The organism is Mesorhizobium sp. M0615, from assembly GCF_040320805.1.
Classification (GTDB): Bacteria; Pseudomonadota; Alphaproteobacteria; order Rhizobiales; family Rhizobiaceae; genus Mesorhizobium.
Genome location: NZ_JAMYQI010000010.1, coordinates 1 through 57,671, shown reverse-complemented (window position 1 = coordinate 57,671; position 57,671 = coordinate 1). Strand labels below are relative to the sequence as shown.

Genomic DNA, 57,671 nt, shown 5'->3' with positions numbered 1-57,671 from the left:
CTGGTTGCGTGGCGCGTAGCCGGGGACGATGCGGCTGATCAGGGTCGCGGCGTCGATATTTTCCTGCGCGGCTTCCTCGACCTGTTCCTGTTCCACGACCTGGACAGACTGAGCGACGCTGGAAATCGACCTTTCATTGCGGCCGGTGACCAGTATCTGATCGAGCACGGTGGCTCCCTGCTGGTCCGTCGGAGCGGCTTCCTGGGCAAATGCCGCGCCTGCCATAATCGACGAACCCAAAGCCGATGACCAAAGAAGCGTACTGAAAAATCTGCGCATGCTGTCCCCATCCATGCCCTGGTCCCCAGCGCCAGAGCGGAAAGGCCCAGTTATAATTCATGATAAAACGAGTCAACATTATTTTGTGGCTTTTCAAATCAGGATTAGTCAGCGAACGGATGGGAGCCGGGTACATGAACGGCGCGCATTTTAGCCGGCACTAAGATGCTGAGTTTTCTTGACAAACGGCTTACGGGCGGCCGGCGGCGGCGTCAGCCTTTGTGCTTACAAGAAGCTCTGCGGATCGATGTCGACCTGCACGCGGACCGAGCCGCGCTGCTTCGGCCCTTCGGCCAGCATGGTGCGGATGAAGCCTTGGATGTCGGCGCGCTTTTCACCCTGGATCAGCAAACGGAAACGATGGCGCCCACCGAGCAGCGACAGCGGCGCCTCGGCCGGACCGAGCACGAACAGGTCGCTGGCCTGGGGTGCTGCACGGCGCAGGCCTCGCGCGTGGCCTTCGGCCTCGGCCCGCGTCACCGCACTGACGATGACGCCGGCAAGCCTGCCGAAGGGCGGCAGGGCTGCCCGTTCGCGCTCAGTGATCTCGCGTTCGTAAAAGGCCTCGGCATCGCCCGAGACGATCGCCCGCATCACCGGATGGTCCGGCTGGAAAGTCTGCAGCAGGCCGAGGCTCTTCTTGCCGGTGCGGCCGGCGCGTCCAGTCACCTGGCTGAGCAATTGGAAGGTGCGCTCAGCGGCGCGCGGATCGCCATTGGCGAGGCCGAGATCGGCATCGACGACGCCGACCAGCGTCATGTTGGGAAAGTTATGGCCCTTGGCGACCAGCTGCGTGCCGATGACGATGTCGACCTCGCCATTGGCGATGGCCTCGAGCTCCAGCCGCAGCCGGCGCACCCCGCCCATCAAATCGGATGACAGGACGATCGTGCGCGCGTCGGGGAAATGCGCCACGACTTCTTCAGCTATCCGCTCGACGCCAGGCCCGCAGGCGACCAGATGGTCGAGCGTGCCGCATTCCGGACAAGCCTCCGGCCGCTTCTCATTGTGCCCGCAATGATGGCAGACGAGTTGGCCGCGAAAGCGGTGCTCGACCAGCCAGGCCGAACAAACCGGGCAGCCGAAGCGGTGGCCGCAGACACGGCACAGCGTCAGCGGCGCGTAGCCGCGCCGGTTGAGGAACAGCAGCGACTGTTCCTTCTTCTCCAGCGTACGCTGCATCTCACCGATCAGCAGCGGCGACAGAAACCCCCCGCGCGCCGGCGGCGCGCGGCGCATGTCGATCGATTTGAGATGCGGAAGCGCCGCCTCCGCGAAGCGGGCAGAGAGAACCGCTCTATCGTATTTACCTTGGCTCGCATTGACCCGGCTTTCGACCGACGGCGTCGCCGACGCCAGCACCACCGGGAAGCCGCTGATATGGCCGCGCACCACCGCCATGTCGCGGGCATTGTAGAAGACACGGTCCTCCTGCTTGTAGGCGGGGTCGTGTTCCTCGTCGACGACGATCAGCCCGAGCTCGCGGAACGGCAGGAACAGCGCCGAGCGTGCGCCGGCGACGACGCGCACGCCGCCTTCCGCCACCTGTCGCCAGACCTTTTCGCGCATTCGGGGCGGCAGGTCGGAATGCCATTCCGCCGGCTTGGCGCCGAAGCGCTGCTGAAAGCGTTCGAGGAAGGCATGCGTCAGCGCGATCTCCGGCAAAAGGATCAACACCTGCTTGCCCCGGTCGAGGGCTGCCGCCACCGCCTCGAAATAAACTTCCGTCTTGCCCGAGCCGGTGACGCCGTCGAGCAGCGTGACGTTGAAAGCAGCGGCCGCGACATTGGCGCGCAGCATGGCGGCCGCGTCTGCCTGGTCCGGCATCAGCTCCGGCATGGCGTAGGAGGGATCGGGCGCGGCGACCACCGGTCGAGGCGGGATCATCACCGTCTCGAACACGCCTTGCGCCTTGAGCCCCTCGACCACCGTCGACGACACGCCCGCCGCGTGCGCCAGGCCGGATCGCGTCCAGGCAAGCCCCCCTTCCGCCGTCTCCAGCACGCGCGTCCTGGCATCCGTCATCCGGTTGGGCATGACGAGGGTCCGCTGCAGGCCCTCGATCCATGGTTCGGGATCGAACGCCTCCGGCGCGCGCAACAGCATGCGCGCCACCATGCCGGGCGGCGACAGCGTGTACTGCGCCAGCCAGTCGACAAAGCGGCGCATGCCGCGGTCGATCGGCGGGCAGTCGAAGACCTGTTCGATCGGGCGCAGCTTTTTGGCGTCGATATTCTCGACCGCACCATCCCAGACGATGCCGGCAACCTGGCGCGGACCGAGCGGCACGCGCACGATCGAGCCCGGCACCACGCGCACGCCGGCAGGCACAGCGTAGGTGTAGGGCCGTTCGGCCGGCATCGGCACCAGCACCGGCGCGGCTGCGACAAAGGGCGAATCTTCGATCATCGGGCGTGACCTTGCCCCGACTTTGGTCTAGATCAAAGGGCAACCCCGAATGTGCATGGCATGCACATGGAAATCTTTCAGGAGACCCCCATGAAATTTTTTGTCGACACCGCTGACATCAAGGACATCAAGGAACTGAACGACCTGGGGCTGCTCGACGGCGTGACCACCAATCCCTCGCTGATCCTGAAATCCGGCGGTAAGATCGCCGAGGTCACCAAGCAGATCTGCGACATCGTCAGGGGCCCGGTTTCGGCCGAGGTCGTTGCGATCGAATACAAGGACATGATGGCCGAGGCCAACATCCTGGCCAAGATCGCCGACAATGTCTGCATCAAGGTGCCGCTGACGCTCGACGGCCTGCGCGCCTGCAAGACGATCCGCACCGAGATGAACCGCATGGTCAATGTAACGCTGTGCTTCTCGGCCAACCAGGCGCTGCTGGCGGCCAAGGCCGGCGCCTCGTTCATCTCGCCCTTCGTCGGCCGCGTCGACGATACCGGCGCGGACGGCATGGAACTGATCCAGGAGATCCGGCAGATCTACGACAATTACGATTTCGACACCGAGATCCTCGTCGCTTCGGTTCGCACCGTGAACCACGTCAAGCAGGCAGCCCTGATCGGCGCCGATGTCGTTACCGCGCCGGCCGCGACGCTGAAGGCGCTGGTCAAGCACCCGTTGACCGACAAGGGCCTGGATCAGTTCGCTGCCGACTGGGCCAAGACCGGCCAGAAGATCGGCTGAGATCGGGCTCGATACAAAAAGGCCGGGAAACCGGCCTTTTTATTGCGGACTGCTAAAGTCGAGTTGGCAAGGCTAGGAAACGCTCAGGCCTTCTTGCCGTGCCTGACCAAGTCCTGGGCGACCGACAGGCTCACCATTTCAGCCAGTTCGCGTGCGGCGCGGTTCTCGGCGTCGAGCTGCGCCCGGTAGGAGGCGAACTCCTGCGTCGGCTTGTCGAAGGATGATGGGATCGACCGCTTGCCGGTGGCGATCACCACGCCGGTCCTGGCATCGGTCAGCACATAGTTTGCGGTCAGCGTCACCGTGCCTGCCGTCGGCTCGTCTTCGTCGGTCTGAATCTGCACCACCGCGGCCGATTCGACCAGTTCGGTGACACCGAGATCGAGCATGTAGACCGGTGCCGTCGTCTCGCCGGCACCCTGGCCGAAGGCGAAGATCAGATTGTTGCGGACCTGCTGGGCATAGCGGGTCTTGACCGGCTTGACCGCGATCGAGGCGAGCTCCGCCGACGCGCTGACAGTCGAGCCTGCCGTCAGCGGCGCGCTCGAATAGAGCGGCCTGACTGTGCAGGCCGAAACCAGCGTCATCGAGGCCACCAGCCCGCAGAGCGCGGTGCGGCGCAGCACATGCGTCGTCTTTCCGAAGTCAAGCCCCGTCTTTTTGAAATCAGGCAACGACATTGACGATCCTCTGCGGCACGATGATCACCTTGCGGGGCGCCTTACCTTCCAGCGCTTTCTGCACGAAGTCGAGAGCCAGAACCGCTTTTTCGACCGCACCTTGGTCCGCGTCGCGGGCAATTGTCAAATCGCCGCGCTTCTTGCCGTTGACCTGAACCGGGAGCACGATCTCGTTGTCGACCACCAGTGCCGGATCGTAGACCGGCCAAGGCCGTTCGGCGACCAGATCGGTGCCGCCGAGCGTGTGCCAGCACTCTTCGGCCAGATGCGGCATGACCGGCGCGACCACATGCACAAGGATCTCCACCGCCTCGCGGCAGGCGCCTTTCAGCGCCGCGTCGGCCTTGCCCTCGGCGACGTCGTTGAGCGGCGCGGTCAAGGCATTGGCCAGTTCGTAGATGCGGGCGATGGCCCGGTTGAAGCCGAGCTTCTCGATATCCTCGCCGATAGCCTTCAGGATCTTGTGCGCGGCCTTGGAAACGGCCCCCGCCTCGCCCTCCGGCGCCGCCTGCGGCTTGGCGCCGTCAAGCGTCTCGGCGGCAATGGACACCAGGCGCCAGACACGCTGGATGAAGCGATGTGCGCCGGCGGCGCCATCGTCCGTCCATTCGACGTCGCGCTCGGGCGGCGAATCCGACAGCATGAACCAGCGTGCGGTGTCGGCGCCGTAGCCGTCGGTGATGTCTTCCGGGCTTACCGTATTCTTCTTCGACTTCGACATCTTTTCGAGTGAGCCGATCGCCGCCTCTTCGCCGGTGGCGATCTCGATGGCGCGGCGCTTGCCGCCGACATCCTCGATCCTGACCTCAGCCGGCGACAGCCAGCGGCCATTGTTCGACGCACCGCCGACGCGGTAGGTCTCATGCACCACCATGCCTTGCGTGAACAGGCCCTTGAATGGCTCGGCCAGGTCGAGATGCCCGGTCGCGCGCATGGCGCGGGTGAAGAAGCGCGAATAGAGCAGATGGAGGATCGCGTGCTCGATGCCGCCAATATACTGGTCGACGGCCAGCCAGTCATCGGCAGCCTTGGGCTCCGTCGGCTCATTGGCCCAGGGCGCGGTGAAGCGCGCGAAATACCAGGACGAATCGACGAACGTGTCCATCGTGTCGGTCTCGCGGCGCGCATCCTTGCCGCATTTCGGGCACTTCACATGCCGCCAGGTCGGGTGACGGTCGAGCGGATTGCCGGGACGGTCGAACTCGATGTCGTCGGGCAGCTTGACCGGCAGATCGGCCTTCGGCACCGGCACGACGCCGCAATCCTCGCAATGGATCATCGGGATCGGGCAGCCCCAGTAGCGCTGACGCGAAATGCCCCAGTCGCGCAAGCGGAAGTTCACCTTGCGCTCCGCCATTGGCCGCCCGCCTATGGTCTTCTGCTCCAGGAGCTTTGCCACCTCGTCGAACGCCTGCTCCGGCTTCATGCCGTCGAGAAAGCGCGAATTGATCATCACGCCGTCATCGACATAGGCCTCTTCCGTGACCTGGAAGGTCTTGGCGTCGGCATCTTCCGGCATCACCACCGCGATCACCGGCAGGCCGTATCTGTTGGCGAAGTCGAGGTCGCGCTGGTCGCCCGACGGACAGCCGAATATGGCGCCGGTGCCGTATTCCATCAAAACGAAATTCGCAACGTAGACCGGCAGGGTCCACGAGTCGTCGAACGGATGCACGACGCGGATGCCGGTGTCGAAACCTTTCTTCTCGGCCGTCTCCAGTGCGGCCACCGACGTGCCCATATGCCTGATTTCGTCGATGAACTTGGCCAGATCGAGATTGGTCTCGGCGGCCTTCCTGGCCAGCGGATGGTCGGCGGCAACCGCCATGAACGACGCGCCGAAAATGGTGTCGGGCCTGGTCGTGTAGACCTCCAGTTCCTTCGCATCGCCAACCGGAGCGGCCAGCGGCCAGCGGATCAGCAGCCCTTCCGAGCGGCCGATCCAGTTCTGCTGCATCAGCTTGACCTTTTCCGGCCACTCGCCGAGACCATTCAGCGAGTCCAGCAGGTCCTGCGCGTAGTCGGTGATCTTGAAGAACCACTGCGTCAGCTCGCGCTGTTCGACCAGCGCGCCCGAGCGCCAGCCACGGCCGTCGATGACCTGCTCGTTGGCGAGCACCGTCATGTCCTCCGGGTCCCAGTTGACCTTGGAGGATTTGCGCGTCACCAGCCCCTTTTCGACGAAGTCGAGGAACAGCATCTGCTGGCGGTGGTAATAGTCGACGTCGCAGGTGGCGAACTCACGCGCCCAGTCCAGCGACAGGCCCATCATCTTGAGCTGCTCGCGCATGGCGGCGATGTTGGCGTAGGTCCATTCCTTGGGATGGACCTTGTTCTGCATCGCCGCGTTTTCGGCCGGCATGCCGAAAGCGTCCCAGCCCATCGGGTGCAGCACGTTGAAGCCCTTGGCCCGCTTGTAGCGCGCCACCACATCGCCCATCGTGTAGTTGCGGGTGTGGCCGATATGGATCTTCCCCGAGGGATAGGGGAACATCTCCAGCACGTAGTATTTCGGCTTTGGATCGTTGTTATGCGCTTCGAACAGCTTCTTTTCGGCCCAGGCCTTCTGCCATTTGGGCTCTGACGCGCGCGGATTGTATCGTTCGGTTGCCATCGGATGATTTTCACTTAAAAGCAGGCGCAGACCGCCGGACAAGGCCCGGTGGCCAAGGTAAATGTCGTCGCGGTGTTCACCATGGATTGCCGGACCCGTCAACTGCGGCGAGCCGGCCAAGACGATTAAAGACAGGCAGGATATGGACATGGCCAGCGCCGTTGAACAGTTTTTCGCCGTCAAGACGAGGATCGCTGCCGCCGAGCGCGAGGCCGGCCGCGACGCCGGTTCGGTGACGCTGGTTGCGGTGTCGAAGACTTTTGAGGCCGACGTCATCCGCCCGGTCATCGAGGCTGGCCAGCGCGTCTTCGGCGAAAACCGCGTGCAGGAAGCGCAAGGCAAATGGCCGGCCTTGAAAGCGGAATTCCCTAATATCGAACTGCATCTGATCGGCCCGCTGCAGTCGAACAAGGCGAGGGAAGCCGTCGCTCTCGCCGACGTCATCGAGACCGTCGACCGCGAAAAGATCGCCGCCGAACTCGCCAAGGAAATCGTGCGCCAGGGCCGCACGCCGAAACTCTACGTCCAGGTCAATACCGGCTCGGAGCCGCAAAAGGCCGGCATCGAGCCGCGCGACGCCGTCGCCTTCGTCGCCCGCTGCCGCGATGTCCATGGCCTCGCCATCGAAGGCCTGATGTGCATCCCGCCGGCCGACGAAAACCCCGGCCCGCATTTCGCCTTGCTGGAAAAGCTCGGCAAAGAGGCCGGGGTCGCAAAACTATCGATGGGCATGTCCGGCGACTTCGAGACCGCCATAGCCTTCGGCGCCACCAGCGTCCGCGTCGGCTCGGCGATTTTTGGGAGCCGGTAGCCTTCGGCTTCGTGAGACACCTGTCGTTCCCCTATTATTCGAGCTAATGTTTCGAGCACATCCGGCGAGTTAGCGAGGACTATTCTTCTTCGACTGGCATCTCAGGGACGCGAGAAACAATCTTTCGAAGCTTGTACGACAGGCGCACAAAGAAGGGGCGCAAACCATCACCTTGCGCGGAAAGCCGGCTGGCGTCGTATTGTCTCCTGATGACTATGACCAACTGATCGGCGCAGCCTTGGCTTGCCGAATATCTTCTCTCCGGTCCCGCGTGGGACGACGATTTCGACGAGGAGGTCAACCGCCGCTCAAAGACGATGATCCGACCCGTGGAATTCTGATAGAGTTTTCGGCATGAAGATCATCTCGCGACGGTTGACGGGCTCTATGGGCCAACTGCGTTAGGTCCATTGTGCCACCACTGGAAACGAAACGCACCGTTCCTATTTGCATGGCGTCATCACACATCTGCTGGAGCCGCCACCATGCGCTACAATCAACTTGGAAATACGGGGATGTTCGTCTCGGAACTCTGCCTCGGCACCATGACCTTCGGCGCCGCGGGCGAGAATGCCCAATGGGGCCTGATTGCCAGCCTCGACCAGAAGGGCGTCAACGACATCGTTGCCCGTTCCATCGCCGCCGGCGTTAATTTCTTCGACACGGCCGACGTCTATTCATTCGGCCAGTCCGAACGCCTGCTTGGCCAGTCGCTCAAGGATCTTGGCGTCAAGCGCTCGGACGTCGTCATTGCGACCAAGGTGCATGGCGCCATGGGCCAGGGCCCGAACGAGCGCGGCTCTTCGCGCGGCCACATCATGGATTCGGTCGAGGGCAGCCTGGAGCGGCTGCAGCTCGACCATATCGATCTCTACCAGCTGCACGGCACCGACACGGTGACCCCCATCGACGAGACGCTGCGGGCGCTCGACGATCTCGTTGCCAGCGGTAAGGTCCGCTATGTCGGCGTCTCCAACTGGGCGGCTTGGCGCATCTCTAAGGCCCTCGGCATAGCCGAGCGCAAGGGGTTTTCCCGCTTTGAGACCATCCAGTCCTATTACTCGATCGCCGGCCGCGACCTCGAGCGCGAGATCGTGCCGCTGATCAACGAGGAAAAGCTCGGCCTGATGGTCTGGTCGCCAATGGCCGGCGGCCTGCTGTCGGGCAAATACGGCCCCGGCGCGCCCGGCAATGGCGAAGGCCGCCGCGCCGCCTTCAACTTCCCGCCGGTCGATGAGGACCGCGCCTGGGCGGCTGTCGCCGTGATGCGCGACATCGCCCAGAAGCACGGCGTCAGCGTCGCCACGGTGGCGCTCGGCTATGTCCTGGCCAAACCTTTCGTCATGAGCGTCATCATCGGCGCCAGCCGCATGGAGCAGCTCGAGCAGAACCTAGCCGCGGCCGAGGTGAAGCTCGACGCCGACGATCTCGCCAAACTTGATGAGGTCAGCGCGCTGCCGGCCGAATATCCCGGCTGGATGCTGGAGCGCCAGGCCGCCGGTCGCCGCCCGGCGCCGTTCACGCCGAAGAAGTAGTCGCCGCCGGTTGGATGCTGGGGAGCCAAAGGGCTCCCCAAAATCGTTCAGGCTCTGTTTTTGTTGAGCATGATCTTTTCCGAAAACCGGATTCCCCCTTTCGGGATCATGCTCCCATCCGAACGCTCTCGACCAGAAAGTCGAGAAAGGCCCGCACCCGTGCCGGCAGATGCCGGCCCTGGCCGACATAGACGGCGTGGGTAGGCTCCTCGTCGCCCGGATTGAAATCCTCCAGCAGCGCCGTCAGCCGCCCCGCCGCGATGTCATCGGCCACATGCCAGTGTGCCAGCCGGGCGATGCCGGCGCCGCCGACCGCCATCAACCGCATCGACTCGCCATCGCCGACCAGCGTGTTTCCCACGATGGGAACCGTGATGGCATTGTCAGCTGCGTCGACAAACTGCCAGCCATCGACATGCCGGACAAAGCCGAAAGCCATGCGATTGTGCCGGCTGAGATCGGCTGGAATCAGCGGTGTGCCATGTGTCTTGAGATAGGACGGTGCGGCAACGACCGTCATCCGGGTTTGCCCGAGCTTGCGCGCCACCAGCCGCGATTCGCCGAGCGGCCCGGCGCGGATGGCGACGTCGGCACGCTCAGCCATCAAATCGATGACGCTGTCGGTCAGCACCAGATCGACCGAAATCTCGGGATAGCGTTCGAGGAAATCAGGCAGCAGCGGGATCAGCCGATGCACCCCGAAGGGCACATAGGAGTTGACGCGCAGCCGTCCGCGCGGCGCGGCACCCACGGCCGCCTCGCGCTCGGCCGCCGCCATATCGGCCAAGATGCGCACCCCGCTGTCATAGAACGCCGTCCCTTCCGGCGTCAGCTGCAGCTTGCGCGTCGAGCGGGTGACCAGCCGCGCGCCGAGCCTTGCCTCCAGTCGCGCGATCAGCTTGCTCACCGCCGACGGTGTCATACGCAGCGAACGAGCCGCAGCCGAGAAGCTGCTCGCCTCGACGACGCGGACGAACACTTCGATCTCGCCGGAACGGTTGATGTCGGGTCTGGCCATCTGTGAATCTATTTCACAGGAAATATGCCCAAGGCAAGTCTGGTTCACAAGGCATGGCAACACGATCTCTGCGGTCGGGGCGCGGGTCTGGACAGCGCGCTCATTCGAGTTCGAACTGGAAACCGCCATGCCTCTTGCTCTCTACGCCCTCGCTGCCGGCGCCTTCGGCATCGGCGTCACCGAATTCGTCATCATGGGGCTGCTGATCGATGTCAGCAAAGATCTCGGAGTCTCGATCTCGGCCGCCGGCCAGTTGATTTCGGGCTACGCGTTGGGCGTCGTCATCGGCGCGCCGCTTTTGACCATCGCCACCGGCAACTGGCCCCGCAAGACCGTCCTTCTGGCCCTTATGGCGATCTTCACGCTCGGCAACCTCGCCTGTGCGATCGCCCCCGACTACTGGACGCTGATGGGCGCCCGCATCATCACCGCCTTTGCCCATGGCACTTTCTTTGGCGTCGGCTCGGTGGTCGCCACCGGCCTGGTCGCGCCCAACAAGAAAGCCTCGGCGATCGCGCTGATGTTCACCGGACTGACTATCGCCAACATCCTCGGCGTGCCCTTCGGCACCTGGCTAGGCCAGGCCTTCGGCTGGCGCGCCACCTTCTGGGCGGTAACCCTGGTCGGCTTGGCAGCCTTTGCCGTCATCCTGCTTCTGGTGCCGCGCAGCAAGGAAGCGCCCGAGAAGACCAATCTGCGCGCCGACCTCGCCGTGCTGCGCCGCACGCCGGTGCTGCTCGGCCTCGCCACCACCGTGCTCGGCTATGCCGGCGTCTTCGCCGTCTTCACCTACATCGCCCCGCTGCTCACCGAGATCAGCGGCTTCAGGGAGGCCGCGGTGTCGCCGATCCTGCTCGTCTTCGGCGGCGGTCTTATCGCCGGCAATCTGCTTGGCGGCAAGGTCGCCGACCGCTGGTTGGTGCCGGCGGTGCTCGGCAGCCTCATGGTGCTGGCGTTGGTGCTGGCCACAATGACCTTCGCCGTCCACAGCCAAATCCTGGCCGTCATCTATGTCGGCCTGCTTGGTGCCGCCGCCTTCGCCACCGTGGCGCCGCTGCAGATGTGGGTGCTGGAAAAGGCGCAAGGCGCGGGCCAGAGCCTCGCCTCGTCCTTCAACATCGCCGCCTTCAACCTCGGCAATGCCGCCGGCGCTTGGCTTGGCGGCGCGGTGATTGCCCATGGCCTCGGCCTCGGCTCACTAACCTGGATCGCCGCTTTGCTGCCGGTCGCGGCTCTTGGCGTCGCTGCCCTGGCGCTGCGCCTCGATCGCGCCCCCACAATCGGGGCGCCGGTCTGCGCCCCGTCATGAGCATCACGCGCAAATCCTTCTTCGACATCATCAAGGAGCATAAAATGGATTATCGACGTCTCGGCGCATCGGGCCTGAAAGTGCCCGCACTGTCTTTCGGCGCCGGCACTTTCGGCGGCTCCGGGCCGCTGTTCGGGGCGTGGGGCAACAACGACGCCAAGGAAGCGCGGCGGCTCATCGACATCTGCCTCGAGGCCGGCGTCAATCTGTTCGACACCGCCGATGTCTATTCAAACGGCGCCTCCGAGGAAGTGCTTGGCGAAGCCATCAAAGGCCGCCGCGACGCGGTGCTGATCTCGACCAAGACCTCGCTGCCGATGGGGGACGGCCGGGCCGATTACGGCTCGTCGCGCTCGCGGCTGATCAAGGCCGTGGACGCGTCCCTGAAGCGCATGGGCACCGATTACATCGACCTGTTGCAGCTGCACGCCTTCGATGCCGGCACGCCGATCGAGGAGGTGTTGTCGACGCTGGACGACCTCGTGCGCGCCGGCAAGCTGCGCTATGTCGGCGTCTCCAACTTCTCCGGCTGGCAGGTGATGAAATCGCTGGCCGAGGCCGACAAGCATGGCTACCCGCGCTATGCCGCACACCAGGTCTACTATTCGCTGGTCGGCCGCGACTATGAATGGGAGCTGATGCCGCTCGGTATCGACCAGGGCATCGGCGCGCTGGTGTGGAGCCCGCTCGGCTGGGGCCGCCTGACCGGCAAGATCCGCCGCGGCCAGCCCCTGCCGGAAAAGAGCCGGCTGCACGACACCGCCGATTTCGGCCCGCCGGTCGCGGACGAACATCTCTACCGGGTCATGGATGCGCTTGATGCGATGGCTGAAGAGACCGGCAAGACCGTGCCGCAGATCGCCATCAACTGGCTGTTGCGGCGCCCGACCGTGTCCTCGGTCATCATCGGCGCCCGCAACGAGGAACAGCTGCGCCAGAACCTCGGCGCCGTCGGCTGGGCGTTGACGCCGGAGCAGGTCAAAAAGCTCGACAAGGCAAGCGAAGTGACCGCGCCCTACCCGTACTTCCCCTATCACCGCCAGGAAGGTTTCGCCCGGCTGAACCCGCCTGCGGTGTGATCGCCGACGTTGAAGCTGCCAATCTCCCCCCTCGCGGGGGAGATCAGCTATACTGCCGCTCAGTGCAGCACGAACTCCCCATCCACCTTCCGCCATTCGTTCGGCGCGATCAGCTTCTGGTGCGTGTAGCTGATCGAATGCAGCGGCCCGTCGAGCCTGGCCTTCCAAAACTCGATGAACTTGATCAGCACCGGAAACTTCGGCGCCAGATCGTAATCCTGCCAGATGAAGCTCTGCAGCAGATGCGGGTGGTCGGGAAAATGGTATAGAATCTTGGCCGTGGTCAGGCCATACCCCTTGAGCATCAGGTCCATTTCGGAATGATCGCGCATGACAGCCCCTTGGCCTAGTTGATTCTCCATTCCTCCCAACACCGAATTGTGCGCGCCGTTCCTTAACTGTCTATGATTTTCCTGATCCCAGTCGGGTTTTATGCACGAAAACATGCAGTTAGCAGCGACCGCTGCCGAGTGCTGATACAACCGAGACGGGAGCTGCGGCATCCCGCCACGCGAATCCAACGTCTAATGTTGCCGTCAGCGCGGAACTGTTAATAATGCCGCCGAATTCGCGGCTGCGTCGCCGTGATCCTGGCTGTGGTCAAGCCGGCGGGGTGGTTTGGGAGGAAAGTGAAGACATGTCCGAGGTGAAGATCCACCGCGTCCAGCCGGCGTGGAAGAAGAATGCGCTGATCGACAATGACACCTACCTCAAATGGTATGCTGACAGCGTGAAGAATCCGGACAAGTTCTGGGGCAAGCACGGCAAGCGCATCGACTGGTTCAAGCCGTTCAGCAAGGTCAAGAACACCTCCTTCGAGGGCAAGGTCTCGATCAAATGGTTCGAGGACGGCGAAACCAACGTCTCCTACAACTGCATCGACCGCCATTTGAAGAAGCGCGGCAACCAGACAGCCATCATCTGGGAAGGCGACAATCCCTACGACGACAAGAAGATCACCTATAACGAGCTCTACGAGCATGTCTGCCGGCTCGCCAATGTGATGAAGAAGCACGGCGTCAGGAAGGGCGACCGCGTCACCATCTACATGCCGATGATCCCGGAAGCCGCCTACGCGATGCTGGCTTGCACCCGCATCGGCGCCATTCACTCGATCGTCTTCGGCGGCTTTTCACCGGACGCCTTGGCCGGCCGCATCGATGACTGCAAGTCGACCTTCGTCATCACGGCCGACGAGGGCTTGCGCGGCGGCAAGCCGATCCCGCTGAAGGAAAACACCGACAGAGCGATCGAAATCGCCGCCAAGGCCGGCACCAAGGTCGAAAAAGTGGTCGTCGTTCGCCGCACCGGCGGCAAGACCGGCTGGGTCCAGGGACGCGACATCTGGTACCATGACGAGATCGCCACGGTGAAAGGCGACTGCAAGCCGGAGAAGATGAAGGCCGAGGATCCGCTGTTCATCCTCTATACCTCAGGCTCGACCGGCAAGCCGAAGGGCGTGCTGCACACCACCGCCGGCTATCTCGTCTATGTCTCGATGACCCACCAATATGTCTTCGACTACCATGATGGTGATATCTACTGGTGCACCGCCGATGTCGGTTGGGTCACCGGCCACAGCTATATCGTCTATGGCCCGCTCGCCAACGGCGCCACCACGCTGATGTTCGAGGGCGTGCCTAACTACCCCTCGCAGTCGCGCTTCTGGGAAGTCATCGACAAGCACAAGGTCAACATCTTCTACACTGCGCCGACGGCACTGCGCGCGCTGATGGGCGCCGGCGACGAACCGGTGAAGAAGACCTCGCGCAAGTCGCTGCGCGTGCTGGGCTCGGTCGGCGAACCGATCAATCCGGAAGCATGGGAGTGGTATTTCAACGTCGTCGGCAACGGCAAGGTGCCGATCGTCGACACCTGGTGGCAGACCGAGACCGGCGGCATCCTGATCACGCCGCTGCCCGGCGCCACCGACCTCAAGGCCGGTTCGGCGACGCGGCCCTTCTTCGGCATCAAACCGCAACTGGTCGACGGCGAAGGCAAGGTGCTGGAAGGGGCGGCCGACGGCAATCTCTGCATCGCCGATTCCTGGCCCGGCCAGATGCGCACGGTCTATGGCGATCACGACCGCTTCGTGCAGACCTATTTCTCCACCTACAAGGGCAAATACTTCACCGGAGACGGCTGTCGCCGCGACGCCGACGGCTATTACTGGATCACCGGCCGCGTCGACGACGTCATCAACGTTTCCGGCCACCGCATGGGAACGGCCGAGGTCGAATCGGCGCTCGTCAGCCACGAGAAAGTGTCGGAAGCAGCTGTCGTCGGCTATCCCCACGACATCAAGGGCCAGGGCATCTACAGCTACGTTACCTTGATGAAAGGCGTGGAGCCGAGCGAGGAACTGCGCAAGGAGCTCGTGGCCCATGTCCGCAAGGAGATCGGCGCCATCGCCTCGCCCGACAAGCTGCAGTTCGCGCCCGGACTGCCGAAAACCCGCTCCGGCAAGATCATGCGCCGTATCCTGCGCAAGATCGCCGAGGACGATTTTTCCGCGCTCGGCGATACCTCGACACTGGCCGATCCGGCCGTGGTCGATGATCTGATCGCCAACCGCCAGAACAAGAAGGGCTGAGGGGATTTGATTGCTGCACTGGGCGCAGTCACGGAGCTCTGGCGTTACCCTGCAAGTTCGCTTGCCGGCGAACGCCAGGACGCCATTTCGGTCGGCCTTGAAACCATCGACGGCGACCGGCTGTTCGGCCTTGTCGATGTCTCGGACAATGAGATCGCGCGGCCCGACCGCGACGCCAAGTGGCACAAGGTGCCGCGCATCCGCACCCGGCTGAGCAAGGACCGCAAGCTGGAGATCGCCGTTCCCGACGGCGACTGGCTGGTAGCGCCGGGCGCTGAATGCGACAGCGCCGTCTCGACCTATCTCGGCTTCGCCGCCTCGATCCGGCCGTTCAGCCAGGACAACGCTCCCGGCTACACCGGCCCGCTGACCGCGGCGCGCTACCGCAAAGCGCCGATCCATCTCTTGACCACCGCATCGCTGGCCCGGCTCAAGGCGCTGCACCCCGAAGGCATTCCCGATCCGCGCCGCTTCCGCCCCAACATCGTTATCGACATGGCGGCGGTCGAAAGCTCGTTTCCCGAGACCGAATGGATTGGCCGCAAGCTTGCCATCGGCGACCTGCTGGTGACCGTCTCGGAGCCGTGCCGCCGCTGCGGCTTCACCATCATCAGCCAGGACGGCTTCGACCACGATCCCGGCATCCTGCGCAATCTGGTCCGCCACAACGCCCATAATCTCGGCGTCTATTGCACTGTGGACAGGCCTGCCCGCGTCGAGATCGGCGCGCCGATGCGGTTCGTGTAGGCCTCTACCGCGAGGCAGCGAATCGCAGACCTTGGAAAGCGTGGGGTTCGGCCCCGAATCCTATCTCTACCGATACAGATCCGCCCGTGTCGGCGGCAGCCCGCTCGGGCCGCGTGCGCGTTTGGTGACGACGGTCTGAAAAATCTGCGCCGAGGCGCGCTCGAAGGTGATCGAGCAGCCGGTGAGATAAAGCAGCCACAGCCGTGCCTTGGCCTCGCCGACTTCGGCGACCGCCTCGTCGAAGCGAGCCTGTAGCCGCTCGGCCCACAGCCGGCAGGTGCGCGCATAGTGCTCGCGCAGATTCTCGACGTCGTAGACCAGGAAGCCATGCGCCTCCAGATTGCCCAGCGTCATGCCGATCGTGTCGAGTTCGCCGCCTGGGAAAATGTATTTGAGCAGCGCCTTGAACTCCGGCCCCTTGCGCAAGGTTTTCTTCAAGTCGCCCTTGCTTCGCCTGGTGATGGCGTGGTGCAGATAGATGCCGCCGGGCTTCAGCAAGCGATGGATGGTCTTGAAATAGGTGGCGTGGTTGGCGAGGCCGAGATGCTCGAACATGCCGATCGACGATATCTTGTCGAAGGAGCCTTTGAGTTCCGCATAGGATTTGATCTCGATGGTGATGCGGTCCTGCAGCCCTTCGGCGCGGATGCGCTCGCGGGCGAGATCGGTCTGCGCCTGCGACAGCGACACGCCATGGCCGACGACGCCGTAATTTTTGGCCGCATGGATCAGCATGGCGCCCCAGCCGCAGCCGATGTCGAGCAGCTTTTCGCCCGATTTCAGCCTGAGCTTGCGGCAGATATGGTCGAGCTTGTCGGCCTGCGCCTGGTCGATGCCATCGGCGAAATCCTTAAAGTAGCCGCAGCTGTAGACCATGCGCTCGTCGAGGAAGAGCCGGTAAAAGGCATTCGAAATGTCGTAGTGATGCTGGATCGCCTCCTGGCTCGACCCGCTGACATAGGGGTTGCGACCCGACAGATCGGTGCGTGCACTCATCTGCTTGCGTGACAGGAGCACCGCCGGCAGGTCGCGCAGGATCGCCAGCTTCGGCAGCGACTTGAGCTTGGTCCTGAGCTTGCCTTGCGACGGCAGTGCATAAAAATCGAAAATCGTCCCGTCTTCGATGTCTATCGTCTTGGAAATCCACATCTCGATCAGCGTCGACAGTGATGGCCGCTTCACCACCTGCCAGACGATGTCCTGGTCGTTGATGGTGAGCACGGGCCCGGTGGCGGGACCGATCCGCTCGCCGGTCCACAGCTTAACCGCAAAACCCGGCTTCAGCGTTTCGATCACCGTTCGCACGATGCGCGCGGCCTTCTCGGCTGCCTCCATGGCCATCCTCCCGAGTCCTGACAATCCACCTTGCATGGATTTTGCCCGCCCGCGCGGCTCTTCGCAACCCGGCGCAAAAGGCGGCTCGCCAGCTATTTCAAATCGGCATCTTGTTTTTTGCTGCAACGCACCCCATCATCTGTACGTGTTCAACAAATCGAAAGGAGGTGATCCGATGTCGAGTGATTTCGTTTTCCAGAACGTGGCCTCAGCGGATTGCACTTTCGGGAAGCAGTCTTCCCGTTAAGGCGCGATAAGCGCGGCGGGTGACCTCGGTCGCCGCCATTGGCCGCGCCACGGACGGAAACACGGAAGGCCGCCGGCTTCGTCAAGAAGCGGCGGCCTTTTCCATTTCCGGATTGTGTGTCGAAGCGGATCAGAATCCGGTCACGCCAGCGTCCGCGCGCTCACCGTCTTGTCGACGCCGTGATAGGGCGGGTTGAACAGATTGCCTTCCTGCTCGTAGGTCCAGACCTTGAACAGCGAAAGTTGGTGCGGGCCGAAGCTGTGCAGCAGCGGGACATCCGTGGCATCACGACCGCGCGCGATGACGACGCGGCCTATCCTCGGACGATTATGACGCGGGTCGAACGTGTACCATTTGCCGTCGAGGAACACTTCCATCCAGGCCGAAAAATCCATCGGCGCCGGGTCGGCCGGTACGCCGATGTCGCCGAGATAACCGTTCACATAGCGGGCCGGGATGTTCATGCAGCGGCAGAGCGTGATCGCCAGATGGGCGAAGTCGCGGCATACACCAACCTGCTCCTCATGCGCTTGGGCTGCGGTGCGCGTCGACCGCGCATAGCCATAGCCGAAGGACAGCCGGTTGTGGACATAGTCGACGATCGCCTGCACCCGCGCCCAGCCGGAGGGAACATGGCCGAAAAGCTGCCAGGCCAGACTGCTCAGATGATCGGTCTCGCAATAGCGGCTGCCGAGGAGGTAGCCGAGCACGTCGTCCGGCAGTTCCGCCACCGGCACTTCCCTGGCCAGCGTGTTGACCGCGTCAGGCTCCCCGCTGTCCTCGACGGCTGCGTCATAGAGAATGCGGAAACTGCCGGCGGGTGCGGTGAAGCGGCGGCAGGTATTGCCGAACAGATCGTGATAGACCTTACTCGGCACTGAAGGCGACGTCAGCACGCGCGTCTGCCGTTTGATGTCGGCCTGACGATCCCTGTGGATATCAAGCAGCGAGATGACCGGCGTGGCGCCGACGCATTCAATGGCGATTTCGTAGCCGAGCCGGATCAGCACAATGATTGCCCCTTCGATCCCGTGGAAAACAGTATGCTCAAAACGCCAGAGGCGGGACCATGGTTCCCTGGAACTATCGAAAAGGCTCTCCCGCGGCTTCCCAGGCAGGCGTGGCGACGTTACGGTCGCACGACATGTTTCGACCCTCCCGAAACGATCCCTAACCCCCTTGGAAAACCTGATGTTTGCAGGCAGAAAATTCGCCGCGTTCCTGTTCGATATGGATGGCACGGTGCTCAATTCGATCGCCTCGGCCGAGCGCGTCTGGGCGGCGTGGGCGCTTAAGCACGGTCTCGACGTCGAAGCCTTCCTGCCGACGATCCATGGCGTGCGGGCGGTCGAGACCATCACCAGGCTGGCGCTTCCCGGCCTCGACCCTGTTCATGAGGCGTTTGTGCTGTTGCAGGCCGAGTCGGACGATGTCGAAGGCGTGCTGCCGATCGCCGGCGCCGTGCCGTTCCTCAACGCTTTGCCGCCAGAGCGCTGGGCGATCGTCACCTCGGCGCCGCGCCCGTTGGCGCTGCTGCGCATGCGGGCCGCCGGCATCCCGGTTCCCGCCTTGGTGGTCGCGGCCGAGGATGTGTCGCACGGCAAGCCGGCGCCCGACTGTTTCCTGCTGGCGGCAAAACGGCTCGGCGTCGATATCGGCGACTGTCTGGTCTTCGAGGACGCACCGGCCGGTATCGCGGCGGCGGAAGCAGCGGGCGCGTCGGTGATGGTGATCAGCGCCACTCACCAGCATCCAATGACGACTCAGCACAACTCGATTGGCGGCTACGAAACCGTCTCCATCGCCATCGATGACAGCGGCTGGATGACGCTGGGGGCACGGCGCAGCGCGGCCTGAGGAACTGGAGGACTGGAGGACTGGAGGACTGGAGGACTGGAGGACTGGAGGACTGGAGGACTGCTATGCGCCTTTTTCTTCAACGCTTCAGTTCACCAGTTCCCCAGTTCTTCCGTTCCTGAACCCCTAGAAATCGCTAGCCAGTCCCTTCACTTCCCAGTCGCCGTAGCGGCCGGGTTCCTTGCCGCCGCGGCCGCCGATTTCTTTCGGCAGCGCAGCTTCCTTCTGGCGATACGCTTCACGGCGCGCCTCGGCTTCAGCCAGCGCCCGGCTGGCCGCCGGCGTCAGGTCCTTCTCCCGGTCGGCATCGGCTTTGCTGGGTTGGTCGGTCATGCGATAGTCCGGGCGGATTGAAACGAAGGGCGGCGTTTCCCATCATATAGCCATGAGTTCGCCCCGATCGACCTTTTTTTGCCACGGCCGCACAGGGAGCAGATGATGAGCACGCTACGCACCACCATGCTTCTGGCCGCGATGACGGCGCTGTTCATGGGCGTCGGCTTTCTGATCGGCGGCACCGGCGGCATGATGATCGCCTTCCTGGTCGCCGCGGGCACCAATCTGTTCAGCTACTGGAATGCCGACAAGATGGTGCTGTCGATGAACCGCGCCGTCGAGGTCAACGCGAAGAACGCGCCCGAATTCCACGCCATCGTCGAGGCGTTGGCCAAGCAGGCCGGCCTGCCGATGCCCAAGACCTATCTGATCGACAATCCGCAGCCGAACGCCTTCGCCACCGGCCGCAATCCCGAGAACGCCGCGGTCGCGGCCTCGACCGGGCTGCTGGAGCGCCTGTCGCATGAGGAGGTGGCGGCAGTCATGGCGCATGAGCTGGCCCACATCCAGCATCGAGACACGCTGACCATGACCATTGTCGCGACACTCGCCGGCGCCATCTCGATGCTCGGCAATTTCGCCTTCTTCTTCGGCGGCAGCCGCGACAACAACAACCCGTTCGGCTTTGTCGGCGTGCTGGTGGCGATGCTGGTCGCGCCCTTCGCCGCCATGATCGTGCAGATGGCGGTCAGCCGCACCCGCGAATACGAGGCCGACCGGCGCGGCGCCGAAATCGTTGGAAATCCGCTTTGGCTGGCATCAGCGCTTGACAAGATCGCCCGCGGCGCCGAACGCATCCGCAACCCGGATGCCGAACGCAATCCCGCGACCGCGCATCTCTTCATCATTAATCCTCTTCACGGCGAGCGAATGGACAGCCTGTTTTCGACCCACCCGAACACCGACAACCGCATCGCCGCGCTGCAGGCGATGGCGCGCGACATGGCAGGCCGCCAGCCGGCGCCGCGCCAGGCGCCGACGCCAGAGCCGATCGAAGAATTGCCGGCCGATGCCGAGCAAGGTCCGTGGGGTAAGGCAGCACGCCCCACGCAGCCGACCAAACCGGCCAAGCCGAAAGCCAATCCGTGGGGCCGCAATCCGACCGGACCCAAAGGTCCGTGGTCGTGAGCGGCGCCAGATCCCGGCCCGCACATTCAGGCGATCGCGAAAACAGCTCGGACGAATTCGTCGCCGGCCTCGCCGCGCGCAAGGCCGCGGCGCGGCTGCTGGCCGCCGTTATCGACGCCAAAACGCCGCTCGACGGGCTGACGGACCACGAGAACGGCCATCCGCAATACAAGGTGCTCGACTTGCGCGACCGCGGCCTGGTGCGCGCCATACTGGTAACCGCGCTGCGCTACCGCATGACCATTGCCGGGCTCCTCGCCCGCCGCCTTGAAAAGCCGCTGCCGCCCAACGCCACAGCGCTGTCGCACATCCTGCATGTTGCGGCGGCGCAGATCCTGTTCCTCGACATCCCCGACAGCGCCGCCGTCGATTTGGCTGTTACCCACGCCAAGTCGGACCCACGCACGCAGCGCTTTTCCGGCCTCGTCAACGGCGTGCTGCGCACTTTGGTGCGGGCCAAGGAGACCGAACTGCCGGCAGCTCTTGCCGCCACCGACGAGGCGCCAAAATGGTTCTCCGACCGGCTGAAGGCCGCCTATGGCGCCGAGATGACCAGACAGATCCTGGCGGCGCATCGCGTTGAGGCGCCGGTCGATTTCACGGTCAAGGCCGATCCCGAACTGTGGGCCGAAAAGCTCGGCGGCATCGTGCTGCCGACCGGCACGGTGCGAGTGGAAAAGCTCAACGCCTCCGTCACCGAACTGCCGGGCTTCAGCGAAGGCGCATGGTGGGTCCAGGACGCCGCCGCCAGTTTTCCGGCGCGGCTGTTCGGCGATGTCAAAGGATTACGCGTCGCCGACCTCTGCGCCGCCCCCGGCGGCAAGACCGCCCAGTTGATCCTTGCCGGCGCCAAAGTCACCGCCGTGGACACCTCGAAGAACCGGCTGGCGCGGCTGACGCAGAACCTCGAACGGCTCGCGCTGTCCGCCGAGATCGTGCAGGCCGATCTGCTGAAATACCAGCCGGCGGAGCTTTTCGACGCCGTCCTGCTCGACGCGCCCTGCTCTTCCACAGGCACGGTTCGGCGCCACCCTGACGTGCCATGGACCAAGACGGCAGCCGACGTCGAAAAGCTAGCCGATCTGCAAGCAAAGCTGCTCGCCCGCGCCGTCACTTTGGTCAAACCGGGCGGTCGGATTGTTTTTTCCAACTGTTCGCTGGACCCGATCGAAGGCGAGGACCTGTATCGCGCCTTTCTGGCCGGCAACAAGACCGTCGCCGACGATCCGCTGCAGCCCGGCGAAATCGCTGGCATCGACGCCTTCCTGACCCCGCAAGGCACGCTGCGCACCACACCCGCCGATCTTGACCTTGGTTCGCCAGGGGTTTCCGGCCTGGACGGCTTCTTCGCCGCCCGCATGCGACGTGTCGCCTAGGATTTTGTCGGCAGAGCCGCAGCCCTTCGTGACTTCGTCATCCACGGGCGGAGCAAGGAGCGTAGCGACGCAGCGCAGACCCGAGGATGCCATGCCGCGACACATGAGCGCCGCTACGACGCAGAATTCTGCTCCGCTGCAACCCACGGCCAAGGTCACGGAATGGATCCCAGGGCCTCCGCGACGGAGCTTCGCTCCTGCTTCGCCCTGGGATGACGAAGTGCGAATGCCTCGACTAATCCCGAACGGCTGCGCCCCCTAAAGCATGTCGTCCAGGGACCAGTGCTTCCCCCACCTTGCATCGATCTCATCATCGACATTCTGGTAGCGGATATCGGTGGAGAGCCGGATACGCCCCTCCGCACTCTGGTTGGTCGTCGAGGCGTGGATCATGTAGGGCGAGTGGAGGACGACATCGCCGGCCTCGAAGTCCGCGATCAGCCAGCGTGTATCGAACCGCTCCGCCATGTCGGGCAGGTCCTTCGACACCCAGCCGCCCTCGCTCATGTTCCTGTTGTAGGCGCTGATGCGCTCCTGCGGGCTCAGCCCGGCATTGTCCCTGGCGAACCGGGCCTCCATGTCGAGGCCGATGGCGTGCGATCCCTCGAGATAGACCAGGCCGCCCATGTCGACGGGAACGTCGCCGATCGGGATCCAGGCCGTGACGATGCGGCTGGTGCCGCCGCGAAGATAGACGAGATCGTAATGCGCCGGCGTCGCCACGGTGGTGCCCGGTTGGGTGAAGCGCATGATCTTACGCTTGTGCAAATAGGACAGCCCGCCGACGAACGCATCCATCAGCCGGGCCATCCGGGGCTGTGCGCAGAACCCTTCATAGGCGGTGGAGCGAACCAGCGCCATCAACCGGCGATCGGCGAGCTGACGGTCGAACGTGCCGGCCGCCAGGCCAAGCGCGGGATCGGACCCGGGCTGCAGCAAGCCGGTGTCGGCCAGATACGAAAACACCCAGCCGCGAAAATCTATGACGTCGCGGCGCGGCAGGATACCTTTCAGCCAGACATAGCCTTGCTCGGCAAGGAGGCCTCGAATGGCATCGATGCCGATCCCGGCGTCGGTTGGCACGAGATGACCCAACCGGTTCGGCGCCATCGATAATGTCTTGCCGTTGGCGTTCAGATCGATTGACGCAACAGGACTCCGTCGTTGCATGCCACCTGTTGAGCTTGACATTTCAGCCACCTGCGATTTTCCATCCTTAGCTGGAAATGCCATACTGTTTGCACACTCGCCCATGGACGTAACGAAGCCATGGACTTTTCGCTCATGAACGATCTCTCTTACGCACTCTACAGATCCGCACCGGCCGCGGCCGGCGGCCTGTCGGTTACAGGGATTGGTCGGCATCGCGTCACGCAGGCGATCCAAGCGCGCAAATTGCCGGAATTCGCCGTGGTGCTGATTGAGAACGGTCAAGGCTGGCTTGAAACCAGGACTGCCGGCATGCAGACGATCCAAGCGCCGGCCCTGTTCTGGCTGCTTCCCGGGAGGATGCATTCCTACGGGCCGGACGCATCGGGCTGGCTCGAACGCTGGGCGCTCTTCGACGGCGCCTTGATACGCGATTTCACCCGGCTGCGGCTGATCGCCGAGGACGCCCCTGTCGTCCCCTTGCGCGACCTCGGCAAAATGCAGCGGCTGTTCGACAGGCTGCATGGTGAGCTGTCGCTCGATACGATGCTGAGCCAGGCAGAAGCCGCCGCCACGATGCATCGCATCGTCGTGCGTGCTGCCCGCCAGGCAATGGATTGGAACAACCGTCAACGAAACCCCAGCCTCCAGGATGCCGCCGACATGCAGCCCATCGTCGACGAATTGCGCCGCTGCGCGTGCGACTCGGTGGATCTCGATGCCTTCGCCGCGAAATTCTCGATGTCGCCGGCAACCTTGCGGCGCAGATTTGCGCGGGCAGCCGGCATGTCGCCCAAGGCCTTCCAACTGCGCACGAGGCTCGACCGCGCCAAACAGATGCTGGCCGCCTCCGATTCGCCCATCGAGTCCATTGCGGCCGCCGTCGGCATCCACGACGCCTTCTATTTCTCCCGTCTGTTTCGCGACCGGGAAAACTGTTCGCCCAGCGAATTTCGGTCTCGCCACAACCGCAATTGAGTGCCGGATTGCCGGGCTTAAACCCGCGAAGCGCTTGACTTTTTTCGGGGCGGGTCGGTGGCCGGCAGCGTGAGGCGCTTCACGTCGGCGGAATTCGACTTCGCACAAGTTCTTGAATCATATAAGCTTGTGCTGGGGTACCGGAACATGATGCCGAAAAGTGTGACGCGGTTTTCGGGCGACAGCATGCTCTATCTCCAGGCGACGAGGAGGGGTTTTGGCACTGGCTGCCGGCAGCACGACACGTCTGTGGACGCTTGTCGCTAAGGAGTTTTGGCGCAAGACGCGCCGGCGCCTTCGCGCGGGGCCAGTCTATCGCTGGCGCTATTCCGGGCGCACGCCCGAACGCGTCCTGATTGCACCGCCCGACCTCAGGCTCGCCGATCCGCAGATCGCGCTCGAGATTTATTATGGCCGCTATCCGCTGTCGGGACATCTGGTCGAGACCGGCGGCAAATCGCCATTCCAGATCGATGTCGCCAATCGCGGCTGGGTGAAGACGCTGCACGGCTTTCGCTGGCTGCGCCATATGCGCGCCGCCGGCACCGAGCTGGCCGCCGCCAATGCACGCGCGCTTGTCTCCGACTGGATCGTCATGCATGGCAACCAGATTTCCGGCATAGCCTGGGAGCCCGGCACCACCGCCAAGCGAGTCATTGCCTGGTTGCAACACTCCTCGGTTGTCCTACAAGGGGCCGAATTTCCGTTCTATCGCGCCTTCCTGAAATCGCTCGCCGTGCAGATCCGCTATCTCCGCTCGATGGCGCGCGAGATGCCGGACGGCAAGGACAGGCTGCGCGCTCGTATCGCGCTTGCCTTCGCCGCGCTGTCGCTGCCGGCGCCGGCCTCGGCACTGCGCGGCGCCACCCGCAACCTGGCGGAAGAACTCGACCGCCAGATCCTTCCCGATGGCGGCCATATTTCGCGCAACCCGATGGCGGTGCTCGAATTGCTCGCCGATCTCCTGCCGCTGCGTCAAACCTATGCCAACCAGGCCGAAACGCCACCGGCCGCCCTGATGGGCGCCATCGACCGCATGCTGCCGGCGCTGCGCTTCTTCCGCCATCAGGACGGCAGCCTCGCCCGCTTCAACGGCATGGGCGCCACCATCCACGACCGTATAGCCACCATCTTGCGCCACGACGACACCGCCGGCGCGCCGCTGCTGCACGCGCCGCATTCCGGCTATGAGCGCCTGTCGATGGGCGGCGTGACGGTGATTGCCGATACCGGCCCGTCGCCGGCCGTCGATGTGTCCAACGCCGCGCATGCCGGGTGCCTGGCCTTCGAACTCTCGTCCGGTCGCCAGCATTATATCGTCAATGCCGGCATCGACACCTATGGCGCCGCCGAGTTCCGGCCGCTGGCCCGTGCCACCGCGGCGCATTCGACCGCCACCATCAACGACACCTCGTCAGCGCGGTTTTCCCATTCGCTGCGCGTCAACGACCTGCTCGGCTCACCCTTGCTCGGCGGCCCGCAGCATGTGCCTTGCAAGCGCATCGACCAGAAGGGCACGCAAGGCTTCATCGCCCGCCATGACGGCTATATGCAGCGCTTTGGCTTCCTGCATGAGCGCGAGCTGAAACTGTCGAGCGAGGGCAATGTGCTCGCCGGCAGGGATCGCTTCCTCCGCCCGGGCGGTGCGGCGATCCGCAACAATGGCCGCGACTTCGTCGTGGTGCGCTTCCACATCCACCCTGATATCAACCTTTTGCAGGACGAGCATGACCGCCTGGTGCTGACCGCCGACCAGGCCGACACCTGGGTGTTCACCTGCACCGAAGTGGTGCCGGAGGTCGAGGAATCGATCTATTTCGCCGGCCTTGGCGGCCCGCGCCGCAGCCGCCAGATCGTGCTCGCCTTCAAGGCCTCGGAGATCGCCGAGGTGCATTGGCAGCTCACGCGCACCGGCATCGCCGGCTATCCCGAGAACAGCTGAGCGTCGTTGCCGGCGCCGGCTTGATCGAGCTTCCGGCTTGATTTCCTGACCTCATGTGCTACGGCCCGGCAACGCTCTCCAATCAGCCCTGAAAGGCCGCCAGCCCATGGCCGTCGCCGCCAAGAACATTCCGGCACCCGACCTCGTTCCGGTCCGCCGCGCCCTGCTTTCCGTCTTCGACAAGACCGGCCTGACCGACTTCGCCAAAGGGCTGGTCGCGGCCGGCGTCGAGCTGGTCTCGACCGGAGGTACGGCAAAGGCGATCGCCGAGGCGGGGCTGGCGGTGCGTGACGTCTCGGAACTGACAGGCTTTCCCGAGATCATGGACGGCCGCGTCAAGACGCTGCACCCGTCGGTGCATGGCGCACTGCTCGGCGTGCGCGACGATCCCGAACACGCCAAGGCGATGCACGATCACCGCATCGAGCCGATCGATCTGCTCGTCTGCAATCTCTACCCGTTCGAGGAGGTCCGCCGTTCCGGCGCCGACTATGCCGCTGTTGTCGAGAACATCGACATTGGCGGCCCGGCGATGATCCGCGCTTCGGCCAAGAATCACGCCTATGTCGCCATCGTCACCGATCCCGGCGACTACGCCTCGGTGCTGAACGCGCTGGAGATGAACATCGGCTCGCTGTCGCTGGATTTCCGCCAGAAGCTGGCGGCCAAGGCCTTTGCCCGCACCGCCAGCTACGATGCGGCGATCTCCGGCTGGTTCGCCGAAACGCTTGAGATCGAGCACCCGACCTGGCGCGCCTTCGGCGGCAGGCTGGAAAGCGTCATGCGCTATGGCGAGAACCCGCATCAGAGCGCCGGCTTCTACGTCAATGGCGACAAGCGGCCGGGGGTCGCCACGGCTCGCCAGTTGCAGGGCAAGCAGCTGTCCTACAACAACATCAACGACACCGATGCCGCCTTCGAGCTGGTCGGCGAGTTCGATCCCAACCGCTGCGCCGCCGTTGCCATCATCAAGCACGCCAACCCATGCGGCGTCGCCGAGGACGCTTCGCTGGCTGCTGCCTATGCGAGAGCGCTGGCCTGCGACCCAGTTTCGGCCTTTGGCGGTATTGTTGCCATGAACCGCATCCTCGATGCGGAAGCGGCGCAGGAGATCGTAAAAACCTTCACCGAGGTGATCATCGCGCCGAACGCGTCGGAGGACGCTGTCCGCATCATCGCCGCCAAAAAGAATTTGCGCCTGCTGGTCACCGGCGGTCTCCCCGATCCGCACGCCGGCGGCATCACTGTGAAATCCGTCGCCGGCGGCATGCTCGTCCAGGGCCGCGACAACGCGGTGGTCGACGGTCTCGAACTGAAGGTGGTGACCAGGCGCGCACCGACGGCGGCCGAGATGGCCGACCTCAAATTCGCTTTCCGCATCGCCAAGCACGTCAAGTCGAACGCCATCGTTTACGCCAAGGACGGCGCCACGGTCGGCATCGGCGCCGGCCAGATGAGCCGCGTCGATTCCTCGCGCATCGCCGCACGCAAGGCGCTCGACGCGGCGGAAGCGGCCGGTCTCGCCGAGCCGCTGACCCAAGGCTCGGTGGTCGCCTCCGACGCTTTCTTCCCTTTCGCCGATGGGCTGATCTCAGCCATCGAAGCCGGCGCCACTGCCGTGATCCAGCCCGGTGGCTCGATGCGCGACGAAGACGTCATCGCCGCCGCCGATGAACATGGCATCGCCATGGTGTTTACGGGCGTGAGGCATTTTAGGCATTAGGCGCCGCCTTCCCTTCTCCCTTGTGGGAGAAGGTGGATCGGCGCGAAGCGCAGGGGAGAAGGAAAAGTGCGGCGCTATTCCACCGGCTGATCCGCCGGGTACGGCGTCCAGATCAATATCGCGATCCCAACGCCCAGGAACAGCACGATGGCCGCCATGCCGAGCCGCGCCGAGCCGCTGGCGAGCGTGATCGACGCCACCATGAACGGCGCCAGGAAACTCGTCGCCCTTCCGGCCAGCGCATAGATGCCGAAATAGCGGCCGGATTCGGCCGCGGTCACGCTGCGCGCCATGTAGGAGCGTGACGACGCCTGCACCGGTCCGAACGCCAGCCCGATCAACAGGCCATAGAAAATGTAGGCCTTTTCCGCCGCCGTGCCGAACAGGCCGCCACTATCGGCTCCCGGCATCATCCAGGCGCCGAACAGCGTGTAGCCTGGCCCGGTCGAAACGATGCCGATGGTGGCGATGCTGAGCAGGACGAGCGAAATCATCACGATGGTCTTGGAGCCAAGCGCGGTGTCCAGCCATGCGGCAACCAGGCAGCCGACGATGGCGACGACGTTGAGAATAATGCCGAACATGCCGATCTCGGTGATCGACCAATGGAACATCGCTGCCGCAAAGGTGCCGCCCAAAGCGAGCAGCGCATTGACGCCGTCCTGATAAATCATGCGGGCGACAAGGAAGCGGAAGATGCCTTTCCGCCGGCGCACTTCAGTCAGCGTCGACTTCAGTTCCGACAGCCCCTCGCGCACCGCCGGCCCGATCGGAATGCCTTTGATGGCGTCTGGCGTGAAGAAGAACATCGGCAGGATGAACAGGAAATACCAGCCGGCCGACAGCGGCCCGGTGGCGCGCGCGTCCTCGCCGAGCTTCGGGTCGAGCCCAAAGAGCGGGTCGATCCCGATGATCGTCTTGCCGGTCTCCAGCGAACCTGCAAGACAGGCGACAACAAAGATCAGCGCGATCATGCCGCCGAGATAACCAAGTCCCCAGGCAATGTTGGAGACGTGGCCGATCTCGCTCTTCGGCACCAGGCGCGGCATCATCGAATCGTTGAACACGGTCGAGAATTCCGCCGCGACCGAAGCGAGAGAAAAGAACAGCACCACCAGGAAAAGGTTCGAGCCGGGAGCGGCGAACCATAGCAGGCAAAGGCTGATGATCTTGATCGAGGCGAAGAACGCAATCCACGGCTTGCGCGGCCCGGTCTGGTCGGCAATCGAGCCGAGGATGGGCGACAAAACGGCAATGACCAGGCCCGCAACAGCGATGCCGTAGCCCCAGGCCGCCTGGCCCGAAACCGGATCGTTGGCCATGCGCGAGACGAAATAAGGGCCGAAGATGAAGGTGGTGACGACGGTGAAGAACGGCTGCGCCGCCCAGTCGAAGAACATCCACCCCCAGATGCCACGCCCGGATGCCCGCTGCGCTGTTTCTACTGCCGCCATGATGATTCCCCCGGCACCGCCCGTGTCGGGTGCCATGTCTGCATGTTTCGAATGCTCATGCAAACCGCCAAAGATTCGCGCTGCCCCTCACCTGGATGTCGCCGCTGTCTACCTGCATAGAGACGCGAAGAAAGGCGCCGCGCCCCTACCTCCCCCTTGTGGGGAGGTCGGACCGAAGGTCGGGGTGGGGGTCGGTGCCGCACCCCCACCCCGCTGCTTCGCAGCGACCCTCCCCACAAGGGGGAGGGTAAAGTCCCGAGCCTCACATCCCCGTCAGATCGCTCATCAGCCCCGAAGCCACCGACAGCCTGGACACGGTGATATCCCCGCCTTCGGTCAGCGCCTGCAGCCGCTCGCGGATGCGCGCCACGCGCTCGCCGCCGGCTTCCAGCCAGGCCGCCACAGGATCCGCCGTCCCGGCATGGCCGGCGAGAGCGGCCACCGCAATGCCGCGCCGCGCCGCGCCGATCGTGTCGGTGGCGCGCGACAGCGCCAGCTGGTCGTAATAGTCCGACGGCGTGATTGAACGCACCGCCTCTTCGACGCGCGGAATGCGGAAGGCATCGCTGACGGCGAAGAACGCCTTGGCCGAGGCGACGACGTCGGCATTGGCCGTCCGCGCCGTCAGTGCGATGTCGGGGATCAGTCCCGCCACATCGGCCATTGCCAGCTGCCCGGCGAGCTTTTCCGGGGCGCCGGCCTTGAAGAGGCTGTGCCGCTGCTCCTCGACCCGCTCGCGCGAGAAGGCCGGTAGCAGCGAGAGCAGCTTCGGCTCCAGCGCCATGCGCGCCTCTTGCAGTTCGGCAATGCGCTGGCCGAGCGCTGCGGTGCCGGCATCGTTCTTCAGATACCAGCCGCTGGTCACGAAGATAAGCCGGCTGACGGACTGGTAGAGATCGAGCTGCGCCTGGCCGTCGATGTGGCTGTCCAGCGCATCGATCTCCCGATAGAGCGCCGGCAACGCGAAGCCGTCGCGCACCACGGCGAAGGTGCGCACCACGTCGGCCGCGCTGCGCCCCGTGGCTTCCTGCAGCCGGTTGACGAATGACGGTCCGCCGCGATTGACGAGATCGTTGGCGACGACGCGGGCGATGATTTCGCGGCGCAGCCGGTGGCCATGGATCTCGGCCGCATATTTCTTCGCCATCCGGTCAGGGAAATAGCCCATCAGATCGCGGTCGAAATGCGCGTCGTCAGGCACGTCGCTGGCGACGATGTCGGAAAACAGCACGATCTTGGCATAGGCGAGCAGCACGCCAAGCTCCGCCCGGGTCAGGGGCTCGCCACGCGCCTCGCGCTCGGCAAGGGCGGCCGGCGACGGCAGCGTCTCGACAGCGCGGTCGAGCAGGCCCCGAGCCTCCAGGGCCGCCATGAACCGGCTCTGGTGCGCGATGTCGGCAAGGCCGCGCTTGCGGGCGATGGAGAGCGCGAGCGTCTGTTCGTAATTGTTGGACAGCACGAGGCCGGCGACCTCGTCGGTCATCTCGGCCAGCAGCTTGTTGCGCGCCGGCCGGGTCAGCGACCCCTTGCGCATGGCGGACGCCAGCGCGATCTTGATGTTGACCTCGACGTCGGAGCAGTTGACGCCGCCCGAATTGTCGATGGCGTCGGAGTTGCAGCGGCCGCCATTCATGCCGAATTCGATGCGGGCGCGCTGCGTGACGCCGAGATTGGCGCCCTCGCCGATCACTTTGGCCCGGACATCGAGCGCGGTGATGCGGATGGCGTCATTGGCGCGGTCGCCGACTTCGGCATTGGTTTCGCCCGAGGCCCGTAAATACGTGCCGATGCCGCCGAACCACAACAGATCGACATTCGCCTTGAGGATGGCGGTCATGATCTCGGCCGGTGTCGCCGTGGTCTTGGCGAGACCAATCGCCGCCGCCGCTGCCGCAGGCAGCGTGATCGACTTCTGGCTGCGCGAGACGATGACGCCGCCTTCCGACAGCTTGGTCTTGTCATAGTCCTGCCAGGACGAACGCGGCAGCGCGAACATGCGCTCGCGCTCGGCCATCGACTCCACCCTGTCTGGATCGGGATCAATGAAGATGTCGCGATGGTCGAAGGCGGCGATCAGCCTGGTCTGCGGCGACAAGAGCATGCCGTTGCCGAACACGTCGCCCGACATGTCGCCGACGCCGACGACGGTGAAGGGGGTGGTCTGGATATCGCGGTTGATCTCGCGGAAATGCCGCTTGACCGCTTCCCAGGCGCCCTTGGCGGTGATGCCCATCTTCTTGTGGTCGTAACCGGCCGAGCCGCCGCTGGCGAAGGCATCGTCGAGCCAGAAACCGTGTTTCTCCGAAATGGCATTGGCGGTGTCGGAGAAGGTTGCCGTGCCCTTGTCGGCGGCGACGACAAAGTAGGGGTCGTCAGGATCGCGCCTGACGACACCGGCTGGGGGTATGACGCCATCGAGGCCGATATTGTCGGTGATCGACAGCAAGCTGGAAACGAAATTCTTGTAGGCCGAGGTGCCGGCCTCGAAGATGGCGTCGCGGCCGGCGCTCATCGGCAGCTTCTTCGGATAGAAGCCGCCCTTGGCGCCGACCGGCACGATGACGGCGTTCTTGACCTGTTGCGCCTTCACCAGGCCGAGCACCTCGGTGCGGTAATCCTGGGCGCGGTCCGACCAGCGCAGGCCGCCGCGCGCAACCGGGCCGAAGCGCAGATGCACGCCTTCGACCTCGGAACCGTAGACGAAGATCTCGCGCCACGGCCGCGGCGCCGGCAATCCTTCGACCGCTTGCGAGTCCAGCTTGATCGCCAGTGACTGGCCCCGCGCCTTCGTTCCCGCAACGAAATGATTGGTGCGCAACGAGGCTTCGATCAGGTTGAGATAGCGGCGGATGATGGTGTCGTCATCAATGTTAGGGACTTCCTCCAGCGCGTCCTTGATCTTGGCCTTGAGGTGCTTGGCGGCGATGACGCCTTCCGTCTCGGCGGTCGGGCCGAGACGAGCGACGAACAGTGCATGCAGGCCGCGCGCAATGTCGGGATAGCGGTTGAGCGCGGCCGCGATGAAATCCTGGCTCTGCGGGATACCGGCTTGCTGCAGGTAGCGGCCATAGGCGCGCAGAATGCTGACTTCGCCCGACCACAGGCCGGCGGTCTGGGCAAGCCCGTTATAGCTGTCATTGTCGATGTCGCCGCGCCAGACCGACAGGAACGCGTCCTCGAACAGCGCGCCGCCATCGCTGAGGTCGATCGGCTTGCCGTAGCTGTTCTCCAGTTCCATGTCGTGGACGAAGACGGTGTCGCCGCCGTCCTCGCCAACTTCGAAGGTGCGCTCGCTGATGACGCGGAAGCCGATGTTTTCCAGCACCGGCACGCGACGCGACAGCGCTACCGGGCTGCCGTGGTGGTAGATCTTCAGCGCTGCCTGATGCGGTTTCTGCTCGGCATGGCGGTAATAGTCGATGGCGATCGGGTTGGCGGTGCTGATGCCGGCGATGCGCCCCGCATCCTTCAGCGCGACGGCCGCGCTGAAGGAATCGCGATAGCTCTCAGGCAGACGCGCGGCGATCGCCTTCAGCGATGGATCGCCGCCGACGGCTTCCGCAGCTTCGGCCAGCGCGTCGTCCCAGGTTCGCACGATGTCGCGGATCGCCGCTTCGATCACCGCCTGCTCGACCTTCGGCGTCTTGCCGCCGGAGCGGCCGATGATGAAATGCACACGCGCCAGCCCGCCCTCGGGGAAAGCCGGATAGTAAGCCGACAAACGGCCTTCGAAGACGGTCTTGAGATAGGTGCCGATCTTCTCGCGCACGACGCTGTCATAGCGGTCGCGCGGCACGAAGACGAGGATCGAGACGAAGCGGTCGAACTGGTCGGCGCGCACCAGCGCCCGCACCCGCGGCCGCTCGACCAGGCCGAGAATGGCCGCGGCGTGCTTCTTCAGGATCGGCACCGGCACCTGGAACAGTTCGTCGCGCGGATAGCTCTCCAGAACGTTGATCAGTGCCTTGCCGGAATGGTCGTGCCGGTCGAAGCCGGACTTGGCGATGATGGTCTCGGCCTTTGACCTCAGATACGGGATTTTCATCACCGAGCGCGTGTAGGCGGTCGAGGTGAACAGGCCAACCATGCGCAACTCGCCGGCAAGCGTGCCCTTGGCGGTGTAGGTTTTGACGCCGATATAATCGAGATAAATGCGGCGGTGCACCAGCGACTTGGCGTTGGCCTTGGTGACGATCAGCGGCTCCGGCCCATGCAGGAAGGCGCGGATTTCGGGCGTCGTCGTCACCGCCTCGGTGCCGCGCCGGAGCACCAGCACATCCGGGTCGGCGAGGATGCCGAGACCGGGTTTGTCGGCGCGCTCCAGATTGCCGCTCTCCGCGCCGCCGGAATATTTGAACTCGCGCATGCCAAGGAAAGTGAAATTGTCGTCGCGCAGCCATTCAAGGAAGGCGATGGCCTCGGCAACGCTCTTCTTGTCGAGCGGCACGGCGGAATAGCGGAATTCGGAAATCGCCTGGTCGAGACGGGCGAGCATCGGCTTCCAGTCGCTGACGGCGGCGCGCACCTGGTTGAGCATCTTGCGCAGGCGGTCGGCCAGCGCGTCGGCCTGCTCCGCCGTCAGGCGCGGAATATGGACATGGACGACGCTCAGGCGGTCGTGATTGCCATCGTCCTTGAGGGCGCTGCCGTCGCCGAGGATCTCGTCGACGCCGGCCTTGCCGTGACGCACGACGATGACCGGATGGGTGACCAAAGTCGGTTCGCCGGCAGTTTCTGTGATCTCGCCGAGGATCGAATCGAACAGGAACGGCATGTTGTCGTTGACGACGGTGATGATCGTCATCGGGCGGCCCTCGCGGGAGACGCCCGACCCGGCATCGACGGCGACGACACTTTGGCCCTTCTTGTGGGCGGCGACCGCACGTCCTGCCAGGTCGGCGGCGCGCTCCAGGTCGGCGGCGTCATAGGCGGCAATGTCTTCGGCCGGCGCGCGGGCCAGCAGATAGTCGGCGAGCCTGGCCGGCTTCCCGTCGGGTTTCACCCCGGCGGTGGCTGTTTTCTTCGGCTTAGCTGCGGATTTCACGCTCGCCATGTTGTCCTCCCGTCACATGCTTTTACGACTATGGTAGCAGATGACCGCTGTTTGGCGACAAAGGTTTGACGGCTCGATAAGAATTACAGGAATTCGACGGTCAGGCGGCGGTGAACCAGGAGGGAGACCCCATGTCCGGCAAAATCAGCGCACTTGACCTCGGTATCGCGGAACTGAGCGAGGCGACAAAAGCCTATTTCGCCAAATGCGAGGAAAAGCTCGGCCTGGTTCCCAACGTGCTTCTTGCCTATGCCTTCGACGAGAAGAAGCTGCGCGCCTTTACCGACACCTACAATGATCTGATGCTGGGTGAATCCGGCCTGTCGAAGCTGGAACGGGAGATGATCGCGGTCGTCGTTTCCTCGATCAATCACTGCTATTATTGCCTGACCGCGCATGGCGCGGCGGTGCGCCAGCTCTCCTGCGATCCGGCTCTCGGCGAGATGATGGTGATGAACTTCCGCGCTGCCAATCTTTCACCGAAACAGACGGCGATGCTCGAATTCGCCGTCAAGCTGACGGAAGAGCCGGCAAAGATCGTCGAGGCGGACAGGGAAGCACTGCGCAACGCCGGCTTCACCAACCGCGACATCTGGGACATCGCCTCGACCGCCGCCTTCTTCAACATGTCGAACCGCGTGGCGGCGGCCATCGACATGCAGCCGAACGACGAATACCACGCCATGGCGAGGTGAAAGTTTCCTTCTCCTCGTAGGAGAGGTCAACGCGCCGCGATGGCCCCGGCAGCGCCGGCCATCGTCGTGGCGCTGATTCGGTTGGCGATCTTCATGGCGCGCCTGCTTTTGAGCAGCTTGCGCGCCTGTGAGGCCGCGACGACCCAGGCGAGATCGATGGCGATCAGAACCACCGCCATCGTCGCCGTCAGTTCGACCCAGCCGATGACACTCACCGAAGCGAGGTCGATGATCGTCGGCAGCAGCGCCAGATAGAACATCATGATCTTGGGATTGCCGAGCGTCACCCCCATGCCGGCAAAGAACAGTTTTGCCGGCGAATCCTCGCGCGGCATCTCGCCTTCTTTTGCGTCGACAGGTGCGGTCCACATCCTGAAGGCGAGGTAGGCGAGGTAAGCGACGCCGATCCATTTCACGACGACGAAGGCGAAATGGAAGGTCTGCGCCACGACCGCCAGCCCGAACACCGCCAGCGACAGCCAGATGGCCTCGCCGATCCACATGGCGAGCAGGAACGGAAACACGTCACGAAAGCCCTTCGAGATGACGCGGGCAACAAGGGCTGCGATCGACGGTCCGGGCGAACCGGCGGCGACGAACAAAGCGGCGGCGAAGATCAGGAGCGAGGTGAGGTGCATGACGGAGCCTTCGAGCGTTGGATGGCGAAGAATATCCGATCGGCGTCAATTTGGCACCCCTCTGCCTGATGGGCCAACGAACGCGACACATTTCGGAGATCGGCTTGCCCGTGCCAGCGGTTTGAGAAAGGATCGCGGCCGTGAAATCAATCGTCATCCACGCCGCAAAAGACCTGCGCATCGAAGAGACCGATTCGGGCGCGCCTGGCGCCGGACAGGTCGAAATATCGGTCGAGGCCGGCGGCATCTGCGGCTCGGACCTGCACTATTACAATCATGGCGGCTTCGGCGTGGTGCGCCTGCGCGAGCCGATGATCCTCGGACATGAGGTCGCCGGCACGGTGAAGGCGCTTGGCGCCGGCGTCTCCAGCCTCGTGGTCGGCGACCGCGTCGCTATTTCGCCCAGCCGGCCCTGCAATGCGTGCCGGTACTGCCTGCAGGGCGTGCAGAACCAATGCCTCAACATGCGATTCTACGGCAGCGCCATGCCGATGCCACATATACAGGGCGCCTTCCGCCAGCGCCTCGTCGCCGAGGCCTGGCAGTGCCACAAGATCGCCGACCATGTCTCCATCAACGAAGCCGCCTTTGCCGAGCCGCTCGCGGTAACGCTGCATGCCGTCAACCGCGCCGGCTCGCTGCTCGGCAAGCGGGTCTTGGTCACAGGCTGCGGGCCGATCGGTGCGCTCAGCATCCTTGCCGCACGTGTCCACGGCGCGCGTGAGATCGTCGTAACCGATGTCATGGACGCGGTTCTGGCCAAGGCCAACGAGATCGGCGCCGACCGCACCATCAATGTCGCCACAGATGCCGACAAGCTCGCTGGCTACAATGTCGAGAAGGGCAGTTTCGACGTCATGTTCGAATGTTCAGGCAATGAGCGCGCGGTGCGAGCCGGGCTCGATGTGCTGAAGCCGCGCGGGGTGCTCGTGCAACTTGGCCTTGGCGGCGACATGTCGCTGCCTCAGAATCTCATCGTCGCCAAGGAAATCGAGATGCGCGGCTCCTTCCGTTTCCACGACGAGTTCGCGCTGGCCGTCGATCTGATCAACAACCGTCGCGTCGACGTCAAGCCGCTGCTGACCGGCATCTATCCAATGGACGAGGCGGTTGCGGCTTTCGAGATCGCCGGCGACCGCAACAAATCGATGAAGGTACAGATCGCCTTCGCCTGAGCAGGGCGAGACACCGCCATGAACCTTGCCCGCTCGGCATCTTGCCGCTAGAAGAACCGTCCCGACATTCATTTCGAGCTTCATTTTGCCTCAGTAACCGCTGGTCTCGCCAACTCCCCTGATCACACTTGGCAGGGCGCCGCATTAAGCGGTGCCTGCTCCATTTCACGTGTTCCTCAGGCGGCGGTTCGAGACCGGTTTGGCACTGCTGAACCGTTGTCGCGCGCTTTGCCGCCCGTGACAGCTGATTTCCGACATAGCTAGCTCTCGCCACGCCGTGCCCGCATGGGCATCTCGCCATTGCCGACCTGAAGAACTTCCACCCTGGAAGGTCTTCCGGCTTGTCCCAACATCTCGCTATCCACTGGGCAATCGCGCCCGAAATCGCACCTCGACCCCTGGTCCACTGCAACCGCTGCGGCGCCGTGAAAGCCTATCGCTGCAGCGGCAAATTCCGCGTCAACGCCAATGGCAAACGCATTGATGTCTGGCTGATCTATCGCTGCATCGACTGCGACAATTCGTGGAATTGCGGCATTTTCGAACGCTGCAACCGCCGCGACATCGAACCCGCGCTGCTGGCAGCGCTCGAAAGCAACGATCCGGCCCTCGCCCGCCGCCATGCCTTCGATGTCGTGGCGTTGCGAAACCGGGTCGGCCACGTCGAGGAGTTTCCCGATGTCGCCGTTCAAAAGCGAAGGCAGGATGACACAGGCGGCGGCGCAACTGCGCTTGAAATCAGGCTTGGGCTGGAAATGCCGACATCGCTGCGGCTCGACCGTCTGCTCGCCGGCGAACTCGGCATCTCCCGATCAAGGCTTCAGGCGCTGGAGGAGAAACGATTGCTGGTTGTTGTTCCCGAAGGCGCCAGAGCTTTGCGCAAGCCGGCCCGCGACGGCACGGCGATTCGCATTGACCTGGCCGACGAGCCGGATCGTGAAGCCATCATTTCGGCTGCCGTGGGTGAATGACAAGAGGGGCGAAGCACCGGTGCTTCGCCCCTCTCGAATTTAGACAATCAGACGATTACGCCGCGCCCACAACCTTGGCCGACTTCTCGAAGCGCTTGCGCTCGTTCGGATCGAGATAGAGCTTGCGCAGGCGGATGGTCTTCGGCGTCACCTCGACCAGCTCGTCGTCCTGGATCCAGGCCAGCGCGCGCTCCAGCGTCATGCGGATCGGCGGCGTCAGCTTCACCGCCTCGTCCTTGCCCGCGGCGCGGATGTTGGTCAGCTTCTTGCCCTTCAGCACGTTCACTTCGAGGTCGTTGTCACGGCTATGGATGCCGATGATCATGCCCTGATAGACCTTGACGCCCGGGTCGATGACCATCGGGCCGCGGTCTTCCAGGTTCCACATGGCATAGGCCACTGCCTCGCCCTGTTCGTTGGAGATCAGCACGCCGTTGGTGCGGCCCGGCAGTTCGCCCTTGTAGGGCTGGTAAGCGTGGAACAGCCGGTTCATCACGGCGGTGCCGCGCGTGTCGGTCAACAGTTCCGACTGGTAGCCGATCAGTCCGCGCGTCGGCGCGTGGAAGACGATGCGCTGACGGTTGCCGCCCGAAGGCCGCAGCTCGACCATCTCGGCCTTGCGCTCCGACATCTTCTGCACGACGATGCCGGCGTGCTCCTCGTCGACGTCGATGACGACTTCCTCGACCGGCTCCAGCAATTCACCGTTCTCGCCCTTCTGCATGACGACGCGCGGACGCGACACGGCGATCTCAAAGCCTTCGCGGCGCATCGTCTCGATCAGCACGGCCAGCTGCAATTCGCCGCGGCCGGAAACGAAGAACGAATCCTTGTCGGGCGATTCCTCGATCTTGAGCGCGACATTGCCTTCGGCTTCTCGCAGCAGGCGGTCGCGGATGACGCGGCTGGTCACCTTGTCGCCTTCAGTGCCGGCGAGCGGCGAATCGTTGACCAGGAAAGACATGGTCACGGTTGGCGGATCGATCGGTTGCGCATGCAACGCCTCGGTCACCGCCAGGTCGCAGAACGTGTCGGCGACGGTGCCTTTGGACAGGCCGGCAATGGCGACGATGTCACCCGCCTGCGCCTCTTCGATCGGCTGGCGCTCGAGGCCACGGAACGCGAGAATCTTGGAGATGCGCCCGGTTTCGATCTGCGTGCCGTCATGGTGGAGCACCTTGACCGCCTGGTTGGACTTCAGCGTGCCGCTCTCGATACGGCCGGTAATGATGCGGCCGAGGAAGGGATTGGCTTCCAGGATGGTGCCGATCATGCGGAACGGGCCGGGATGAACGGTCGGCTCCGGCACATGCTTGATGACGAGGTCGAACAGCGGCGCCAGGCCCTGGTCCTTCGGGCCTTCCGGATTTTCCGAGACCCAGCCATCGCGGCCAGAACCGTAGAGGATCGGGAAGTCGAGCTGCTCGTCGGTGGCGTCAAGCGCTGCAAACAGGTCGAACACCTCGTTGACCACCTCGACGTGGCGGGCGTCCGGACGGTCGATCTTGTTGATGACGACGATCGGCTTCAGGCCGACCTTGAGCGCCTTGCCGACGACGAACTTGGTCTGCGGCATGGGGCCTTCGGCGGCGTCGACCAGCACGATCGCCGAATCCACCATCGACAGGATGCGCTCGACCTCACCTCCGAAATCGGCGTGGCCGGGGGTGTCTACGATGTTGATGCGGGTGTCCTTCCAGTCGACCGAGGTCGCCTTGGCCAGGATGGTGATGCCGCGTTCCTTTTCGAGGTCGTTGGAATCCATGGCGCGCTCGGCGACGCGCTGATTGTCGCGGAAGGAACCGGATTGCCGCAGCAATTGGTCGACGAGGGTGGTTTTTCCATGGTCGACGTGCGCGATGATCGCGATATTACGAATTTTCATTTTGTGGTCTCGGGAGCGTTGCAGGCAGCAGGCCAAAAGGCGCCGCCTCTTTCGGTTGGGCGGCTCATACAGGGTTTTTCGCAATTGCGAAAGAGGAGGCGCACCACCAAATACTCATCAAATCTTAAGCATCTCGGTGTGAGATGGTTTTGTTAACCAAGGCGGGAACCTTTCTGGGCCCGGGTAGTTCGAAATTCATGACCGACAAGCTCAACCGATTTTGGCCCCTCATCGCTTCGGTCGCATTCGCTGCCGTGCTGGCGGCCAATGCCGCTCAATCGGCCGCCACGGTGAAGGAAGCCAATCCGGCTTCGTCGTCCGACCGGACGGCCGAGCAGATGTTTGCCGACGCCCCTGATGGCGTCGACCCAATGGTCACTGGCCCGGTCAGCGCCTCTTTCAAGCAGAGGCAGCAGGTTGCAGGTTGCGACAGCGCGGTTTGGCCGAAGATTCCGACGGTTTGCTACCCGGACTGACGGCTGCCCATTCCAGGCGTAGCGATCCTTCGCACCGACCCAAAGGCTTACGCCGACCGCACCGGATCGAGCGTCACCAGCGGGAGATTAGTACCGCGCCCTACGCCGCTTGCGGCTCCGGATCGAAAGCCGGCCTGCTCGTATTGATCAGCAGCGACAGACACGCAGCCACGATCGCCGTCATGCCGGCGATCAGGAAGGCCAGTTCGTAATTGCCCTGCAATTCGCGCATGGTGCCGCCGAAGGCAGCGGCGGTGGCGGCGCCGACCTGGTGGCCGGCTACGATCCAGCCGAACACGATCGGGCCGCTGCGGTCACCGAACGCCTCGTTGGCGAGCCTGAGCGTCGGCGGCACGGTGGCGATCCAGTCGAGACCGTAGAGCACGGCGAAGATGATCAGGCTGGTCGCCGAGAAGCCGGAATAGGGCAGATAGATCAGCGCTAGGCCGCGAATGCCGTAGTAGACGCCGAGCAGCTTGCGCGGGTCGAAACGGTCGGTGAGCCAGCCCGAGAGCGTCGTCCCGATCAGGTCGAAAATGCCCATAAGCGACAGCAGGCCCGCGGCCTGTACCTCGGGGATGCCCATGTCGCCGCAGAAGGAGATCAGATGCGTGCCGACCAGCCCGTTGGTGGTGAAGCCGCAGATGAAGAAGGTGGCGAACAGATACCAGAAGACGCGGGTGCCGGCGGCGCGGCGCAGCGTGTTGAGCGTATGCGCCAGGAAATTGCCTTGCGATGCCGGCGATACCGGCGGCACGTCATCGGCCCCGGCGCCATAGCGCACCATGCCGATCGAAGCGGGACGCTCCGGAACCAACAGCCAGACCAGCGGCAGAAGACAGGCGGTGGCGATCGAGACGGCGGTAGCGACGGGCTGCCAGCCGCCCGACTGGGCGAGCGATGCCAGCAGCGGCAGGAACACCAACAGGCCGGTGGCGCTGGAGGCAGACATCAGCCCCATCACCAAGCCGCGATTGGTCTTGAACCAGCGGTTGACGATGGTGGCGCCGAGCACGGTGGCGACCGCGCCGGAGCCGATGCCGGAAAACACGCCCCAGGTGAGGAACAGGTGCCAGGGCTCGGTCATCAGTAGGCTGAGCGCGGTCGAGCCCGACATGATCACAAGCGAGGCAAGCAGCGTGCGGCGCAAGCCGATACGCTCCATCAATGCGGCGGCAAACGGCCCGGTCAGGCCGTAAAGGAAGATGCCGATCGCAGCGGCAATCGAAACCGTATCGCGCCCCCAGCCGAAGCTTTTATCCAACGGCAGCATCATCACCGAGGGTGCGGAACGAAGCCCGGCCGCGATCAACAAGCAGAGGAAGATGACGCCAACCACGACGAAAGCGTAGCGCTGGCCAAAGGGACGGGATTGAGCTATCATGTTACTGACCGGTACGTTGCAGGGTGAGGACATGTATACGTACCGATCGGTAACACGTCAATCGAGTCATACCATGCCAACGGACAAAAATATTGAACTGACCATCAAGGACGGTCATGCAGCCGCACCGCCCAAGGCTGCCAAGAAAATCCTCGACGTGGCCTACGACCTGTTCTACCGCCGCGGCATCCGGGCGATCGGCGTCGACGAGATCGTCAAGCGCGCCGGCGTCACCAAGCCCAGCCTCTACCGCAGCTTTCCCTCCAAGGACGAGCTCGCCGCTTCCTATCTCAGGCAATATGACCGTGAGTATTGGGAGCGTTTCGACGAAGCCGTGGCTGCCCATCCGGGCGACCCACGGGCACAGCTCAGGGCTTTCCTGACTCGCGTCGGCAAGCGCACGCAAAGGCCGGACTATCGCGGCTGCGGCATGACCAACGCGGCGGTGGAATATCCCGAACATGGCCATCCGGCGCGCGTCGTCAGCGAGGCCAACAAGCAGGAGTTGCGCCACCGCCTGCGCGCGATGGCCGCAGCGATGGGCGCTAAAGACCCTGACACGCTCGGCGACGGCCTGCTGCTGTTGATCGAAGGCGCCTATATCAGTGGCCAGCTCTTCGGCCTCGGAGGCCCGGCGGCAGCGGTCGCCCACAACGCCGACCTGCTGATCGAGGCGAGCTTGAAGAAATAACATTTCGAACGTTGGCGCCGCCCCTCACCTGCCGGCATCCTTTCCCGGAAATGGGGCGAGGAACGCTCTCATCACGATTTCGCCAATTGCCAGCGTTGCAAGGTTGTCGCCAGCGGCGCAGCCGGCCACTTTCTCCCGTTCAGGGGGAGAATTGCCCGGCAGGGCGATTTGGGCGGCGCCAACGTTGAGATTGGCACGCTAGGCCGGCCGCAGATTTGGCGATAGGCTGGGGCGAACTTCACGGGAGACGTCCGCATGCGAACCCTGCTGCTTGTTCCATTCGCCCTCGCCGCCCTATCCCAAACCGCCCATGCCGACGGCATATCAAGCGTCTACACCGACCTCGACTCGCAAAAGGACTGCGTCACCTATGCGCAGGCGCAGGAAGGCGACGGCGAATGGGCCGAACTCGCCTGCTCCGGCTATCGTGGCTATCCCGTGCTGATCGCCTATGACGACGCCCGTGAATCGCTGTTCTACGGATTTCCGCCCGGCGGCGACATGACCTCGGTCTGGGAGAGCTTTTCCGGCTTCAACTCGTCCGGCGCCAAGGTCGAGTGGCGCATCGAGACCAAGGGCGACGTTGCCGTTCCCTTTGCCGTCATCCACCGCCGCTCGATCAGCAATCCCGAGGACGAGAACAAGCCGACCGAAGTGCTGCTCGTCGCCAAGGTCGCCCAGATGGAAGCCCGCGACGGCTGCACCATCGGCCTCGTGCTGGCCACCGGCAACCCGCAGGCCAACGACCAGGCGCGCAAGCTGGCCGACGAAAAGGCGAAGAGTTTCGCCTGTGGCAAGGACAAGCACACCGTCATCGGCAACGTGCCGGCGTTTGGTCGGGTGGATAACTAGTCACGTGGGTGCAAGGCACCCCCTCTGCCCTGCCGGGCATCTCCCCCTCAAGGGGGGAGATTGGCAGCTTCGCTGGCGGCGCTTTTCTTTCGGCGCTGAAAATTGACGAAAGCCGTTGCGACTCCCCCCTTGAGGGGGAGATGGCCGGCAGGCCAGAGGGGGGTGCCTCGCGCTGGCGTTTGCCGCTTACTTGAACGAGACGCAGGCCTCTCTCGGCGCTACTTTGCCGCCTTCGCCCGTGCGATCGCGTCGACAATCATCTTCTTGGCGTATTTGGAATCGTGCCAGCCTTCGATCTTGACCCATTTGCCGGGCTCGAGATCCTTGTAGTGCTCGAAGAAGTGCTGGACCTGGTCGCGGGTGATCTCGGGCAGCTGCGTGTATTCGGTGACGTTTTCGTAGCGCAGCGTCAGCTTCGGCGACGGCACGGCAATGACCTTCTCGTCCTGGCCGGCATTGTCTTCCATCACCAGCACGCCGATCGGCCGCACATTGATGACGCAGCCCGGCACCAGCGCGCGGGTGTTGCAGACCAGAACGTCAATCGGGTCGCCGTCGCCCGAGAGCGTGTGCGGCACGAAACCGTAATTGCCGGGGTAGCGCATCGACGTATGCAGGAAACGGTCGACGAACAGCGTGCCGGCCTCCTTGTCCATCTCGTACTTGATCGGCTCGCCGCCGATCGGCACCTCGATGATGACGTTGATGTCCTCGGGCGGGTTCTTTCCGATGGCAATGGCTTCGATACGCATGGCTTAAATCCCTCTCTCGATGTCCACGATCGATAGCGGGCGGCGCGGCATGGTGCAATGCGGCGATTGGTACGGAGCGCTAATGGAAGCGCACGGTTTGTGATGATTTGTAACCGAGACCGGTCATTCCCAGACGAAGGCGACCTTCTTCAGCGCCCTCTGCTCGAAAACCTCGACGCCTTCGGCAACATCGCGGCCACCCGCGCCGGCATAGAAGGAAAGCGCATTCTGGTTGTCTTCCAGCGCCCACACCACCATTCCCTTCAGCCCGTGGTCGGCAAGCCGCGCCCGCGCCGCCTTGAACAGCCGGCTGCCGAGCCCGATGCCCTGATATTCCGGACGCAAATAAAGTTCGTAGATTTCACCCTGCTGCTTCAGCTCGCGGGCGCGGTTCTTGCCGATCGTGGCATAGCCGGCGATGGTGCCGCCGATCTCGACCACCAGAACGGTGGCAGCGCGGCGGATGGCGTTGGCCCACCAGTCGGCGCCGCGGCGGTTGATCATCGAGGTCAGCGAGCGATGCGGGATGATGCCGGAATAGGCGCCCTCCCAGGCCAGCTGGTGCACGTCGGCAATGGCGCCGGCGTCGCGCGGTTCGGCTTTCCTGATGTCGATGCTCAGCGTATTCATGATTTGTTAATCATAAACCCGCATCGGCCATTTGCAAGAGTCGAGGTCAGCCCGCCGACCGCTTTCTCACAGCCGATCGCGACACTGCTGACAATGGGCAAAGCCTGCCTGGAAAACGCACCCAGCCGGCGCGGTCAGGCGTCCGTCCGGGTAGCGCGTGCTGGCTTTTCAGATCTCGACGAGATGATCGTCCAGTTCATTGGCATCGCCCGACGTCACCGGGAAATGCTCGGCCAGCACCGCGCCGACCTGCCCGATCGCCTTGACGAAGCCGTCGGCGAGCCGGTCGTGACCGGCATGCTGCAGGAGATCGCGCAGCACGCCGTCCCAGACATGCTGGCCGACCTTGCTGTCGATGCCCGAATCGGCGACCACTTCGGCATAACGCTCGGCGATCGACACGAAGACCAACACGCCGGTGCGCGCCGTGGTGCGGTGGACATTGCGGGCGAGGAACTGCCTGAGCGCATTGTGATGTGCCGCCTGATAACGCTGCCGGCGCGGCACCAGATGGATGCGCAAGCCCGGCAGCGCCCACAAAAGCACCAACACCGAGGCCAGTGCCAGCAGTTGGACAATGACGAAATGCGGCAGCCGGATCGACAGCCACCAGGCTTCCAGCCCATAAGCGACGGCGAGGCTGGCAATCAGCATGCCTGATGTCGCCATGAAGGCGGCGGGAAAGAAATAGCCGTCGCTGGCATGCGCAACGACGCAGTAGATCTCGCCGTCGGTTTTGGCCTCGGCCGCGCGGATCGCGGTGGCGATGCGCTCATGGTCCTGTGGGCTGATCGGTCGTGTTGCCATCTTCTCTCACCAGCTCCCTGAAGACCCGCCACCGCCAGACGAACCGCCGCCGCCTGAAAACCCGCCGCCGCTGCTTGAGCCCGAAGACCAGCTGCTGCCCGAACTTCCCGATGACCATCCGCTGCCCGACGACGAACTTGTTGTCCAGCTGCTGGAGCCCGAGGACGATCCGCTCGGCCCCTGGCCGTAGCGAAAGGTCATGCCCAGCCATTTATACACGCCCGGCGACAGCTTGGTGCCGAAGATCGGCGGCAGGAAGGCCATCGCCAGGCCGCCGAAGAACATCGCCGCCCACAGGATCAGGAAGACCGCGACGACGGGATCGATGGGCGTGCTGCGGTCGGCCGGGTTGCGCTTGCCGCGCGCCTCCAGCTCTTCCGGGTTGCCTTCCAGCACCATGACCATGTCGTCGACGGCCTTGGAAATGCCGCCGGAGAAATCACCGGCGCGGAACGCCGGCACCATGTCGTTTTCGATGACCAGTTTGGTGTGCAAATCGGTCAGCGTGCCTTCCAGCCCGTAGCCGACCTCGATGCGCATCTTGTGGTCGTTCTTGGCCACCAGCAGAAGCACGCCGTTGTTTTCGCCGGCCTGGCCGAGTTTCCAAAAGCGGAACAGCCGGTTGGCGTAGGGTTCGATCTCCTCGCCGTCGAGGCTGTTGATCGTGGCGACGACGATCTGGTCGGAGCCTTTGGTCTCGAAATCCGCGAGCTTCTGCGTCAGTGCCGCCTTGGTCGCGGCGTCGATAATACCGGCATTGTCGACCACCCGCCCGGTGAGTGCCGGCAGGTCTGCCGCCAAAGCTACAAACAGCATGGTGAGCATCGTCAACAGCGCGATGCCGATCGTCGCGGCTGCGCGGCCAGGTCTTGGCGGATTGAAGACGCGTACTGTCATGCCGTCACCAGTTCCCCTCAACCACCATGACTGTCCTCAATCACCATGATCATGTCGTCGACCGCTTTGGAAATACCGCCGGAGAAATCCCCGGCGCGGAAGGCCGGCACCATGCCTTCAATGATCCGTGTGGCGTGCTGGTTGGTGAGCGTGGCTTCCAGCCCGTAGCCGACCTCGATGCGCATCTTGCGGTCGTTCACGGCCACCAGCAGAAGCACGCCATTGTTCTTGGCCTTCTGGCCGAGCTTCCAAGCGTTGAACAGCCGGGTGGCGTAAGGCTCGATCTCCTCGCCGTCGAGGCTGGGAACCGTCGCGACGACGATCTGGTCGGAGCCTTTGGTCTCGAAATCGGCCAGCTTCTGCGTCAGCGCCGCCTCGGTCGCAGCGTCGATGATGCCTGCATTGTCGACGACACGACCGGTGAGGGCGGGCAGTTCCGCCGCCAGCGCCGCGAAGCTGACGAGCAAGACCAGCAAGGCAGCGCCGGTCATCGTGGCGAAGCGGCCATGCCAGGGATTGGCGATGCGTGTTGTCATCTCGTCACCAGCTTCCCGAGGAGCCGCCGCCGCCGGACGAACCGCCGCCGCCGGAAAAGCCGCCACCACCGCTTGAACCCGACGACCAGCCGCCCCCGCCCGAAGACCAGCCGCCGCTGGACGACCGCTTGTGCGGCTCGAATGTCATGCCGAGCCAGCGATAGCGGCCGGGACCGAGTTTTTGGCCGAAGATCGGCGGCAGGATGGAGGCGGCCATGCTGCCGAAGAAGATGATTGCCCAGATGCTGATGAAGACGCCGAAGAACAGATTGTCGGTATTGATGGGCGGCTTCTGGTTGCGCTCGCCGCGCGCCTCCAATTCCTCCGGATTGCCTTCCAGCACCATCACCATGTCGTCGACGGCCTTGGAAATGCCCCCGGAGAAATCGCCGGCGCGGAACGCCGGCACCATGTCGTTTTCGATGATCAGCTTGGTGTGCAAATCGGTCAGCGTGCCTTCCAGCCCATAGCCGACCTCGATGCGCATCTTGCGGTCGTTCGGCGCCACCAGCAGCAGCACGCCGTTATTTTCCTTGGCCTGGCCGAGCTTCCAGAAGCGAAACAGCCGGTTGGCGTAAGGCTCGATCTCCTCGCCGTCGAGGCTGGGGATGGTGGCGACGACGATCTGGTCGGAGCCTCTGGTCTCGAAGTCGGCGAGTTTCTGGGTGAGCGCGGCTTTGGTTCCCGCGTCGATAATGCCGGCGTTATCGACGACGCGGCCGGTCAGCGCGGGGAGGTCGGCGGCGAAGGCGGTGAGGGGCAGGAAGACGGCCAGAAAGGCGAGAAGAACACCAAGGTTGGCGTTCCTTCGCGTCCCCCTCTGTCCTGCCGGACATCTCCCCCTCGAGGGGGGAGATTGGCAATCTCGCTGCCGACGCTCAGCCGGCAACGCTGATATTTGGCGCAAGGACAGAAGACAGCTGATCTCCCCCCTTGAGGGGGAGATGTCCGGCAGGACAGAGGGGGGTGTGAAGGAACGCAAGGCTGGCAAAGGCCAAGCAGACGTCATCACCCGCCCTGCTTCGTGCCGAAATCGACCTTCGGCGGCTGCATCTTGTCTTCTTCGACGGTGAAGTTGGCGAAGGGCTCGTTGCTGCGGAACCAGAAGGTTGCCCATAGCACCGACGGAAAGGTCCTCAGCGTCAGATTGTAATCCTTGACCGCCAGGATGTAGTCGCGCCGCGCCACGGCGATACGGTTCTCGGTGCCTTCGAGTTGCGCCTGCAGCGCCAGGAAATTCTGGTTGGCCTTGAGGTCGGGATAGGCCTCCGACACCGCGATCAGCCGCGACAGCGCGCTGGTCAGCCCTGATTGCGCATCCTGGAACTTCTTGAGCGCTTCGGGGTCCTTCAGCGTTTCCGGCGTCACCGTGATCTGCGTCGCCTTGGCGCGCGCTTCGACCACCGCATCGAGCGTGTCCTTTTCATGCGAGGCATAGCCCTTCACCGTCTCGACCAAATTGGGAATGAGGTCGGACCGACGCTGATACTGGTTCAGCACCTCGCTCCATGCCGCCTTGGCGTTTTCCTCCGCCGTCGGGATGGTGTTGAAGCCGCAGCCGGCGAGCAGAGGCAGCACGACGGCCATCATCAGCACGGCCGGCAGACTGCGGAAAGGGAAGGCAAGGCGCTGGGCAAACATGGTGAGGTCCCTCGACAGAAGTTGCATGTGAAGCATTAGCACAATCCGCGCTCAAGAAAATGTCTGCCGCTGGCGCGCATTCATGCGCCGGCGAGGCCCTGTGATTGATCGCGCGAACACGGTATGGTTGCCGGCAAACAGGACAGGACCATGGCGGAAGGCCGCGACGGTGACAGCGAATCGCGCCGCATTATCGAGCGCGTGGCGAACGAGGGCGGCCTTGGCAGCGCATCGCTGGTGTCACGGGCAGCGAAAGGCGCGCGCGATCATGTTACCGCAGCGGAGGCCGACCGATCCGATCCGATCGAGGTCTGGGGCACCCGCATCGGTCGCGCACTTGGGCTCATCGTCGCCCTCGGCCTTTTGATCTGGCTCGTGTACTACGTCTCCCGGGGCAGCTAGAGCATGATCCTGAAAAGTGGGAACCGGTTTTCTCGGACAAGCGGGAACCGTTTTGTCCGGAGATCATGCTCCAACCAAAGAGATAGATCAGGATGACGATTCAACGAGAAATTATCCGTATCTAGGATTTTCCATGAACAGCGAAAAAGCCGACGCGCCGCGCGCGGTCATCGTCATTTCCAGCCATGTCGCCCGCGGCTCGGTCGGTAACCGCGCCGCCGTGTTTGCGCTGGAGACGCTGGGCTTTCCGGTGTGGGCGGTACCGACGGTCATCCTGCCCTGGCATCCGGGCCATGGCCGCGCCACGCGCATCGTGCCGCCGCTCGACCAGTTCAAGGCGCTGATGGCCGATCTCGAGCGCGCGCCCTGGCTGGGCGAGGTGGGCGCGGTGCTGTCGGGCTATCTCGGCGAGGCCGGCCAGGCCGAGGCCGTCGCCTCGCTGGTTGCGGCAGTCAAGGCCAAGACGCCGGACGCGATCTATATATGCGATCCGGTGATGGGCGATTCCGGCGGGCTCTATGTGCCCGAGCCGACGGCCGCCGCCATGCGTGATCGACTGATGCCGATCGCCGACATCGCCACCCCCAACCGCTATGAGCTGGAGTGGATGGCCGGCGCGCCCTTGCCCGATCTGAAATCCGTGATCTCGGCCGCCCTCCATGCCGGACCGTCAACAATGCTGGTGACGTCGGCACAGTCGATGATGACCGGCGGCACCGGCAATCTGCTGCTTGACGGCACCCAGGCGCTGCTGGCCGAACACCGCCTCATCGACAAGCCGCCGAATGGCCTCGGCGACCTGACTGCGGCCGTCTACCTCGCCCGCATCCTGTCGGGGCAGCCGCCGATCAAGGCGCTGCAATCGACCACCGCCGCCGTCTACGAAATCCTGGCGCGAACCGCCAAGCGTGGCGGCGACGAGCTGCAGCTTGAAACCGATGCCCAGAGCCTGTCGCACCCGATGGCGATGGTGCAGCTGCGCCACCTCACGCATCCGGGGCGGGACCGCCGGGCGTGACCTCGACCGTGGTCGTCGGCGCCGACGGCTGCAAGGCCGGCTGGATCGCCGTCCGCCGCGATCTGGATGCCGCGCCGTCAGTCCGCGTCTTTCCCAGCTTTGCGGCCCTGCTCGACGCCTTGCCCGCCGATGCGACAGTGGCCGTCGACATGCCGATCGGCCTGCCGGACGTCTCGCAAAGAGGCGGGCGCGGGCCGGAGACCTTGGTACGGCCAATGCTCGGAGCACGGCAATTCAGCGTCTTCTCTATCCCGTCCCGCGCGGCCCTCTACGCCGACATCAGCGACTTCACCACGGTCGAGGCCTGGTATGAGGCGCATCGGCGCGCCAGCGAGGTGGCCAGGGCGACCTCCGATCCGCCACGCGGCGTCTCGATCCAGGCCTTCGGCATCTTTGCCAAGATACGCGAGATCGACGCGCTGCTGATCGCACGTCCGCAACTGCGCCGCCGCGTCTTCGAATCGCACCCCGAAGTGGCCTTCTGCCGGCTGAACGGCGAAAAACCGATGACGCTGCCGAAGAAGATCAAGGGCGCAGTCAATCCTGCCGGGATGGAAGAGCGCAAGGCACTGCTCTGCCGGCACGGCTATACCAGAGCCTTCCTTGACCAGCCGCCGCAACGCGGTGCTGCCGCCGACGATTTCCTCGACGCCGCAGCGATGATGCTGATTGCCGGACGCATTGCCGGCGGCGAGGCAAAGCCGTTTCCCGACCCGCCGCTTGCCGACCGTTTGGGCATTCCCCTGGCGATCTGGGCGTGAGGCAAGCGGCGAGCCATGCGTGCGGCATGGCGATTTGCGACGAAGCCATCTGCAATTCGGCATTGCCCGCGACGGGCATTTGCCGTTAGAGCCTTTCTAACTTGAAATGAGCTGCCGTCGCTAACCCCGAAAGGCTTCATCCCTAGCCCATGCCCCATCTCCCCGAACATCTTTGGACCGGCTACCGCAACTTCATGAATGGCCGCTATCTCACCGAGAGCGGACGCTATCGCGAGCTCGCCCGCGAAGGGCAGGCGCCCGAAACCATGATCGTTGCCTGCTGCGATTCCCGCTCTGCCCCCGAGGCGATCTTCGACGCCGGTCCGGGCGAACTGTTCGTCCTGCGCAATGTCGGCAATCTGGTGCCGCCCTATGCACCGGACGGCGAGTTCCACTCGACCTCGGCCGCGCTCGAATTCGCCGTGCAGAGCCTGAAGGTGAAAAACATCGTGGTGATGGGCCATGGCCGCTGCGGCGGCATCCGCGCCGCGCTCGACACCAATTCGGCGCCGCTGTCGCCCGGCGACTTCATCGGCAAATGGATGAGCCTGATCGCGCCGGCGGCCGAAACCGTTTCGTCCAGCACGTTCATGACGGCAACCGAACGGCAGACGGCGCTGGAGCGGATTTCCATCCGCTATTCGATCGCCAATCTCAGGACCTTCCCTTGCGTCTCCATCCTCGAAGGCAAGGGGCGGCTGTCGCTGCATGGCGCCTGGTTCGACATCTCGACCGGCGAGCTCTGGGTGATGAACAAGGACACCGGCGACTTCGAGCGGCCGGATTTGACGTAGACCCATGATCCCGAAAAGTGGGAACCGGATTTCGGATAAGGGCATGGTCAAATAAGAGGAGGCAAGAATGCGGGTTTGGCCTGCGATCGCTTTCGCCGTAGCGGCGCTGCTGATTTCGCTCGTCCCTGCCCGCTCCGATGACGGCGCCATTATCGACCGCTGGTATTCGGCGCTGCTGGTCGCCGATCGCACCGAATTGTCGGACCTGCTCGCCGACGATGTCCGCATCAAGCTCGACGATCTCGGCGTCGTGCAGTCGAAGCAGGAGTTCATCGCGTCGATCGACGAATGGAAGGGCGCGGTCGCCGGCGCCGAATCCGGCATCGCGTCGAAAAGAGCGAGGCCGGCGTCACCACTGTCATCGCCTGCTATGATTTCCCCAACAATGACATGCTGATGCAGGAGACGTTCGGCGTCACCGGCAACCGCATCACCGCCAGTTCGCAAGCGGCGATCGCGGAACATTGCGACGGCTTCTGACGCGGGCTGGAACGGCCGCGCTGTTGCGCCGCGCCAGTCATCGCCCTACATCGGTCAGCAAGCTCCGCCAATCATCGAAAGATCCCCCATGCCGTCCACGAAAACCGTCGATCTCGCCGCCCATCCGCTGACCAAATGGCAAGGGCCGCTCGGCCTGCCGGATTTTGCCAGCATCGGCGACGACGATTTCTCCTCGGTGTTCGACGCGGCGCTGAAGGCACATGAGGCCGAAATCGATGCGATCGCCGGCAACAAGGATGCGCCGACCATCGAGAATACGCTGGCAGCCCTCGAGCTCGCCGGTGAGCCGCTCGACCATGTCTCGTCGATCTTCTGGTGCCGGGCCGGCGCCCACACCAACGATGCGATCCAGGCGCTGGAGCGTGAGATCTCGCCGAAGATGTCGCGGCATTTCTCGGCGATCTCGATGAACGAGAAACTGTTTGCCCGCGTCGACGACCTCTACCAGCGCCGGGAGACGCTAAAACTCGACGTCGAGACGCTGCGGGTGCTGGAGAAGACCTGGAAAGGCTTTGTGCGATCGGGCGCAAAACTCGACGCCGACGGCAAGAAGCGGCTGGCCAACATCAGCGAGGAGCTGTCCTCGCTCGGCACGACCTTCGGCCAGAATGTGCTGGCCGACGAGCGCGACTGGGCGCTTTTCCTCGACGAGGCTGATCTTGCGGGCCTGCCGGACTTCGTGAAGAGTTCGATGGCCGAAGCCGCCGAGACGCGCGGCCAGAAAGGCCGCTACGCAGTCACCTTGTCGCGCTCTATCTATGAGCCGTTCACGACCTTCTCCGAACGCCGCGACCTGCGCGAGACCGCCTTCCGCGCTTTCACCATGCGCGGCCAGAACGGCGGCGCCAGCGACAACACCGCAGTGGTGCGCGACATGCTGAAATTGCGCGCCGAAAAGGCCAAGCTGCTCGGCTATGCCTCGTTCGCCGCGCTGAAACTCGACGACACCATGGCCAAGACGCCGAAGGCTGTGCACGACCTCCTCGACCCGGTCTGGGAGAAAGCGCTGGAGAAGGCCGCCGCCGACCAGAAGGAGCTGGAGCGGCTGGCGACCAAGGCAGGCAGCAACGAAAAATTCGCCGCCTGGGACTGGCGCTTCTACCAGGAGAAGTTGCGCGCCGAAAAATTCGCCTTCGACGAGGCGGAACTGAAACCCTATCTGCAGCTCGACCGGGTCATCAACGCCTGCTTCGACGTCGCCACAAAACTGTTCGGCATCACTTTCGAGGAGAAGAAGGGCATCGCCGCCTGGCATCCCGACGCGCGCGTCTTCGTGGTGAAGAACGCCGATGGCAGCGAGCGCGGCCTGTTCCTCGCCGACTATTTCGCCCGGTCCTCGAAGCGCTCCGGCGCGTGGATGAGCGCGCTGAAGTCGGGCTACAAGCTTGGCGATGGCTCCAAGCCGGTGATCTACAATATCATGAACTTCGCCAAGCCGCCGGCCGGGGAAGCGGCGCTGTTGTCGGTCGATGAGGCCAAGACCCTGTTCCACGAGTTCGGCCATGCTTTGCACGGCATGCTGACCGACGTCACCTGGCCGTCGGTGGCGGGCACCTCGGTTTCCCGCGATTTCGTCGAACTGCCTTCGCAGCTCTACGAGCACTGGCTGACGGTGCCCGCAGTGCTGGAAAAGCATGCGCTGCATGTTAAGACCGGCAAGCCGATGCCGAAGTCGCTGCTCGACAAGATGCTGGCCGCCCGCACGTTCGGCGCCGGTTTCGCCACGGTCGAGTTCACAGCGTCGGCGCTGATCGACATGGCGTATCACGCGCGGCCGGATGCGCCGGCGGAACCGCTGCGTTTCGAAGCCGAAACGCTGGAAAAGCTTGATATGCCCGACACCATCGCCATGCGTCATCGCACCCCGCATTTCGGCCATATCTTCTCCGGCGACGGTTATTCAGCCGGCTACTATTCCTACATGTGGTCGGAAGTGCTCGACGCCGACGCCTTCGCCGCCTTCGAGGAGACCGGCGATCCCTTCAACCCGGCGCTGGCGGAACGGCTTCGGAAGAATATCTATGCCGCCGGCGGGTCGAAGGATCCGGAGGAGCTGTACACGGCGTTCCGCGGCAAGATGCCTTCGCCGGAAGCGATGATGGTGAAGCGGGGATTGCTATAGCGCCAGCTTATCTCCCCCCTCGAGGGGGAGATGGCCGCAAAGCGGCCAGAGGGGGGTCGGTCCGACTGGGCTCGACCTCCTGCGGCAGATGAAGGTCGGCGCTTCACGCGAGGCGACCCCCCGTCAACTTGGGCAACATCTCCCCCTCAAGGAGATTAGACCTTCCAAGGATCCGCCACCCTTGGCCAAACCGGCCGCGTCAGCTTCTTGTAATCCGTCACCGCCGGATTGCTCGGATACGAGCTCGGCGCCGAGACATAGATGATCTCCGCCGCGATCGGTTCAAAGCCGGCGTAGAAATGGTTGGTCGACTTGATCAGCAATATGCCCTTGCTCATCGGATCGATACCGATGTTCGAGAAAATATCCGGCTCGAAGGTCTGCGTGCGGTTGGTGTTGAGGATGATGTCGATTTCCGTGCCCTCGACGCGCACCAGCGCCGTTGGCCCGAGCGTCACCCGGCTTGGCCCGAAGCTCTGCCAGCCCTCGCGGACAGCCTTCAACACCTTGACGCGCGCATCGATCGGTTCGCCGGCCAGCGGCCCGGCCTTGCCGCCGAAGCGCAGGTCGATGACGGCGCCTTCGCCTGCCGCCTGGCAAAATGTGACGGCGATCGGGTCCCAGATCGTCGCCACGCCAAAATTGTCAACGTCCTGTTCCAACATGGCGCGCAGCACAACGGTACCGTCGCCGGCGACGCCACCGCCGGGATTGTCCCAGATGTCGGCAATCACAACCGGCTTGCCGGGGTTTCCCTTGCGCACCGCCAGTGCCCGCGCGATGCCATCCTCGGTGTTCAGCATCGTCATCGCCGTCTTTTCGCGCATGGCGTAAAGCTCGCGCCCTAGCCACTCCGCCAGCGCATCACCCTTGGCCTTGTCATTGTCGGTCACGACCAGGATGCGCGTGCCCATTTCGGGCACGTCCGCGGCCATGAAGCCATGGATGACCGACACCGACAGCACGCCGTCCTTGCCGTGCAGCGCCTTGATGCGGTCGACGAAGGAGCGCATCGGCTCGCGGCTGGTCGGCAGCACCTGGATCATGCGGCAGTCGAAGGTCGAGATCACCGGCTTGATCTCGTCGCGCGCCGCCGCCAATCCAAGCTCGACGACATGTTCGCCGCGCTCATAGAAGTCGGTGTGCGGGAATTCGAGGAAATAGGCCATGACATTGCATGCCGCGACGCGCTTTGGGGTCAGATGACTGTGCGGGTCGAGCTCCACCGCGATCACCACGTCGGGCCCGACGATTGCGCGAACCCGTTCCAGCAGATCGCCTTCGCAATCGTCATAGCCTTGCGCCACCATGGCGCCGTGCAGGCCGAGGATGACGGCGTCGACCGGCAAGGCTGCCTTCAACTGGCCGAGAATCTCGTCGCGCAACGCCTCATAGGTCTGCCGCTGCACCAGCCCGCCCGGCTCCGCCCAAGTGGCGGTGCCTTCGATGACGGTCAGCCCTTCGGCAGCCGCACGCCGGCGCAGCGCGACCATCGTCGATGAGCACAAGGTCGGCGTGTCTGGATGCTTGCCCGGCCCGGCATAGAACGCCATCTCGAACGACGCCCGGTCGGTCGGCACCGGCGAGAAGGTGTTGGTTTCGGTCGCCAGCGAGGCGGTGAAGATGCGCATGAAAGCTCCGTTGTGAATGGCGCGGTTATTTGACCGCCCCGAGCGCCAGCCCGCGGACGAGATAGCGCTGCAGCCAGATGAACAGAATCGCCACCGGCAGCGTCGCCAGCAGCGTCGCCGCCATTACATGGTGCCATTCGATCGTGTAGCGGCCGGCGACCAGCGAGAACACCTGGATCGGCAGCGTGTAACTTTCCTGGCTGCGCAGCATTGTGAGCGCAACGACGAACTCATTCCATGCGTTGATGAAGGTGAAGATGGCGGTGACCGCGATTGCCGGCAGGCAAAGCGGCAGAAACACTTTTCGCAAGGTCAGCCAGCGGCCGGCGCCCTCCATCCACGCTGCTTCCTCGAGATCGCGCGGGATGGTGTCGAAATAACTCTGCAGCATCCACACGGTGAAGGCGACGTTGAAAGCCATGTAGATGACGCCGAGCGCCGTCGTCGATTCGATCAGGCCCCAGGCGGCCATCAGCCGGAACAGGCCAAGCACCAGCACGATCGGCGAGATCATCTGCGAGATCAGCAGGAACTGGCGGAAGGCGCCGTAGCCGGCAAAGCGAAACCGCGACATGGCGTAAGCAGCCGGCACCGAGATCAGGATGGCGCCGACGGTGGCGATAACAGAGACATAGAGCGAATTGGCCAGCGCCTCGCCAAAGCCGGTCGCCACCCACATGTCGGCAAAATTCGACCAGTGGAATTCGCTTGGCCACCAGGTCGGCGACAGCACCTCCTGCCGCGGCTTGACCGCGGTCAAAAACATCACCGCGAAGGGGAAGATGGTCACCACGAGCAGCGGCGAAAGCAGCAGCCAGGCAATGATCGTGCGCTTCAGCTTGGGCATCATGCGCGTTGCTCCCGCATGGCGAGGCGCACATAGATCATGGTGAAGATCAAAAGGATGGCGAACATCAGCAGCGACACCGCCGATGCTTCGCCAAGCTTGCCGATGCGGAAGGCCAGCTTGTACAGATGGGTGACCAGGATGTCGGTCGAGTTGGCCGGCCCGCCCTGCGTCATCACCCAGATGATCGGGAAGGAATTGAAGACGTAGATGGTGTTGAGGACGATGGCGATGTTGATGAACGGCTTCAGCAGCGGAAAGGTGATCTCGCGGAACTGCTGCAGCGGCGTCGCCCCCTCCAGGGCCGCCGCCTCGTAGAGGTCGTCGGGGATCGACGACAGGCCGCCGAGGAAGATGGTCGTGGTGAACGGTACCGTCACCAATATGCCGATCAGCACCTGCATCGGGAATGCCGTCTCGGCGCGCGCCAGCCACTGGATGTTCTCATGGATCAGGCCAAGCCCGATCAGCGCCGAGTTCAGCATCCCGCTTTCGCCGTTGAGCGCCCAGCGCCAGACCACCGCCGTCATCGTCAGCGACACCGCCCAGGGCAGCATGATGATGACTCGGGCAATGCCGCGGCCGTAGAAATCGGTATTGAGGATCATCGCCACGGGGACGGACAACAGCAGCGCGCCGCCGACCACCAGCACGGTCCACAGGCCGGTGCGCCAGAGTGCCGCCAGGAAATCGGGATCGGCGAGGAAGGCGGAATAATTGGCGAAATCGTTGAAGTCCCGCAGCTGCCCAAAACGGCTGACATCATGCGTCGATATCTGGATCAGGTCCCAGACCGGCCAGAAGATGACGACTGCGGCCAGAAACAGGCTGGGCAAGGTCAATAAATAGGGCAGGTAACGATTTTGCATCGGCCGGATTCGTACCGTGTTGGACATAAGTGGCGCTGGCGCGCCAGCTCGGATCAATCTCGCATATCGGTCTAAGGCAGCGCAGGGTTTGAATCTCCTGCGGACGTTTGCGCTGCCCCTCACCTGCCTGCCCATCCTCCGCAGCGGTTGCGGAAGGGAGCCCTTCCTCTCCCCCGTTGATCGGGGGAGAGGTGTGTATCGCAGCTCAACGCTGGGGGGGGAGACGGAATTGATGTAGACCCAAGGGGCCCAATGCGAGGGGTTTTTTTGACAAATTAACCGACAAATTTTAAGTTT

48 protein-coding genes and 3 pseudogenes (1 of these 51 running past the window's edge) are annotated in these 57,671 nt (G+C 63.8%); 26 read left to right on the top strand and 25 right to left on the bottom strand.

Annotation, left to right across the window (positions count from 1 at the left end; genetic code table 11):
• A protein-coding gene (locus tag NKI46_RS18740; RefSeq protein ID WP_352747344.1) for a TonB-dependent receptor crosses the window boundary here: on the bottom strand, positions 1-225 show its start. The gene continues 1,980 nt to the left of window position 1, outside the view; only the first 225 of its 2,205 coding nucleotides appear in the window; the start codon lies at positions 223-225; its stop codon lies beyond the left edge, outside the window.
• Between the two features lie 279 nt (positions 226-504).
• Positions 505-2,688, bottom strand: coding sequence for a primosomal protein N' (locus NKI46_RS18735; RefSeq protein WP_352459927.1), 2,184 nt, complete (start codon positions 2,686-2,688; stop codon positions 505-507).
• Positions 2,689-2,778: 90 nt separating this feature from the next.
• Here NKI46_RS18735 and fsa point away from each other — a divergent pair, with 90 nt between their 5' ends.
• The gene (gene fsa / locus NKI46_RS18730) at positions 2,779-3,435 is read left to right on the top strand and encodes a fructose-6-phosphate aldolase (protein ID WP_352459928.1); all 657 of its coding nucleotides are present in this window, start codon (positions 2,779-2,781) and stop codon (positions 3,433-3,435) included.
• Positions 3,436-3,518: 83 nt separating this feature from the next.
• Here the strand turns inward: fsa and NKI46_RS18725 are convergent, their stop codons facing one another.
• Complete coding sequence (locus NKI46_RS18725; RefSeq protein WP_023698237.1) at positions 3,519-4,115, bottom strand: LPS assembly lipoprotein LptE; 597 nt, start codon at positions 4,113-4,115, stop codon at positions 3,519-3,521.
• Entirely contained in the window at positions 4,102-6,729 is a 2,628-nt protein-coding gene (gene leuS / locus NKI46_RS18720) for a leucine--tRNA ligase (RefSeq protein WP_352459929.1), read from the bottom strand. The genes NKI46_RS18725 and leuS overlap by 14 nt, the downstream gene beginning before the upstream one ends.
• 148 nt (positions 6,730-6,877) lie before the next feature.
• Here leuS and NKI46_RS18715 point away from each other — a divergent pair, with 148 nt between their 5' ends.
• The 3 genes and pseudogenes from NKI46_RS18715 to NKI46_RS18705 all read left to right on the top strand — a co-directional run bounded on the left by NKI46_RS18715 (position 6,878) and on the right by NKI46_RS18705 (position 9,075).
• Complete coding sequence (locus NKI46_RS18715) at positions 6,878-7,540, top strand: YggS family pyridoxal phosphate-dependent enzyme (RefSeq protein ID WP_023712033.1); 663 nt, start codon at positions 6,878-6,880, stop codon at positions 7,538-7,540.
• A 154-nt stretch (positions 7,541-7,694) separates the two neighbouring features.
• A pseudogene (locus NKI46_RS18710) lies at positions 7,695-7,898 on the top strand (type II toxin-antitoxin system Phd/YefM family antitoxin); the annotation flags it as partial.
• A gap of 127 nt (positions 7,899-8,025) precedes the next feature.
• Positions 8,026-9,075, top strand: coding sequence for an aldo/keto reductase (locus tag NKI46_RS18705; RefSeq protein ID WP_352747340.1), 1,050 nt, complete (start codon positions 8,026-8,028; stop codon positions 9,073-9,075).
• A 106-nt stretch (positions 9,076-9,181) separates the two neighbouring features.
• Here NKI46_RS18705 and NKI46_RS18700 read toward each other — a convergent pair whose 3' ends face one another.
• Entirely contained in the window at positions 9,182-10,093 is a 912-nt protein-coding gene (locus NKI46_RS18700) for a LysR family transcriptional regulator (protein ID WP_352747337.1), read from the bottom strand.
• A gap of 127 nt (positions 10,094-10,220) precedes the next feature.
• On the opposite strand from NKI46_RS18700, the gene NKI46_RS18695 reads away from it, so the two are divergent.
• Positions 10,221-11,402 carry an MFS transporter gene (locus NKI46_RS18695; protein ID WP_352747334.1) on the top strand — a complete coding sequence of 394 codons (1,182 nt, stop codon included), beginning with the start codon at positions 10,221-10,223 and terminating at the stop codon, positions 11,400-11,402.
• 44 nt (positions 11,403-11,446) lie between these two features.
• On the top strand, positions 11,447-12,481 hold the full coding sequence (locus NKI46_RS18690) for an aldo/keto reductase (protein WP_027050554.1): 1,035 nt from the start codon (positions 11,447-11,449) through the stop codon (positions 12,479-12,481).
• Between the two features lie 59 nt (positions 12,482-12,540).
• Here NKI46_RS18690 and NKI46_RS18685 read toward each other — a convergent pair whose 3' ends face one another.
• Positions 12,541-12,813 carry an usg protein gene (locus NKI46_RS18685; protein WP_023668649.1) on the bottom strand — a complete coding sequence of 91 codons (273 nt, stop codon included), beginning with the start codon at positions 12,811-12,813 and terminating at the stop codon, positions 12,541-12,543.
• Between the two features lie 305 nt (positions 12,814-13,118).
• On the opposite strand from NKI46_RS18685, the gene acs reads away from it, so the two are divergent.
• Together acs and NKI46_RS18675 are read left to right on the top strand one after the other, a co-directional pair.
• Positions 13,119-15,074 carry an acetate--CoA ligase gene (gene acs, locus NKI46_RS18680; RefSeq protein WP_352747332.1) on the top strand — a complete coding sequence of 652 codons (1,956 nt, stop codon included), beginning with the start codon at positions 13,119-13,121 and terminating at the stop codon, positions 15,072-15,074.
• A 6-nt stretch (positions 15,075-15,080) separates the two neighbouring features.
• The gene (locus tag NKI46_RS18675; protein WP_352747329.1) at positions 15,081-15,821 is read left to right on the top strand and encodes an MOSC domain-containing protein; all 741 of its coding nucleotides are present in this window, start codon (positions 15,081-15,083) and stop codon (positions 15,819-15,821) included.
• A 66-nt stretch (positions 15,822-15,887) separates the two neighbouring features.
• Here the strand turns inward: NKI46_RS18675 and NKI46_RS18670 are convergent, their stop codons facing one another.
• Positions 15,888-17,156 carry a class I SAM-dependent methyltransferase gene (locus NKI46_RS18670; RefSeq protein WP_352747326.1) on the bottom strand — a complete coding sequence of 423 codons (1,269 nt, stop codon included), beginning with the start codon at positions 17,154-17,156 and terminating at the stop codon, positions 15,888-15,890.
• 387 nt (positions 17,157-17,543) lie between these two features.
• Positions 17,544-18,413 carry a transglutaminase-like domain-containing protein gene (locus NKI46_RS18665; protein WP_352459936.1) on the bottom strand — a complete coding sequence of 290 codons (870 nt, stop codon included), beginning with the start codon at positions 18,411-18,413 and terminating at the stop codon, positions 17,544-17,546.
• Between the two features lie 181 nt (positions 18,414-18,594).
• On the opposite strand from NKI46_RS18665, the gene NKI46_RS18660 reads away from it, so the two are divergent.
• Positions 18,595-19,260 (top strand): HAD-IA family hydrolase, encoded by a 666-nt coding sequence (locus NKI46_RS18660; RefSeq protein WP_023698247.1) that lies wholly within the window; start codon positions 18,595-18,597, stop codon positions 19,258-19,260.
• 126 nt (positions 19,261-19,386) lie between these two features.
• Here NKI46_RS18660 and NKI46_RS18655 read toward each other — a convergent pair whose 3' ends face one another.
• Complete coding sequence (locus NKI46_RS18655; protein ID WP_023688862.1) at positions 19,387-19,593, bottom strand: DUF1674 domain-containing protein; 207 nt, start codon at positions 19,591-19,593, stop codon at positions 19,387-19,389.
• A gap of 105 nt (positions 19,594-19,698) precedes the next feature.
• On the opposite strand from NKI46_RS18655, the gene htpX reads away from it, so the two are divergent.
• Both htpX and NKI46_RS18645 read left to right on the top strand, forming a co-directional pair.
• A complete protein-coding gene (gene htpX / locus NKI46_RS18650; RefSeq protein ID WP_023700198.1) occupies positions 19,699-20,724 on the top strand; it encodes a zinc metalloprotease HtpX in 1,026 nt (341 codons plus the stop codon).
• On the top strand, positions 20,715-22,100 hold the full coding sequence (locus tag NKI46_RS18645) for an RsmB/NOP family class I SAM-dependent RNA methyltransferase (protein ID WP_352747322.1): 1,386 nt from the start codon (positions 20,715-20,717) through the stop codon (positions 22,098-22,100). Before htpX ends, NKI46_RS18645 begins: the two co-directional genes overlap by 10 nt.
• A gap of 258 nt (positions 22,101-22,358) precedes the next feature.
• Here NKI46_RS18645 and NKI46_RS18640 read toward each other — a convergent pair whose 3' ends face one another.
• The gene (locus NKI46_RS18640; RefSeq protein WP_460221630.1) at positions 22,359-23,210 is read right to left on the bottom strand and encodes a phytanoyl-CoA dioxygenase family protein; all 852 of its coding nucleotides are present in this window, start codon (positions 23,208-23,210) and stop codon (positions 22,359-22,361) included.
• 159 nt (positions 23,211-23,369) lie between these two features.
• On the opposite strand from NKI46_RS18640, the gene NKI46_RS18635 reads away from it, so the two are divergent.
• The 3 genes from NKI46_RS18635 to purH all read left to right on the top strand — a co-directional run bounded on the left by NKI46_RS18635 (position 23,370) and on the right by purH (position 27,892).
• Positions 23,370-24,227 carry a helix-turn-helix transcriptional regulator gene (locus tag NKI46_RS18635; RefSeq protein WP_502896820.1) on the top strand — a complete coding sequence of 286 codons (858 nt, stop codon included), beginning with the start codon at positions 23,370-23,372 and terminating at the stop codon, positions 24,225-24,227.
• Positions 24,228-24,444: 217 nt separating this feature from the next.
• Complete coding sequence (locus NKI46_RS18630; protein WP_352747318.1) at positions 24,445-26,169, top strand: heparinase II/III family protein; 1,725 nt, start codon at positions 24,445-24,447, stop codon at positions 26,167-26,169.
• 106 nt (positions 26,170-26,275) lie between these two features.
• Positions 26,276-27,892, top strand: a complete 1,617-nt coding sequence (purH, locus tag NKI46_RS18625; RefSeq protein WP_352747315.1) for a bifunctional phosphoribosylaminoimidazolecarboxamide formyltransferase/IMP cyclohydrolase — start codon at positions 26,276-26,278, stop codon at positions 27,890-27,892.
• 74 nt (positions 27,893-27,966) lie between these two features.
• Here purH and NKI46_RS18620 read toward each other — a convergent pair whose 3' ends face one another.
• A complete protein-coding gene (locus tag NKI46_RS18620) occupies positions 27,967-29,346 on the bottom strand; it encodes an MFS transporter (protein ID WP_031198488.1) in 1,380 nt (459 codons plus the stop codon).
• 262 nt (positions 29,347-29,608) lie between these two features.
• Positions 29,609-34,399, bottom strand: a complete 4,791-nt coding sequence (locus tag NKI46_RS18615; RefSeq protein ID WP_352747312.1) for an NAD-glutamate dehydrogenase — start codon at positions 34,397-34,399, stop codon at positions 29,609-29,611.
• Positions 34,400-34,530: 131 nt separating this feature from the next.
• On the opposite strand from NKI46_RS18615, the gene NKI46_RS18610 reads away from it, so the two are divergent.
• Entirely contained in the window at positions 34,531-35,094 is a 564-nt protein-coding gene (locus NKI46_RS18610; protein WP_352459943.1) for a peroxidase-related enzyme, read from the top strand.
• Between the two features lie 26 nt (positions 35,095-35,120).
• Here the strand turns inward: NKI46_RS18610 and NKI46_RS18605 are convergent, their stop codons facing one another.
• Positions 35,121-35,732, bottom strand: a complete 612-nt coding sequence (locus NKI46_RS18605) for a LysE family translocator (protein ID WP_352747309.1) — start codon at positions 35,730-35,732, stop codon at positions 35,121-35,123.
• A 140-nt stretch (positions 35,733-35,872) separates the two neighbouring features.
• Here NKI46_RS18605 and NKI46_RS18600 point away from each other — a divergent pair, with 140 nt between their 5' ends.
• A complete protein-coding gene (locus tag NKI46_RS18600; RefSeq protein ID WP_352459945.1) occupies positions 35,873-36,907 on the top strand; it encodes an L-idonate 5-dehydrogenase in 1,035 nt (344 codons plus the stop codon).
• Between the two features lie 341 nt (positions 36,908-37,248).
• A complete protein-coding gene (locus NKI46_RS18595) occupies positions 37,249-37,878 on the top strand; it encodes a DUF1062 domain-containing protein (protein ID WP_352459946.1) in 630 nt (209 codons plus the stop codon).
• 55 nt (positions 37,879-37,933) lie between these two features.
• Here the strand turns inward: NKI46_RS18595 and typA are convergent, their stop codons facing one another.
• Positions 37,934-39,763, bottom strand: coding sequence for a translational GTPase TypA (gene typA, locus NKI46_RS18590; protein WP_023681424.1), 1,830 nt, complete (start codon positions 39,761-39,763; stop codon positions 37,934-37,936).
• A gap of 197 nt (positions 39,764-39,960) precedes the next feature.
• Here typA and NKI46_RS18585 point away from each other — a divergent pair, with 197 nt between their 5' ends.
• Complete coding sequence (locus NKI46_RS18585; RefSeq protein WP_245260088.1) at positions 39,961-40,239, top strand: hypothetical protein; 279 nt, start codon at positions 39,961-39,963, stop codon at positions 40,237-40,239.
• A gap of 100 nt (positions 40,240-40,339) precedes the next feature.
• On the opposite strand, the gene NKI46_RS18580 is transcribed toward NKI46_RS18585, so the two are convergent.
• Entirely contained in the window at positions 40,340-41,623 is a 1,284-nt protein-coding gene (locus NKI46_RS18580) for an MFS transporter (protein WP_023835196.1), read from the bottom strand.
• Positions 41,624-41,696: 73 nt separating this feature from the next.
• Between NKI46_RS18580 and NKI46_RS18575 the strand changes: the two genes are divergently transcribed.
• Both NKI46_RS18575 and NKI46_RS18570 read left to right on the top strand, forming a co-directional pair.
• Entirely contained in the window at positions 41,697-42,314 is a 618-nt protein-coding gene (locus NKI46_RS18575) for a TetR/AcrR family transcriptional regulator (RefSeq protein WP_023668625.1), read from the top strand.
• A 255-nt stretch (positions 42,315-42,569) separates the two neighbouring features.
• Positions 42,570-43,166 (top strand): hypothetical protein, encoded by a 597-nt coding sequence (locus tag NKI46_RS18570; RefSeq protein WP_023700187.1) that lies wholly within the window; start codon positions 42,570-42,572, stop codon positions 43,164-43,166.
• A gap of 218 nt (positions 43,167-43,384) precedes the next feature.
• On the opposite strand, the gene ppa is transcribed toward NKI46_RS18570, so the two are convergent.
• The 7 genes and pseudogenes from ppa to NKI46_RS18535 all read right to left on the bottom strand — a co-directional run bounded on the left by ppa (position 43,385) and on the right by NKI46_RS18535 (position 48,429).
• Positions 43,385-43,918 carry an inorganic diphosphatase gene (gene ppa / locus NKI46_RS18565; RefSeq protein ID WP_023668623.1) on the bottom strand — a complete coding sequence of 178 codons (534 nt, stop codon included), beginning with the start codon at positions 43,916-43,918 and terminating at the stop codon, positions 43,385-43,387.
• 123 nt (positions 43,919-44,041) lie between these two features.
• Entirely contained in the window at positions 44,042-44,548 is a 507-nt protein-coding gene (locus NKI46_RS18560; protein WP_023732945.1) for a GNAT family N-acetyltransferase, read from the bottom strand.
• A gap of 168 nt (positions 44,549-44,716) precedes the next feature.
• Positions 44,717-45,355: a TPM domain-containing protein gene (locus NKI46_RS18555; protein ID WP_352459947.1), complete on the bottom strand. Its 639-nt coding sequence runs from the start codon at positions 45,353-45,355 to the stop codon at positions 44,717-44,719.
• A gap of 6 nt (positions 45,356-45,361) precedes the next feature.
• The gene (locus NKI46_RS18550) at positions 45,362-46,252 is read right to left on the bottom strand and encodes a TPM domain-containing protein (RefSeq protein ID WP_023806400.1); all 891 of its coding nucleotides are present in this window, start codon (positions 46,250-46,252) and stop codon (positions 45,362-45,364) included.
• Between the two features lie 35 nt (positions 46,253-46,287).
• Positions 46,288-46,743 (bottom strand): annotated as a pseudogene (locus NKI46_RS18545) (TPM domain-containing protein); the annotation flags it as partial.
• 49 nt (positions 46,744-46,792) lie between these two features.
• On the bottom strand, positions 46,793-47,563 hold the full coding sequence (locus tag NKI46_RS18540) for a TPM domain-containing protein (protein WP_198018627.1): 771 nt from the start codon (positions 47,561-47,563) through the stop codon (positions 46,793-46,795).
• Positions 47,564-47,796: 233 nt separating this feature from the next.
• On the bottom strand, positions 47,797-48,429 hold the full coding sequence (locus NKI46_RS18535) for a LemA family protein (RefSeq protein ID WP_023681434.1): 633 nt from the start codon (positions 48,427-48,429) through the stop codon (positions 47,797-47,799).
• A 150-nt stretch (positions 48,430-48,579) separates the two neighbouring features.
• Between NKI46_RS18535 and NKI46_RS18530 the strand changes: the two genes are divergently transcribed.
• The 6 genes and pseudogenes from NKI46_RS18530 (at position 48,580) to NKI46_RS18505 (ending at position 54,027) form a co-directional block, all read left to right on the top strand.
• Positions 48,580-48,831 carry a hypothetical protein gene (locus tag NKI46_RS18530; RefSeq protein ID WP_023737933.1) on the top strand — a complete coding sequence of 84 codons (252 nt, stop codon included), beginning with the start codon at positions 48,580-48,582 and terminating at the stop codon, positions 48,829-48,831.
• 133 nt (positions 48,832-48,964) lie between these two features.
• Positions 48,965-49,849, top strand: coding sequence for a pyridoxal kinase PdxY (pdxY, locus tag NKI46_RS18525; RefSeq protein ID WP_023668615.1), 885 nt, complete (start codon positions 48,965-48,967; stop codon positions 49,847-49,849).
• Positions 49,846-50,610: a DUF429 domain-containing protein gene (locus tag NKI46_RS18520; RefSeq protein WP_023737934.1), complete on the top strand. Its 765-nt coding sequence runs from the start codon at positions 49,846-49,848 to the stop codon at positions 50,608-50,610. Before pdxY ends, NKI46_RS18520 begins: the two co-directional genes overlap by 4 nt.
• Before the next feature lie 149 nt (positions 50,611-50,759).
• Positions 50,760-51,404 (top strand): carbonic anhydrase, encoded by a 645-nt coding sequence (locus NKI46_RS18515; protein WP_023681438.1) that lies wholly within the window; start codon positions 50,760-50,762, stop codon positions 51,402-51,404.
• Between the two features lie 67 nt (positions 51,405-51,471).
• Positions 51,472-51,884, top strand: a pseudogene (locus NKI46_RS18510) (nuclear transport factor 2 family protein).
• 88 nt (positions 51,885-51,972) lie between these two features.
• Positions 51,973-54,027 (top strand): M3 family metallopeptidase, encoded by a 2,055-nt coding sequence (locus NKI46_RS18505; protein WP_352459948.1) that lies wholly within the window; start codon positions 51,973-51,975, stop codon positions 54,025-54,027.
• 155 nt (positions 54,028-54,182) lie between these two features.
• Here NKI46_RS18505 and NKI46_RS18500 read toward each other — a convergent pair whose 3' ends face one another.
• Genes NKI46_RS18500 through NKI46_RS18490 form a run of 3 tightly spaced genes read right to left on the bottom strand, consistent with a single transcriptional unit; the run spans position 54,183 to position 57,374 of the window.
• The gene (locus tag NKI46_RS18500; RefSeq protein WP_352747303.1) at positions 54,183-55,658 is read right to left on the bottom strand and encodes a M81 family metallopeptidase; all 1,476 of its coding nucleotides are present in this window, start codon (positions 55,656-55,658) and stop codon (positions 54,183-54,185) included.
• Between the two features lie 25 nt (positions 55,659-55,683).
• A complete protein-coding gene (locus NKI46_RS18495) occupies positions 55,684-56,508 on the bottom strand; it encodes a carbohydrate ABC transporter permease (RefSeq protein ID WP_023737938.1) in 825 nt (274 codons plus the stop codon).
• Entirely contained in the window at positions 56,505-57,374 is an 870-nt protein-coding gene (locus tag NKI46_RS18490; protein ID WP_023726098.1) for a carbohydrate ABC transporter permease, read from the bottom strand. The genes NKI46_RS18495 and NKI46_RS18490 overlap by 4 nt, the downstream gene beginning before the upstream one ends.
• Positions 57,375-57,671: the final 297 nt, after the last annotated feature.

Coding starts and splice junctions, on each gene's coding strand:
- NKI46_RS18735 (WP_352459927.1), bottom strand. CDS start 2,688: ATGATCGAAGATTCGCCCTTTGTCGCAGCCGCGCCGGTGCTGGTGCCG.
- fsa (WP_352459928.1), top strand. CDS start 2,779: ATGAAATTTTTTGTCGACACCGCTGACATCAAGGACATCAAGGAACTG.
- NKI46_RS18725 (WP_023698237.1), bottom strand. CDS start 4,115: ATGTCGTTGCCTGATTTCAAAAAGACGGGGCTTGACTTCGGAAAGACG.
- leuS (WP_352459929.1), bottom strand. CDS start 6,729: ATGGCAACCGAACGATACAATCCGCGCGCGTCAGAGCCCAAATGGCAG.
- NKI46_RS18715 (WP_023712033.1), top strand. CDS start 6,878: ATGGCCAGCGCCGTTGAACAGTTTTTCGCCGTCAAGACGAGGATCGCT.
- NKI46_RS18705 (WP_352747340.1), top strand. CDS start 8,026: ATGCGCTACAATCAACTTGGAAATACGGGGATGTTCGTCTCGGAACTC.
- NKI46_RS18700 (WP_352747337.1), bottom strand. CDS start 10,093: ATGGCCAGACCCGACATCAACCGTTCCGGCGAGATCGAAGTGTTCGTC.
- NKI46_RS18695 (WP_352747334.1), top strand. CDS start 10,221: ATGCCTCTTGCTCTCTACGCCCTCGCTGCCGGCGCCTTCGGCATCGGC.
- NKI46_RS18690 (WP_027050554.1), top strand. CDS start 11,447: ATGGATTATCGACGTCTCGGCGCATCGGGCCTGAAAGTGCCCGCACTG.
- NKI46_RS18685 (WP_023668649.1), bottom strand. CDS start 12,813: ATGCGCGATCATTCCGAAATGGACCTGATGCTCAAGGGGTATGGCCTG.
- acs (WP_352747332.1), top strand. CDS start 13,119: ATGTCCGAGGTGAAGATCCACCGCGTCCAGCCGGCGTGGAAGAAGAAT.
- NKI46_RS18670 (WP_352747326.1), bottom strand. CDS start 17,156: ATGGAGGCAGCCGAGAAGGCCGCGCGCATCGTGCGAACGGTGATCGAA.
- NKI46_RS18660 (WP_023698247.1), top strand. CDS start 18,595: ATGTTTGCAGGCAGAAAATTCGCCGCGTTCCTGTTCGATATGGATGGC.
- NKI46_RS18655 (WP_023688862.1), bottom strand. CDS start 19,593: ATGACCGACCAACCCAGCAAAGCCGATGCCGACCGGGAGAAGGACCTG.
- htpX (WP_023700198.1), top strand. CDS start 19,699: ATGAGCACGCTACGCACCACCATGCTTCTGGCCGCGATGACGGCGCTG.
- NKI46_RS18640 (WP_460221630.1), bottom strand. CDS start 23,210: ATGGCGCCGAACCGGTTGGGTCATCTCGTGCCAACCGACGCCGGGATC.
- NKI46_RS18635 (WP_502896820.1), top strand. CDS start 23,370: ATGGACTTTTCGCTCATGAACGATCTCTCTTACGCACTCTACAGATCC.
- purH (WP_352747315.1), top strand. CDS start 26,276: ATGGCCGTCGCCGCCAAGAACATTCCGGCACCCGACCTCGTTCCGGTC.
- NKI46_RS18620 (WP_031198488.1), bottom strand. CDS start 29,346: ATGGCGGCAGTAGAAACAGCGCAGCGGGCATCCGGGCGTGGCATCTGG.
- NKI46_RS18615 (WP_352747312.1), bottom strand. CDS start 34,399: ATGGCGAGCGTGAAATCCGCAGCTAAGCCGAAGAAAACAGCCACCGCC.
- NKI46_RS18610 (WP_352459943.1), top strand. CDS start 34,531: ATGTCCGGCAAAATCAGCGCACTTGACCTCGGTATCGCGGAACTGAGC.
- NKI46_RS18605 (WP_352747309.1), bottom strand. CDS start 35,732: ATGCACCTCACCTCGCTCCTGATCTTCGCCGCCGCTTTGTTCGTCGCC.
- typA (WP_023681424.1), bottom strand. CDS start 39,763: ATGAAAATTCGTAATATCGCGATCATCGCGCACGTCGACCATGGAAAA.
- NKI46_RS18585 (WP_245260088.1), top strand. CDS start 39,961: ATGACCGACAAGCTCAACCGATTTTGGCCCCTCATCGCTTCGGTCGCA.
- NKI46_RS18580 (WP_023835196.1), bottom strand. CDS start 41,623: ATGATAGCTCAATCCCGTCCCTTTGGCCAGCGCTACGCTTTCGTCGTG.
- NKI46_RS18575 (WP_023668625.1), top strand. CDS start 41,697: ATGCCAACGGACAAAAATATTGAACTGACCATCAAGGACGGTCATGCA.
- NKI46_RS18570 (WP_023700187.1), top strand. CDS start 42,570: ATGCGAACCCTGCTGCTTGTTCCATTCGCCCTCGCCGCCCTATCCCAA.
- ppa (WP_023668623.1), bottom strand. CDS start 43,918: ATGCGTATCGAAGCCATTGCCATCGGAAAGAACCCGCCCGAGGACATC.
- NKI46_RS18560 (WP_023732945.1), bottom strand. CDS start 44,548: ATGAATACGCTGAGCATCGACATCAGGAAAGCCGAACCGCGCGACGCC.
- NKI46_RS18555 (WP_352459947.1), bottom strand. CDS start 45,355: ATGGCAACACGACCGATCAGCCCACAGGACCATGAGCGCATCGCCACC.
- NKI46_RS18550 (WP_023806400.1), bottom strand. CDS start 46,252: ATGACAGTACGCGTCTTCAATCCGCCAAGACCTGGCCGCGCAGCCGCG.
- NKI46_RS18535 (WP_023681434.1), bottom strand. CDS start 48,429: ATGTTTGCCCAGCGCCTTGCCTTCCCTTTCCGCAGTCTGCCGGCCGTG.
- NKI46_RS18530 (WP_023737933.1), top strand. CDS start 48,580: ATGGCGGAAGGCCGCGACGGTGACAGCGAATCGCGCCGCATTATCGAG.
- pdxY (WP_023668615.1), top strand. CDS start 48,965: ATGAACAGCGAAAAAGCCGACGCGCCGCGCGCGGTCATCGTCATTTCC.
- NKI46_RS18515 (WP_023681438.1), top strand. CDS start 50,760: ATGCCCCATCTCCCCGAACATCTTTGGACCGGCTACCGCAACTTCATG.
- NKI46_RS18505 (WP_352459948.1), top strand. CDS start 51,973: ATGCCGTCCACGAAAACCGTCGATCTCGCCGCCCATCCGCTGACCAAA.
- NKI46_RS18500 (WP_352747303.1), bottom strand. CDS start 55,658: ATGCGCATCTTCACCGCCTCGCTGGCGACCGAAACCAACACCTTCTCG.
- NKI46_RS18495 (WP_023737938.1), bottom strand. CDS start 56,508: ATGATGCCCAAGCTGAAGCGCACGATCATTGCCTGGCTGCTGCTTTCG.
- NKI46_RS18490 (WP_023726098.1), bottom strand. CDS start 57,374: ATGCAAAATCGTTACCTGCCCTATTTATTGACCTTGCCCAGCCTGTTT.